This window comes from Neolewinella agarilytica, assembly GCF_900110645.1.
Taxonomy (GTDB): Bacteria; Bacteroidota; Bacteroidia; order Chitinophagales; family Saprospiraceae; genus Neolewinella; species Neolewinella agarilytica.
Window position 1 is genome coordinate 1 of record NZ_FOFB01000007.1, and the last position, 57,671, is coordinate 57,671.

Below are 57,671 nucleotides of genomic sequence, written 5' to 3' on the forward strand. Positions count from 1 at the left end.
CCACTGCTTGGTCATATTCTGTATAGTTTGGCGACTTACAAAATACGACTGACAGCCTTTATATCGAAGAAATCATAATTTTAGACACGCTCTAAATCTAAATTGGTACATACCTTTAGTTACGTCCGCTAAGACTAATGCATTACTATCAGACAACGAAATCATTTGATTTATAAATAAATCAAGAACCGGCCACGTACCTACTTTTCGACCTTTATGAAAAATAACTGGGCTCTGCCCATTAGCTGCAGCTAAATATCCTCCAGGAAGTAAGTCAATCCAATAATGAGTCCTCGTATTACCTAATTTAGAGGGCAGTACATTTTGCATTCCCTCCATCTGCCAATATTCACCTGACCCAACCATGTACTTCATTTCCATTGAATCATTACTCTTTCTATTAACATTATTCAGATACCCTCGCTTAACAGGAAAAATATCCGCACTACGATCCGGATTAATTCCATCTGAATAAATATAAAAATGGGTTGAATCTTCTCCGGAAATTTTTCGAACACCACCATTCTGACTAAATCCGAATATGCCCGTTTTTTGAAGACGTATAATTATCTCCCCTTCTTGGCTGATATCAATGAAATTTACAAATTCTCCAAACTCACGAGTTGAAGCAATTTTATCATTATGCGCAAACTCGACAAATCGCCCCCTTTCTAAATAGTATACCCTACCTGAATAGGTTCCCGCCCAAACAGTCCCAATAGTATCTAAATGCAGGTAAAAAACCACCACATCCTCCAGCCCATCATCGCTATCAAAAACCTCAAATTCATAGCCATCAAAGCGAGCCACCCCATTATCCGTCCCCACCCAGATGTATCCTTCCTGGTCTTCCAGGACGGTGTAGACTTCTGAGCTGGGCAGGCCATCGTCAGTAGTGAAATGACGAAAGTCCAATTGCACATCCTGCGCCACCAATCCACTGCACAACAGTAATTGACCCAAAAAGAAAACGGCCAATTGACAAAGAAAACGCATAAGTACTACTCAATTGGTGGAGAGGGTAAAAGTAGAGGATCACGGAAGAATGAGGAAACAGAGGGGAGCAGGTGGCTATTCGGGCGCTTAAAACGGTAATCAGCGGACGAACCGTTGCCAAAGTCTGTATAGAGCTGTAAAACAATCAGGGTGAGACGGGCAATTAAGCCTGACTCACCCCGATAAGACAGTTATCAGCCCACGGAGGAGATGATACGTTTTTCCGCCACTGAAAATAGGGTTAAAGGTCGGCGGATAGCTAATAGGAAGGTCAGGTACTTAGTTTCTGAAAGCTGTTTAAAGGGTAAATCGGTGTTACTCAAAAAGATTGTGCATCAAATATGCAGGCGTTTGTCCGAATCTGTAGCCTGTGTTTAAAATCGGCAGACAACCATTTAATATTCGGTACGCCCTCCCCCCACCCTGCTCCAAAAGGCTTCCCTGGAACCTGTACTTCGGCTTCGCTCAGCACCACGGCGAGCGCCCGGAGGCAGGTCTTCCCCGTGGTGTCAACAGCTTGGTCCTTACCCGCATTTTCTCCCTGACCAGGACAAGAAAGCAGGGCAATCCTTGATTAGACAAAATCTAAACAACTGCAAGCTCGCTTTCCACCGTCAACCTCTTCGTTTCTCTGACCTTTAACACTTAGTTTTGCCGCGTTTGCTAAAACTTATACTGTATGAATACTTGGTTCGGTCGCTTCATCACTTCCAGCATTGGCAAGAAGGTAGTGATGGCCCTCACGGGATTATTTCTGATCACTTTCCTCATTGTCCACTTGGTGGGCAACCTCCAACTGCTGAGCAGTGGTGGTGGTCAGGCATTTAATGAATATGCCTACTTTATGACGCATAATCCGCTGATTAAATTCACCAGCTATGGATTGTACGCCTTCATTCTCATCCACGCCTTTCAGGGCATTGCCCTCTGGCTCAAGAACCGTTCAGCCCGTGGCAGCCAGGGATATGCAGTGAAAGTAAATCGTACGGCAGGCGCCAGTAAAGCCTCCGTCCGGATGGGCGCACTGGGCACCATCATCCTTGTTTTCATTCTTCTACACATGTACCAGTTCTGGCTGCAGATGAAACTAGGCAACACCGCCATGATCGGCTACGACGGCGGTGAGCAGGTAAAAGATCTTTATTCTCTCGTTAAGGGTGTCTACGCGAACCCTGTCTTTGTTGTCATTTACGTAATCAGCATGATCGTGATTGGTTTCCACCTCTGGCACGGATTTGAGTCTGCCTTTCAGACCCTTGGTCTAAACCACCCGAAATGGACGCCACTCATTAAGTTCGTAGGCCGCACTTACAGTGTACTCGTCCCACTCGGTTTTGCCATCATCCCCATCTGGATGTATCTCGCACAACAGTAACCTATCACTTCCATTTAAAAGCACAATCATGGCATTACAATCCAACGTCCCACCCGGTGAACTCGGTGAAAAGTGGACCAAGTATCGCTCCTCGATGCCGCTCGTGGCGCCGAACAACAAGCGCCGCATTGAAGTGATCATCGTCGGCACCGGCCTGGCCGGTGGCGCTGCCGCAGCTACGCTGGGCGAACTCGGTTATAAGGTAAAGGTTTTCACCTTTCACGACAGCCCCCGCCGCGCGCACTCTATTGCTGCTCAGGGTGGCATTAACGCCGCTAAGAACTATCAGAACGACGGAGACTCTGTTTACCGTCTCTTTTATGACACCATTAAAGGCGGCGATTACCGTAGCCGGGAAGCCAACGTTCACCGTTTGGCTGAAGTAAGTGTCAACATCATCGACCAGGCCGTAGCCCAGGGCGTACCCTTCGCCCGGGAATACGGTGGCCTGCTGGCTAACCGCTCTTTCGGCGGTGTACAGGTAAGCCGGACGTTCTACGCCCGTGGACAAACCGGACAGCAGTTGCTGCTCGGCGCCTACCAGTCGCTCAGCCGCCAGGTAAGCCTCGGTAACGTAACCATGTATAACCGCCACGAGATGGTGGACGTGGTGAAAATCGACGGCAAAGCCAGAGGCATCATCGCCCGCAATCTCCTGACGGGAGAGCTGGAGCGTCATGGTGCTCATGCCGTCGTTCTCGGCACCGGTGGTTACGGCAACGTTTTCTACCTCTCTACCAACGCCATGAACTCCAACGTGTCAGCCGCCTGGCGCGCCGTAAAGAAGGGAGCTTATATGGCCAACCCTTGTTTCACGCAGATTCACCCGACCTGCATCCCGGTTTCGGGCGAGTATCAGTCTAAGCTTACGCTGATGTCTGAATCTCTGCGCAACGACGGCCGTGTTTGGGTACCGAAAAATCAGGAGGACGCAAAAGCCATCCGTGAGGGTCGTAAGACCGGCCTTGACATTCCGGAAGCGGATCGCGATTACTACCTGGAGCGCCGCTACCCGGCCTTCGGCAACCTGGTCCCCCGTGACGTTGCCAGCCGTGCCGCAAAAACAGCTTGTGACGAAGGTCTCGGTGTAAGCCCTACCGGTTTGGCCGTTTATCTGGACTTTGCCGACGCTATCCAACGCTATGGTAAAAGTCAGGCAACGACCCTGAATGAGACCAACGCTTCCGCAGCCCGGATTCGTGAACTGGGTACCGCAGTAGTGGCCGAGAAATACGGGAACCTCTTCGAGATGTACGAGAAGATCACCGGCGAGAACCCTTACGTGATGCCGATGAAAATTTACCCTGCGGTCCACTACACTATGGGCGGTCTTTGGGTCGATTACAATCTGCAGACAAACGTTCCTGGCCTCTTCGCTGCCGGTGAAGCCAACTTCAGCGATCACGGTGCTAACCGCCTCGGTGCTTCGGCATTGATGCAGGGGCTTGCTGATGGTTACTTTGTTCTTCCTTACACCATTGGTACTTTCCTGGCCAACGAAATTCGTACGCCGATGATCGATCCGAACGGGAAAGAATTCATGGAGGCCGAAAAGGCCGTTGCCGACCGCATCACCCGAGTGATGGGCGTACAGGGCAACCAATCAGTCGAAAGCTTCCACCGTCGCCTGGGCAAATACATGTGGGACTATTGCGGAATGGCGCGTAACGCTGATGGCCTCGCTAAGGGCCGTGAGCTGATCCGTGAATTGCGCGAAGAGTTCTACCGTGATGTGTTCGTTCCCGGAACTGCAGATGAGTACAATCCGGAACTGGAAAAAGCCCTTCGTGTGGCCGACTTCCTGGAACTCGGAGAACTTATGATGGTCGACGCGCTGGACCGCAACGAAAGCTGTGGCGGGCACTTCCGCGAGGAATACCAGACTCCTGAAGGCGAAGCGCTTCGTCGGGATGACGAATACACTTACGTTTCGGCATGGGAATGGGACGATAATCAACCGATCCTGCACAAGGAGAATCTCGAGTTCGAGAATGTAGAACTCAAGACCCGCTCCTACAAATAATTCACCGCCGGTTCTTTTCCGGCTTTCCAACCTGAGGGGTGCTTTCGGGCGCAGACGCAGGTGCAGAGAAAGGCTTGAAAAGAGCAGGGTTCAAAAACCAAGAAATTATGAGCGCTGACAACATGAAGCTCACCCTTAAAATCTGGCGGCAGAAAAATGCAAACGCCAAAGGTCATTTCGACACGCACACGCTTGACGGAGTAACCTCTCACATGTCCTTCCTCGAGATGCTCGATGTTCTCAACGAGCAGATCATTCAGGAAAAGAAGGAACCCGTTGCCTTTGAGCACGACTGTCGTGAAGGTATCTGTGGCACCTGTAGCCTGGTCATCAATGGCTACCCCCACGGCCCGCAGCAAGGTACCACAACCTGCCAGCTGCACATGCGTCATTTCAAGGATGGTGACACCATCACCATCGAGCCCTGGCGCTCGGCGGCCTTCCCGATTGTTAAAGACCTGGTCGTTAACCGGGATTCTTTTGACCGTATCATCCAGGCCGGCGGCTACATTTCCGTCAATACCGGACAGGCGCAGGATGGCAACGCCATCCCCATCGAAAAAGACGTGGCCAACGAAGCCATGGATGCTGCCACCTGCATCGGTTGCGGTGCTTGTGTAGCGGCATGTCCTAATGCTTCTGCGATGCTCTTTACTTCTGCAAAAGTGAGCCACCTGGCCCATATGCCGCAGGGTGAAGTGGAAGCCTCCCAGCGGGCTATCCGCATGGTAGAACAGCACGACGCCGAAGGATTCGGTCGTTGTTCCAACATTACTGCCTGTGAAGCAGAGTGCCCGAAGGAGATTTCCGTAGAGCACATCGCTCGCCTGAACCGGGAGTACCTCTCGGCAAGTGTCGGTTCTGACAAGTAAGAAATGCTAACCTAGCAAATTGCCGGCCGAACTTAGAACGTATCTGGGTTCGGCCGTTTTTTTTTTACAAGGCCACATTCGCCCAGAAGGAGGAAAAATTTCGTACGGATTCTACATCCGTTCGCTGCATGAGGAAAGGCATTACGTCCTTTGCTAAAAGATCAAAGTCTAAGGTATCAATCTTTTCTTGCACCATAGACCGTAAGCCTTGGGGTGAGGCGACCTGAAAACGGTTATGGAGATAGTCGTAGTCAGGCTTTATTTGCTGAAGGATAAAGTGGAGGTCGTAAAAATCTCTACCCTTAGCCCGCTTCCGGCCCATTACCGCAGCAACTTTCTGGCTGGCGAGGAGGGCTAGCGGAGTGATTAAAATATCGTGGCGGATACCAAATTTATTGAGATCGAATATCTCCGGCTTGTACTCGAAATGTTGCTTTTCGGTGTCTAGTTTGATCATAAGCTTGGCTTCCTTATGTCCACTCAATCCATAATCGAAGAGTAAGGCGGGGAAACGAATATTGCAGTGATAAGCTCCTTTATAGGCAAACTTCAATTCGACTTTATACCCCCTTAGTTCAAGGTGCCGTTTGATAGCTTTTGCGGTATCTTCAAATTCTGACTTGCCCAGTCCTACATTATCAAAATCAAGATCTTCAGAGAACCGTTCTGTACCGTATGCGATGCGTAGACAAGTTCCCCCAAGGAAAGTGTATTTATGACCTAGTTTGCTTTGAAAGATTGCTTGAAGTATCTCATACTGTAGATACTCTCGTAGAAGTTGCATTCCTTCAGCATGTAAGTTTTCGGGATACCATTTCTTAATTTGTTGTAGCTCCATCATAAGTCATGAATTTCGAGCAGTAAGGCAATTCTCTTAAACAAAGTTTCTGAGTTAATCTGATGAGCATAAAGGAACATTTGAGTCCAGTCGATATCTTCCTTTAATCCAAAATGGTCGAATCTCATTCCTTCAATCCATGCGGGATCAGAGAAATCTGATTCGAGGTAAGCCAGATCAATAAGTGCTTTTTCGGGCCGTGCGATACAGTAGCTATGTTCCCGCCAGGGGACAACTTCATATCCGAAAAACAAATCAGTCTTTACGTGTCGAAAAGAATACCGGCGATCATCAATTTCAAAGCTTTTCGTTTTCCGTGTTGAGATTGCTGTGGTCTCGTAAACATGCTCTGGTATCAACCCGTAATAGTGTAACGCAGAATGAAGAGAGACGTAAGATGGCTCGTATAGATTGTTGGATACTGTAAAACGATCTACTTCCGACCGAATGTCAAAGTCTACTGTACGATACAGACCATTTCTGATTTTGATAATTCGGCCAGCCTTTTGCCAACGTGTAATTATGTTTGGATCATAGTTTTCTCCAAACCGAAGCCGTAACAAACTTGGTGTTATGAACACCCTATCTTTAGGAAGCGAATAAATCAAATCATTTCTTTTTTTCAGTAACAGCTGAAAAAAAGAAATAGTTTCACTTTCCAAATTCTCCATCCTCCTGCGTAACTTGCGCCACTATGCAGGATTTCCTTCAGGCCATCGTTGACATTATCGCCGTTCTTTTCGGTGATACTCCGGAGCGACCCCGCACGCCAAAGCCCCTGCCGCCGGCTCTACCGCCGGCTTCTCCACCAACACCACAAGCAGACCCGGATGAGCCGCAGGACGCCAGTGAAGTAAGTAAAGGAGAAGATGCCGTAGTGATCAGTCACGAAGCGGAGCCTCCGCGGGAGGAAGATGGTGATGAATTCGACGAAAACCCGCTCCCCGCACCGGATGATCCGGTACTACCTCCCATTGATCCCGACAGCCGGCCCACCGGCCCGGTTCGCCCTGCTCCTGAATACCGCGCCCGCTACCTATGGTGTATTGACAACGGTCACGGAGCATTGACGCAGGGCAAACGAAGCCCGGTCCTCTCGGACGGTCGCCAACTCCTGGAGTATGAATTTAACCGGGATATTAGCGCCCGGATTTTTGCTCAACTCGATGACATTGGCGTTGCTTATTATAACGTCATCCCAGAAGTTCAGGTAGGGAACTTCCTCACTGAACGGGTAAACCGTGCGAACAGCGTCAGCAGTGCGCTTCCTAAATTATTCGTTAGCATTCATGGCAACGCTGGCCCGGCTGACAGCTTACAAGACTATACTGACGATCGCGTTCGCGGTATTGAGACCTGGTATTATCACGGTAGTACCCGCGGACGAAACATGGCTGCCATTTTCCAGCGTCACCTGATCGAAGAAACCGGACTGGTCAACCGACACCTGCGTTCTAAAGTAACCGGACAGTTCTTCGTCTTGCGTGCTACCCGTATGCCAGCCATACTGACCGAGAATGGCTTTTATAACAATCGCTTTGAGCTACCGCTGATGCTTACCGATGGCTTCCGGCAACAAATTGCGGATGCGCACGTGCGGGCGATTATGGAAATTGAGCGGGACGGGATTTAAGGGTAGTTCTTATTCCGTAGTTTTTAAGGGTAAGGTTGTTCCGTTTATTGAAGGTGAGCCGCAACGAATTTTTGGGGCCTTATCCGGGTTAACCGCCGCAGCTGCGAAGCAAAACCCAGACCTGTGTTACAAAGCTCTCCTAGCTGGCACGCTGAAAAGCGTTATGCCTCCAGCCTTATAATAAACGGAACACCCTGTTTTTAAGGGATACCGCCCCCTGGAGCATTAGGTAAAGGCAAAGTTCTTCGTATAGTTTTGAACCTCCGCCGCTACCCCTACATTACTACAAAACTACCGACTACATTACTACCTCCCCATGTCCAACGTCAAAATTGAACCGAGCTGGAAAGAAGCTCTTTCCGAAGAATTCACCAAGCCTTATTTCAGGATGCTGACCACTTTCCTCAAAGAGGAGAAAGCCGCCGGCAAGGCCATCTACCCGCCCGGTCCGCTCATATTCAACGCTTACAACACAACCCCCATCGACGAGGTCAAAGTCGTCATTCTGGGGCAGGACCCTTACCACAACCCCGGTCAGGCGATGGGTCTGAGCTTCAGCGTTCCGAAAGGAGTAACCATTCCTCCCAGCCTGAGAAATATCTACAAGGAGCTCAACACCAGTATTGGACTGGAGAAGCCGAACCACGGTGACCTGACTCACTGGGCCGAGCAAGGTGTATTTCTGCTTAATGCCATGCTAACGGTGGAAAAAAACGACCCCGGAAGCCATAAGCGATCCGGCTGGCAGTTTTTTACCGACGCCTCCATCAAGGCCATTAGTGACCGGCGGGAGAACGTCGTTTTTATGCTCTGGGGTGCTTTTGCCCGCAAGAAAAAAATATTGATCGACGAGTCTAAGCACCTGGTGCTGGAAAGTGCTCATCCTTCGCCCTTTAGCGCAGACCGGGGGTTTTTCGGGAATAATCATTTCGTGCTGGCTAATGAATATTTGGCGAAGCATGGCCGGGAGGAGATTGTATGGTAGCTCCGTGTATTAGACATCAGTGATGTTTCTGCCTCCACGCCGCTCTGCGCATGAACGGAGTCAGCGCGCATTCCTCGCACTGAAGACGAATGCTTTAAAGCAATTACGCGGAGCGTACTTAGCCCGTACACGCGCGAAGCGCGTGGTGACCGGCATCCCCACAACTCTCCTTACCTTCGTTCTCCCCCATAAACTGAGAGCCCATGCCAAGGTTGCTACACCTGCCATTTTACTTTGCTTTATTAACGATTCTCTGCACCTGCGGTCCCGCGCCCAAAATCAGCCCCACTACGGTGGTGGGCAATGTCCGGTACAACGCAACTAATCAACTGATGGTCGCCACGCTGAACATCAGCCCGGTAGACACTGTAGGCGTACAAGCCCCGCCTACCCTGCTCGGCTCGGCCATGCCACCGCTGGAAAGAGCCGGACCTGGCAGTTTCCGGACCCGCCGCCAATTGCATTTTCCGGGTGATCTTCAAATGACCCTGCCCTGCGGGCAAGCCTCCGAATGTGTACTCGACTATACCTTCAACCCCGTCTTTGCGGATTCGATTCCCTCCGAGATAAGCCTGGCCCGAACGGTTGCTTTTCCCGTGGCCAACGTGGGCCTGAAAGAGCAGGAGTCATTGGTTATTTTCTTTGAACCTCTTGATCGAAGCAACCCCAAACGCATTCAACTCATCGGCCCCACAGATTCGGGTATCCTTACCCTGCCCAAAAATTCGCTGGAGGATATTCCCGAGGGAGATTACCAGGTCTACCTCATCAAACAGCAGCTGTTTCAGGACAGCACAGCTTATTACAATGCGAGTGTGCAAACTGAATTCTTCAGCAAGAATGTGATGGTTAACGTACGGCAATAGCAGCCTTTGTATCTTGCCTTTCCTGCCACCAAAAAGTAACCCTTGCTTTCTTACGCCCTTCGCCGACTGCTATACCTGCCGCTGAGCCTCTTCCTGCTCAGCCTGCTCTGCTTCGGCCTCCGGGCGATCACGCCCGGTGACCCCGTTGAGAGTCAACTCCCTCCGGCAGAATCCCGAACGGCCAGCAGCAAACCCGCTGCCTACGACGCAAGCTACCGACGGGCGGCCGCTGCCCTGGGCTACGATCTGCCGACCTTTTACTTTTCGTTAAACAACGCAGCTCTGCCAGACACCCTGCACCGCATTGGCCGACCTGCGGAGCGAAGAATGCTACGAGCCCTGACGCTTTCCAGCGGCAACTGGCCCGCCGTGCAAGACTACTACCTTGCGGTTCGCCAGCTGGCCTTCGGGGAAGACACTGAAGCGGGGATCAACAGCATCCCCGTCGCCCGCCGTCTCCTCCTGCAGGATGACCCAAAAGCGGTGGCGGCGGCGGTGAACAGCCTGCCCGACGATCAACTCTCCCAGCCGGTAAAAGCTGCTTTTAGCCAGGTGATGGACGGCAGCCAGCGACACCGCCTGCTGCTGCCCGCTTTCCGTTGGCACGGTGCACAAAACCAATACCACCACTGGCTCTTACGAATATTGAGCGGAGACTTTGGCAACTCCTATCTCGACCGCAGGCCGGTAGCCAGCAAAATCGGTCAGGCCATGCGCTGGACGATTCTGCTCAACGGAATCGCCATCCTGCTCGTCTACCTCGTCTCCCTGCCGGTAGGGCTCTACGCCGCAGGCTACCGCGGAAGTCGGTTTGATCGTTACTCCACTACCCTCCTGTTCATACTCTTTGGTTTACCCAGCTTCTGGATTGCGACCCTGGTGACAAACTACTTCACCACCCCTGCCTTCGGGATGGACTTTTTCCCGAGCATGGGCTTCGGGGACATTCCCGATGGCGCCTCCTGGTGGACGGCGCTGAAGATCAGGGGGAGCCACCTCTTTCTGCCGGTGATGTGCCTGGCCTACCCCAGCTTTGCCTACGTGAGCCGGCACTTGCGTCGTTCCGCCGTGAAGGAACTGGACCAGGCATACGTCACGACCGCCAGGTTGAAGGGACTATCCAGAAGTCAGATACTCTGGAAGCATGTGCTGCGCAATGCTTCCTTCCCGATCATCACGCTGCTTGGCGGCCTCTTCCCCGCCTTGCTGGCGGGGAGTGTGCTCATTGAGCGGATTTTCAATCTACCGGGCATGGGGCAATTACTCTACACTGCTGCGGTGGGCAGAGACTGGCCCATCGTCATCACCCTCGTTTTGCTCAACGGGCTACTCACCGCTGCGGGGCTCTTGCTGGCGGACCTGGCCTATGCCTTTACTGACCCGCGTGTGCGGCTTGGCAGTGCAACCACCTTCACAAACAATGCGGCGTGAAGGAAAAAAGAAAAAGACATACCGTAGCCCGATGGTGGCTGATCGGCTTGCTGACCGTGGCGGTCTTCGCTGATTTCATTGCGAATGACCGTCCGTTGATCGCTTCAGTCAACGGGGAAACCCGCTTTCCGGTACTGCATGAATACGGAGAAACCCTTGGTCTGGCGGAACATTATTCTCCCGTCGTTCGCAGCTGGAAGCGGGTAGAAACGGACTGGGCCATCTGGCCCGTTGTCCCTTACTCCGCAGGGGGAACCGACCTCAAAAATGGCAACTATCGCTCGCCCTTCGGCGAGCAGGACACCGGCGATCGCGCGCGCCACTGGTTGGGTACCGACGAGCTGGGGCGCGACGTCGCGGCAGGCCTCATCCGGGGGACCCGGATAGCCGTTCTGGTTGGCTTTGGATCGGTGCTGATCTCTCTGTTACTCGGTATTCCGCTCGGCGGCATTGCTGGCTTTTTCGGAAACCACGGCCTTCGGGCACCGCGTTATCATTGGTGGGGCTGGGCGGTCGGCGGTACCCTGGGGGTCCTCTACGCAAGCCTTAGCCTGATCCCTTTCTACCGACTGGAAAGCACAGTAGCCATCACTGGCTTGGCCATCAGTTGTTTTGCCCTTGGCGGATGGTTATTTCGCAGTCTGTTATCCTTCATTCCAGCGCTAAAAAAGGAGACGGCTTTTCCCGCAGACACCCTCGTCCTGCAGGGAATCGAACTCTTCGTTAACATCCCGGCGCTCGTGCTGTTGATTGCGCTGATCGCCATTATCAACCAGCCGTCTATCGGTATCGTAGTCCTCATCATTGGCGTATTACGCTGGCCTTCCGTTGCGCGGTATTTGCGGGCGGAGCTGCTACGCATCCGGAGCCTTCCCTACATCGAAGCGGCCCGGGTGAACGGCATTCCGAAATGGCGGATCCTCTTCCGCCACGCGCTGCCGAACGCGCTGGGGCCACTACTGATCGTCAGTAGTTTTGCCCTGGGCGGAGCCGTTTTGCTGGAAGCCTTTCTTTCCTTTCTGGGCATTGGCATCCCGGCCGACGAGGTTACCTGGGGTAGCCTGCTGCGACAATCCCGGACGCATCCCCAGGCCTGGTGGATGGCTGTTTTCCCGGGCTTACTGCTGACAGGGACGGTGCTGGCGGCGAATCTTCTTGGGGAGGAGGGGTAGTAGGATAGTTTGATAGTATTGATAGTTTGATAGTGGGCTACCGCATTTTGGAGGTGAGGGAGGGCATCGCAAATGATTCTCGACTCTGACTCGATCTTAAATTGAGCTACCGCAGGTTGGAGGCGTGGAGAGGGCGCGGACGCAGGTGCAGGGTGAGGTTATAGGAGCGAAAAACCCTACTCCCTAAGGTCCTTCGTTAAATAAAAGACCAGGCTATGATCAATAGTGACCTGATCGCCAAAGGTTAAAGATTTTGAGTTTTGGGTGATGCCGTTGCCATCCGGGACGTAGCCACGCTTTACGTACAGAATTTGCGCCTTACCGTAATCCTTAAAGACACCAAAGCCGATACCGGCAAGGGGGGAAACAGGCTTGATTCTACGCTCGGCTTCGTCCATTAAGGCAGTGCCAATGCCTTTCCGCTGATACTTGTGCAGCACGTTGAAATCAACGACTTCCGGGATACCCTTTTCCTGAAAAGGCGGGTAATCAGGCGTCCATTTGATGGCCAGGTATCCGGCGAAATCACCGTCGACTTCCGCGATGATGGGTTCCAGTTTTTTGCTTTTCTGGAGGTCGAAATAGTGGAGGTAGAGGGAGCTGGGTTTATGGTCTCCCTGCAGCTCAAAGGCTTTGCTGATGGCCTTAGCATCTGCTTTGGACAGTGATCTGAAAAGTAGGGTATGCTTATCCACAGGCTTATTAATTTAGATACGAACGGTGGTCTGACCTTAGCTCAATGCGGCCACGTATCTGATCCGTTTACGGACAGAAAATAGGGCTAAAAGGTTACATGCAGTCAGAGGGCAATGGACATCGTCCCGAACCGTCGATTAATTAGGCCCAACGGTAGATCAGCTGAATAATCAATGAACTAAATCAGGGAGCCTGCAATTTCACCTTCAGATAAAATTCCTTATGAAACAACGTTACTATCACACCCTGCTCTTGTTGGTCTTCCTTTGCACCTGCGCCAGCGCCCAGAGCACCATCACCGGACGGGTAGTCGATGAGAAGAGCGGACAACCCATTGAATTCGCTACCGTGCTGGTTTCTGACGCAAGCACCAAAGCGGGCGTTGGCGGAACGACTACCGACCTGGCGGGCAACTTCACGCTGGAGACATCTACCGAAGCCGTTTACCTGGACATAAGTTTTATTGGTTTTACCACCCGTCGGGTGGAAGAACTGACCTTCAGCAACGGTAAGGCCGACCTTGGCCTGTTGGAGCTCTCCGCCGAGGGTCAAACCCTGGAAGAAGTAACCGTCCGGGCCGAGAAGTCACAGACGGAGTTTAAGCTCGACAAGCGGGTTTTCAACGTCGGTAAAGACCTGAGTAGTACCGGTGCCAGTGCGCTGGAAGTGCTCAATAATGTGCCTTCCGTGAACGTCAACATCGAAGGTGAAATTCAGTTGCGCGGCAGCGGTGGCGTACAGATTCTGGTCAACGGTAAGCCCTCCGTCATTGCCAGCGAGCAGGGCAATCTTTTGGGTACCATCACGGCCGACATGATCGAAAGCATCGAAGTGATCACCAACCCATCCGCGAAGTACGACGCGGAAGGCACCTCGGGCATCATTAACGTTGTACTCAAAAAAGAAGAGCGCAAAGGCCTCAACGGAGCCATCTCCATCAATGGCGGTATACCGGACAACCACAGTATTGGCCTGAGTCTGAACCGCCGCACGGAAAAGTTCAACCTCTTCAGCCAGTTCGGCATCGGCTACCGGGAACTGCCCAATGATCAGCGTGCCATTAATGAAGACCGGGTGAGCGGAACGACGGTCTCCAGCGAAGGCGAAGAGTTTCGGAATGAGCTATACTACAATGCCGTGCTAGGCACGGATTACATGATCAACGAGCGTAATGTCATTACCCTCTCGGGTAATTTCTCTTACGAGATTGAAGACCAGCCCTCCCGCAACGACTTCACCCTCACGGACGCAAGCAATGAGATTCTCTCCAGCTGGAAGCGGGAGGAGGTCACCGAGGCCACCAACCCAAAGTACCAGTTTGAGTTACAATACAAGCGTGACTTTGAAGATCATAAGGATCATGACCTGATTCTGAGTGCCATCGGCACCCTGTTTTCAAAAGATCAATCTTCAGAGTTTACCAATACTACCCTATCGGGAATTGATCAGGATGGCCGCCAGCAGACGCGTACCAACTTTGGCAACCAGGAGAATACCTTCAAGGTGGACTATACCCGGCCCGTCAACGAAAAAATGACGGTGGAAACCGGTGCTCAGTACATTACCAGTAACGTTGACAATGACTTTTCGGTGAGCGATTTTGACGGCACGGAATTCATCGTCGACCCCGACCTTACGAACATCTTCAACTGGAACCAAAAAGTACTGGCTTTCTACGGCACCGGAGCTTACCAGTTTAGTAACCTTGGCATCAAATTTGGCCTCCGGGTAGAAAACACCAACCTGACTACCCTACTGGAAACGACCAACGAAAGCAACGACCAGAATTACACAAATCTGTTTCCCAGCGCGGCTTCCTCCTACAAGATTTCCGACGCAGTCTCCGTTCAGGCCAGCTACTCCCGTCGCATCTTCCGCCCTCGCCTCTGGGATCTGAACCCTTTCTTCAACCCACGCAACAACTTCAACATCCGCGTTGGCAATCCCAATTTGCAACCGGAATTCACCGACTCCTACGAGGTAACGAGCATCTTCATCCTCGGCGAGACCTCCCTGAATTTTGGCATTTACCAACGCTACACCACGGACGTGGTGGAGCGAATCACGACCTTCCAGGACAACGTCAGTATCACCGCCCCACAAAATATTGGCACCAATCGCACGACCGGTCTGGAGCTGAATTTCAAAACCCTGCCGGCCAAATTCATGACCATTACGGGAGACGCCAACTACAGCTTTTTCTCCCGGAAAGGAGAACTGGAAGGAACCTCTTTTGACTTTTCTGCCGATCAGTACTCCGGCAAGTTGACGACCAAGTTCAACCTTCCCCTTGATTTTGACTTCGAGGTCACGGGGCAGTACCAGTCTTCTTTCCAAACGGTACAGAGTCAGGTGAGCGACCAGCTTTTTGCGGACCTTGGGCTGCGTAAAAAGCTGTTTGACGGCAAAGGAGCGGTGAGTTTTAGTGTTCGGGACGTCTTCGCTTCCCGCATTCAGGAAAGTGTCATTGATCAGGCTGAGGTATTCCAGTATAGCCGCCGGCTACGCGGACGCTTCATCACCCTTGGTTTTAGCTACGGCTTCGGTAAAGGGGAAACGATGGAGTATCTGGGCCAACGGCGCAGGGGGTAGGTTGGTCTTTGGGTTCGTTGGTCTTTTAGTTCGTTGGTCTTTTGGGGGCAAACTAACGCATACCCGTTGCCGGCCCCTCGAAAGACCATTTTATCCTGCGCTGCGAAGCAGCCTCCTCCCACTCCTTATTCAACAGACAAACGAACTTGCTAAAAACAGGACAAGCCCAAACGTTTCCGTCCGGACTTGCCCAAAAACATATAACTACTCTTTTACTGCTTTACGACCCGGCGCAGATGGCGCTCTCCTTCCGGAGTGGTCAGTGCGAGCCAGTATAGTCCGGCAGGCAGCTTTTGCAGGGAGACGCGAAACTCATTGCGGCCAGATTCACCATTAACGGCTTGCGTTGACAGACGCCGCCCGGAGGCATCCAACAGGTCCAGTTGCAGTTTCTCTCCTTCGTTTGCGGAGAAGTAAGGCAGGAAGACCTGGTCCGTTGCCGGATTAGGAAAAGCGGTACCGACTCGTGTGCCATCAGTATCCATACGCTGAAGATCAATGATTTCGGAGTGGGTGAAGCTACCGTCCTGATCAACGGTTCGGACCCGGTAATAAGCAAAGGCCAGTGCCTGCTCGTCGATGGCCTCGTATCGGATGGCTTCGTCGCTATTCCCTGCTGCTGCCAGGGTGAGAATAACTTCCCAGTTCGTACCGTCGCTACTTCTTTCCAGCTCGTGAGCGGCGGTGTTCTCCTCCCGGGCCGTTGTCCAGTTCAGGTGATTGAACTTGGGGCCCGCTTCTCCCTGAAAGCTAAGGAATTCCACGGGTAAGGCACCGGTAAAGTTAGTACCAGCTCCGCCGCCTCCGCCGGAAAAGGAAGCAACCATGAACTGAGCAGCGTGGCCGTTTCGGCTAGCTCCATCAGAGAGATTCATGTAGACGTAATCTCCCGGATCATACTCCTGATAATTGGCCGGACTTACCATATCATGGCAGGCGTTGCCGGGGGCGGTCAGGTCTTCTTCGTCGCCACCGTTGATCTTGTAGTGGGTCAGGTTTTCGTGGGTGATGCCCGTAAAACCGCTGGCCGTTTCGATGGCCGTCAGATCTTCGGTAGTGTATAGGAAGCGGACTTCGACGGGGAAGGCCGGGTCAAAGAGGGGAGCAACATCCCAGGTCCGGTTCATTACCCACCAGTCCGGCGCATTCGTGTAGGGCGCCATACATCCATTGAGGCCCAGGTTAGTTGCTCCGCTGCCCGCTACTACTGACACACCGGATAAAGGAACCTGTGCCTGGGTATCGCCTAGCTTAAGTGCCAACAGGCTGCCTACACCATCTTTGACGTAGTACAGGTGTTCACTGGCGAGCGACAGGTAGCCACGGTCCGCCACCACGGCTCCGCTGCCCGCCGGTACGGGAATCAGGATCTGATCGAAGATATCCGAAGTCTCCGGGCAGTTGATGGTCGCTTTAAAACCAGGCAAAGTAACCGACCCGTCAGAGGTGAACCGGATGGTAATACAGCCACTGACGTTAGTGGTAAAAACGGTGACGCCCTGCAAGTCGCCGGAGCCGAGGTTTCTCCCCCTTTCCCAGCTCCACAAATCAAGACCCGTGCCCGGGCAGGTAATGACTGGCGCGTTGGTGTCTTCCCCGTCATAGATCGTTATCCCGTCGAAGCCATTCTCCAGATCAAACTCATCAAAGGTGATGCTGACCCGGCGCGCACCGCCGGTCTGATCTGCCGTTTCGGGGCAGATGGTGACGGTGTAGTCCTCGTCATTTCCGTAGTTGCCATCGGGGCCGCCAGCATCATAGATCACATCACCGCAGCTGGGGCGGGTGGTGAAGGTGATGGGCCCGGCGAAAGTTTCGGGGCAAGACTGGCCGACGTAGAAGTCATAAGTGGTGTTGGAGCTCAGGCTGGTTGCTATTACCGGGATGGTGCCTTCAGAACTCCTGAAAAAGACATGATTACTACCATCGCCGAAGACCGGCACATCACCAGCGGCGACGACGATGAAATCACGTTCTACTCCCGCAATTGCATCGATGTTCAGCGAGGCTGTTGTAGCCGTAATGTCGGTAGCGGCAAGGCCGGTAGCCAGCTCAGGGCAGTCAGTGGTGACGCAAATGTCAAAGTCAATCTGGTCCGCGGGGTTGACAGGAACAACCCGGACCAGGTATTCCTGCCCGACCGTGAGCCCACTCACCGTCTGCGGGCCGGGGTTCGTCCTGAACAACTGTCCCGAACAATGCACCCGCGTCAGCGCCCCACAGCCTCCGGAAAAGACTTCAAAAGAGGAACGGGCATTCTCCGTACCATTTAGGAGTTGCACGTTGCTCAGGGTCACAAAATGTTCCGTTTCGGCGGCGGTAAAGCGGTACCAAACGGAGGCTCTGCCGTTGATGCCGTTACATCGTGGATCAGCCTCCGTGCGGGAAGCTCCGTTAGTGGTGCCAGCAACCGGGGAAGCACAGTTCACGCTTGGGTTAACGGCCAGCGTAATGGCAGCGGCGCAATCGTCATTGGTCGGCACGGTCGGCGTGGTAAAGACGCAAATGCCGAATTCAGAATCCGTTCCGGTCAGCGCGGTACCGCCAAAGGAGTATACCCGTAAAAAATAGGTAGCCCCAACGGTTGCCGAAGCGTAATTGAAGGTTTCATTAATAGAAATTCCATCCTCACAGTCCAATGAAACCAGGTTGCCACAACTACCTTCAAAGAGCTGAACGACAAAGTCCCCGCTTTCCAAATACACCGTGAAGTCGGTGCTGGTAGCTATAAATTCGTACCAGACGTCGTCGTTGGCCGTTCCGGTGCAGGCCTCCTGGGATTCCGTGGCGTGTTCCACCGTACCCATGGTCAGGTTCGTCCCACAGCTCGTAGCGCTTGACTGGGTAATGACCTCCGCGCTGGCGCATTCGTCGTTTACTGATCGGGGCGTTCCGATTTGGATACTAAACTCCGCGTCGGTGCCGATGAGCGGTGTTCCGGCGAAGCTGTATACCCGGACGTAGTAGGTTTCGCCGATGGTGGTGCCGTAGTAGTCAAATATTTCATTTGTCAAACTGGCATCGCTACAGCGCAGGCTGGTCAAGTTGCCACAGGAGCCGGAAAACAACTCCACCACTACGTCACCAGATTCCACCGACAGGGAAACGGAGCGCTCGGTGGCCACGAATTTGTACCATACGTCGTCGTTGGCGTTACCGGTGCAGCCCGGTTGGGATTGGGTAGCTCCTTCAAGCGAACCATCGACTACGTTTCCGTCTAAAAAACCGGCCGGCGCGGCTGTTTGCGGCAGCAGTACGGCGTCTGCGCACTCGTCGTTTACTACCCGGATGCTGATATTGTCTACTACGTAGGACCAATCTCCGGAACCCCACACGCCCAGAAAGCGGATTTTAAAGTCCGCTCCCAGAGGAATATCTGCCGTGGTAAAGGTGGCCGTTTGGGTCAGGCAACCATTCGTGAAGCTTACGGGAGCGGAGGCCACAAAATCCTGGGCAAAAGCGCCATTAACGAATAGCTGGGCATAAGCTCCGCCAGTACCACTGAGTTGGCTGTTGTTGTTCCAATCCGCCAGGCGCATGTCAAAGCTGACGGCAACGTTACCGGGAGTTGTCCCCCGGGGAAGATCCGGCGTATCCAGGCTGTTGATGGTAGCGCTCGAGAACTGGTTCATCCGGAAGGCATTACCGGAGCAGGCCTGGCCGGGGTCTACGTTACTGTCCGGTCCTGAGAAGTTCCAGCCAGGAGGCGGGGTTCCCAAATCGGCGGCGTCGAAGTTTTCTTGTAGTAATACTTGGGCGCTCACCGCAGGTGCAAAGCAGAGTGATAAAAGCAAAGTTAGAATAAAAGCGATGGTTGCCACTGAAGGCTGAATTGCGTTTTTCATTGGAGCATTAGTTATATGTGTTGCTCCAAAATTACCGGCAGCCCGTACCGCAGAAACGCGAATGGTCATGAGCGGGCGCTATCGTGTCATGAACGGGTTAGAAATGGTTTTGGGCGACTCTAGGATCTCGAAGCGTCGCGGAGCGGCCCCAGACCTCGAAGCGTCGCGGAGCGACCTTCGAGCGTCCGGGGGCGGGAGCAGCCCGGGGGCGGGAACAGCGCCGGGGCGGGAGCAACCCGGGGGCGGGAGTAACCCGGACGCTCGAAGGTCCTTTCAGGACGCTTCGAGGTCCTGCTAAAAGTCCTCTTCGAATTCGAAAGACATATCTAGCAGTTTCACATCAAGAAGGTCGTGTGCCGCAATAAAAGATGCCCGCCCTCCAAATTTCGCCCAGGTTTCTTGCCTGCTCAGAAAAGTCTCCCGAAATTGATTATTGAGTTCTTGTAGAGAGCTCCATGGATAGGCATAAATATCATCAGCTAATTTATGCTTGACACCATTTCGATGGAGATAGAGTACAAGTGTAGTAAAATAGGATTGGGAGGTAACCTCCTTCCGTTCAAATCCCTTTTCAAATAACCCACTTACCGTTTTGTACTTATGATTAAAGTATTTAGCATAAGCGTTTTGAATATGGCCGAAGGTTCTTCCCAAAACTAATTTGTCCTTAAGCAAAAAATGGGGTAACACCTCCTTTGGATAAGTACTGATAAGCAGATGAAAATGATTTTCCGGAAGCGCATAAGCGTATGTCTTACCAACAGGGGCCATATACTTTTCAACGTAAAAAAGAAAGCGAGCATAGTCTGCACCATCTTGAAAGATGGTGCGACAGTTAACTCCTCTATTATAAATGTGATAGTATTTACCTGGTTGAATAAGGAGTTTAGGCTGTTCTGGCATAGTGCTAATATTGGGTTAGTTCAGTAGGTAATTTTCAGCCCCATTTCTTCAATACTCAGGGACCTCGAAGCGTCGCGGAGCGACCTTCGAGCGTCCGGGGGCGGGAGCAGCGAGGGGGTAGGAGCAACCTGGGGGCAGGAGCAACCCGGGGGCAAGAAGAGCGCCGGGGCGGGAACAACCCGGAGGTAGGAATAGCGCCGGGGCGAAAGCAGCGTGGGGGCGGGAGCAGCCCGGGGGCGGAGGCGGGAGCAACCCGGACGCTCGAAGGTCCTTTCAGGACGCTTCGAGGTCCTGCCCTACCCTCCATTATTCACCTCAACCCAGTACCCGTCCGGGTCCTGAAAATAGACCTGCAGAATACCGTCTTTCCGGACGTAGTCTTTTGCGGGGGTTCCCAACCAATCCGTATAGTCGACATCGATACGCTTCAGGTGCTCAATAAAAGAGGGCACATCGGCCGTAGACAATGCAAAATGAACGGCCTTATTCGTTTTGATCTCAGCCCCCGGACGAGGGATCAGGTGAAGCTGTCTCCCTTCGTTCAGGGACAGCCACCTGGTTTTAGAGTTGGAGGCCGTGTTTTCAATTTCTTCCAGCTGGAGCACGCGTTGATAAAAATCAACGGATGCGTCAACATCTTGTACGGAGATGGCGATGTGGTTGATTAAAAATTTGGGCATGTTTCCAATTTTAAATTCTATTAAATCTGTAGGTAATTATTTTTAATTGGTTCTAATACAAAAAAAACAGGTCCGTAGCTATGGCTATGCACCTGATTTTCCTTTTAGCCAGCAAACAAAATCCCGGCGCAAAAACCTATCTCAACTTAGTTTACACTTTACTAGGTCCGGAAGCTTCGAAGTACTTGAAAATTTCCTGGCTGACCTCGAAGCGTCCGGAGGGCCCTTCGAGCGTCTGCGATTGTCGACTCACTCTTCCTCCAGCGCCGCCGCCGTCCGCCCCAGGCGGAGCTCCTCGTAGGTAAATTTTTCGTTGAAGTGCTTGTAACCATCACTTAGCAATGCCTCCGGGTCTTTGCGGAAGAAAGGTGCCATGGCATCGATTTTTTCCTGCTTGATCAGGTCGGTAACGGGCAAGTCTCCGCTCTTAACGAAGTGCGCCAGATGGGTGGTAATCGTGCCGGTGGTAAGCTGGCGGATTTTGGCGACTTCAGCAATGGACTTACCTCCCAGGTAAAGATCGAGCGTTTCCTGCTTAGTATTGGAGCGTTTGCCGGCAGCGGGCTTCTTCGGCCCTGCGATCACCTGAAACAAATCGGTTACGATCTCTTTTCCATCCAGGTAATCGTCCACCATTTCAAGGATGACTTCGCCATAAGCAGCTACCGTTTTTTGCCCTACCCCTTTAATGCGCTGAAGAGACATCTTACTGGTTGGCAGCGCCTCGGAGATACCAATCAGGACGGCGTTTGTGGCAACGATGTATGCCGGTTTTTCGATCTCCCGGGCGGTGGCGTTTCGCCAGTCGACCAGGCTCCCGAATAGTACCGGATGCGTCAGGTCTTCAATCTGTACGGTTTTGGTGGGGGCGGCTTTGGCCGCCCGTTTCGTGTACGCCGCGTCCGCATCCGCGCGGGCACGGATGAAGCGATCCGGCTCAAAGCCCTCCCGGATACTCTCAAAGACTTTGAGCTTGATGAAGGTCTGCAGCCGGAGGTCTTCCAGCCGCTCAGCAATCTGCCCGGCAACGCTCTTGTTGTCGGTCATGATGCCAAACTCTTCGAGTGTAGGGAGAAGGTTATTACCCAGATATTCCGTAAAATATTTCGCTGCGCCCGCGAGCCGCTTCGTCAGCTCGGGATGATCAGCCGGTAAAGTGGGATCTTTAGCGTAGATGCTGAGCCAGGGCAAAAATTTATGGCCCACCTCAATGGCCTTAGCTTTCACTTCCTCGTGCAGTTTATGGAACTTAGCGTGTGCATCCCCCTGAATGGCACGCTCGTGCTCAAAAAGGGATTTCTGCATTCGCTTGCCCGCCCACTCCAGCTCGGTGAAGGTGAATAGATTGTTGAGGCAGTCAAGCTGATAGGCGTGTTTGTCTGCCCGCAGATCTTCCGCCGAAGGTTGCTCTTCCTCCGCTTTGGCGGAGTAATCGCTGACCACTACATCCGTCCGGACGCTACTATCCTGAATTTTGCTGCTGAGGACAATTCCTTCAAAAGTCTTACAACGACTCAGCGCCACATACACCTGACCGTGAGCGAAGGCGGAAGCAGCATCAATAACCACCTTATCGAAGGTCAACCCCTGGCTCTTGTGAATAGTAATCGCCCAGGCCAATTTAAGCGGATGTTGGGAATAGGTCCCGATGATGTTCTCCTCCACTTCCCGGGATTTACCCATCTCAAATTTTCGGTTTTCCCAAACAACCGGGTACACAACGATGTCATCTTCTCCGGGGCAGCTTACCGTGATGGCGTCTTTTTTAATGGCCGTGATCTTCCCGATTTTACCGTTGTAATACAGGCGGTCCGGGTAACTGTCATTTTTATTGAACATCACCTGGGCACCGACCTTGAAGGTGAGGGTTTCCTCGTTGGGGTACATAGACTCGGGAAAAGTCCCCGTCGTTTCGGCGGTGAACTTGAATTCTTGTCCGGCTAGTTCCTGCAGTTTTCGTTCGTTAATACTCCGGGCGGAAGCATTGTGGGAGCTAAGGGTGATGTAGCCATCAGCCTCGTCGGGGCGGAAATCCGCCTCGTAGCGTTCGTTGAGCGTAGCGAAGACCTCGCTGTCCATCTTGTTGTTGCGCACCTTATTGAGCAAACCGATGAATTTTTCGTCCGACTGCCGATAGATGTGCTTCAGCTGTACCACGCGGGCGCGGGCTTTACGCAGAGCGATGCTGCCGAAGAAGTAGGCCGTTTTATAATGCGGGCTGAGTTCGCGCCAGTCGCTGTCTTTCACCACCGGCGGTAGCTGGTGGAGATCACCGATCATGAGCAGCTGCAGGCCGCCGAAGGGCTCATCGCGGCGGCGAACCTGCCGCAGAACAACGTCAATGCCGTCCAGCACATCCGCCCGCACCATACTGATCTCATCAATGACGAGCAGGTCCAGGCTTTTAAGCAACTCGATCTTTTTGGCGGAGAAGCGTTTCTGGCGCATTTCCCGGTCCGTTCGCTCTGGCGTCAGCACGCCGAAAGGTAGTTGAAACAGGCTGTGAATGGTCACTCCCTTAGCATTGATGGCCGCTACCCCGGTAGGAGCGACAACGGCCATCCGCTTAGGGATTTCTGCCCGGATGCGATGCAGAAAAGTAGTCTTACCCGTGCCGGCCTTCCCCGTGAGGAAGAGGTGGCGGTTCGTCTGACTGACGTAGTCGTAAGCGAGCTCGAGTTCCGGGTTGGTAGCCATATGGAGCGAAGGTAGAACTTGTGAGGGAGTTAGGGTAGCAATCATGGCCGCAAGGTGGGAACAGTATTATCCGTTAGTCGTTTTTTATACGTATAAAAACGTTTATATACGTTTATAGACGGGTATGGGTTGCGGGTTGCAAGTTGCAGGTTGCAGGTTGGGCGGATGAACGCAGATTGGGGGCGCGCAGCCGCAGGTGCAAGGTTTTGGTAAAAGAGAAAGGGTGCCCCGGACGCTCGAAGGACCTGGCCGCGGTCTGTAGGGACCTGGTAGCGTCCTGAAAGGACCTACTAGCGTCCCGGTTCTTAACCGCGAGACATCGGATGAACTTTTGCCGACTCCTTCAGGCAAAAGATACAGCCGATGACCGCTGGCTTGCCTACTTAGTATCTTCTGCCAATCGTAAATACCTCCCTCAAGAATCAAAAATCGAGAATCGAGAATCGAGAATCACCCCTCCTCCTCTTATCTTCGCCCTATGGCAAACACCACCTACGAAACCGTCATCGGGCTGGAAGCCCACGTACAGCTGGCCACCGAGAGTAAAGCTTTCTGTGCTGACCGCAACCAGTTCGGCTCGGAGCCGAACCGGAACATCAGTATGATCAGCCTGGGCTACCCAGGCACCTTACCGATGCTGAACGAACAGCAGGTTCGCTTTGCCGTCAAGCTGGGCCTGGCGCTGGGTTGTAAGATCAATAAGCGAAGCACCTTTGACCGGAAAAATTACTTCTATGCTGACTTACCTAAAGGGTATCAGATCACGCAAGACGAAAATCCAATTTGCTTAGGCGGAGGGCTACCGCTTCGCTTACCTTCCACTGCACCTGCGGCCGCGCCTGATGAAGCCTTCCGCGTGGTCCAACTTCATCACATCCACATGGAGGAAGATGCGGGAAAGAGCATCCACGCTGCCGAAGAACCCTACACAAAGGTCGATCTGAACCGCGCCGGCACCCCGCTACTGGAAATTGTCACGGAACCGGATTTACGCTCCGCAGAAGAAGTGGATGCCTTCATGAACGGCATGCGCCGGCTCGTGCGCTGGCTCGGCGTCAGTGACGGCAATATGCAGGAAGGCAGCCTGCGCTGCGACGTGAACATCAGCGTTCGCCCCGAGGGGCAAACTGAGTTTGGCACCCGCTGCGAGATCAAAAACATGAACTCCATGAAGTTCGCCCGGCAAGCCGTGAGCTACGAAGTGGAGCGACAGATCGGTCTGCTCGAAAACGGCGAGTCCGTCCGTCAGCAAACCCGACAGTTCGACCCCGCCAGCGGAACAACAGCCGCGCTGCGCGATAAAGAAGACGCCCATGACTACCGCTATTTCCCCGATCCGGATCTTCCTCCGGTAGTGCTTAGCGACGTACTCATCAATGAAATCCGTGCGGAGATCGGCGTCCTGCCATGGCAGGCTTACGGTCAGCTAATCAAGGACTTTGGTCTCGACGCGGACGACGCTCACCAACTCAGCGAAGACCGGCTCACCTACCATACCTTCCTGGCGTATGCAGAGCTATCGCCTTCCGTTACCGACCTGGCTAAACTCTGGGTCAACCGCATTGCTCCATGGCTGAACGAGGAAGGACTAAGCCCCGAGCAACTCCCCCTGACGCCCGACCAAATGGCACAACTTCAGGAGATGGTACTGGCGGGTGACGTTGCCGCCGCCGCCGCCAGTTCTAAACTACTGCCTTCCTTACTGGAAACACCGGGTGAGCCCATGCAACGCGCCGAAGACCTCGGTTTGATCCAGAACAACGATGCGGACTTCCTTTCCGGACTGGTCGACGCCGTAATCGATGAATTCCCCGACAAGGTCGCCGCCTACCAGAAAGGTAAAAAAGGCCTCATTGGCTTTTTCATGGGCGAAGTGATGAAGCGTTCGAAGGGAAGTGCCGAACCAAAGGAGACGAATAAACTGCTGCGGGAACGGTTGGGGTAGGTTGTAGTCTGGTGGGCTACCGCATTTTGGAGGCGTTATCACTTGGTGATTAAGCCATCTCCGCCAAATAGTCCCAGAGGGATGCCCACTTATACGAGGGCTAACTAAGCCGCCGCAGGAGCCCTTCGTCTGGTTCCCTCGTGCGGTAGCCTACCAGACTACCGAACTACAAGACTATTTACCGCTCTTCACCACCCGTACCCGGCCACTACGACCGTCATCCGCCACCCAACGGATCAGGTAGATACCTTGGGGTAAGCCGTCGAGAGAAACCGAAGTTTGGGTAAAGCCAAGAGTTACGGACTGCTCCTTTAGCTCCCTTCCGTTACCATCGTACACACTGATTGTAGAAGAGCTAACGGAAAGCGGTACATCGATAATAACGACGTCACTTGTTGGGTTAGGGTAAGCTTTTAAAGCCAATGCTGCTGGCAGCTCACGGCGGGGTGTACTGGAGATAATCTCTTCCATGTCGTGTCGTACGATAAAGCCCGCTCCGGCCACAAACAAATAGCTTCCGTCGGGGGTGATGGTCCCGGCCTTGGGGAGGAAGCAATTGCCTGAGGTTAATGAAGACCAGTTTCCCCCATTATCCTGGGAGCGAATAACCGTATTCGTAGCCCCGTCGGCACGAATACCGAAGATATTGTCATCTCCCTGTCGATGCTGAAAGGAGTACCCCCCAAAGTTATCGCTTGCACGCGACCAGGTTTGGCCACGATCAGTCGTCAGATAGCGGGTCGAAAAATTATGAGCAAAACCTTCTTCTTCAGACGTGAAAAATATGTCAGTAGGGGAAAAGCCAGGAAACTGTGGCCCCTGTGTCCAGCTCTGTCCGCCGTCAGTGGTGAAAGCGTACTTCCGGTTTCGATCGAGTACATAACCGTTGTTATCATCAAACCAAAATAAGGTGGTAGCAAACATATCCTGGTTATGCTGAATGGCGGTGTAGGTCTGCCCATTATCGGTAGATTCATAGGCGTAGTTTCGTCCGAAGAAGTAGATGTTTCCGTTCGGCTTATACTCCACCACATCGGGGAATTCACCCTCAGGCACCAGCCCCACAGGGAAGTAATCTGTGTAGTTCACGCCGAAGTCCGAGGTAGTCACGGTATTGTTATCAAAAAGAATGATTGGCGCCCCGTCAATGATGGCCAGATTACGGGCAACAGTACCCGTTGATTGCTTGGTCCAACTTACCCCAGCATCAGTAGTACTCAAAAGTACGTTGCCCGCAATCGCGTAACCTGTTTGAGCATCGCTGAAAGCGATTCCGATGTAGTCTCCCGAACGCTCATAATCATCAAGGCGAATGAAGTCCATGAAATTACTGGCTGAGTACAGTAATTGGTTTTGGTCTCCGGGTAGAAAAAAGGAATCTCCCGAACGATGGTATTTTCTCCCGACACTACGGACGTTCTGGATATCATACTGCCCACGGGTCCAGGTAACGCCACCGTCGTTACTCTCTGCTAAAGTGATCCCTTGGTTAGCCACCAGGCGGGTAGCCGAAAGCGGGGTAAACCACCTGAGGGAAGTCAGCTGTACTTCGGCATTAAGTTGTGTCCAGCTTACCCCTCCGTCGCTGGTTCGGTAGAATAAGTCATCCGTGCCCCAAAGCCAACCGTCGTTCTCATTTAAGAAGTTAATATGGAAAACCCGGACGGGGTGAGTGTAGCCCGTCGCCGTAAAAGAAGCGCCGCCGTCGGTCGTTTTCAGCACTTTTTCATCAGCTACGAGATACCCCGTCTGGCTGGTCGGGAAAGAGATATTACTATCCTTATTGGCCCCGAATTGCCCTTCGGTCCAATTAATACCGCCATCTGTTGACCGGTAAAAGCCTGCACTTCCTGCCTCGTGGATCACCAGGTCGTCCGTTAACCAGTGCAACTCACCGCCATCATTGTAGTTGGCGTAGGTTACTTCCGTCCACCGGTTTCTGGCCAGCCGGAACAATTGATCATCTGTAGCCAAAAGCCGGGTTCCGCAGCCGCCGGGCGGGCAGGCCAGAGAGATGATGTCGTTGTCCGTTGGGGAATCTTCCACCGTCCAGGTGGCACCGTTATCCGTTGTTTTGCGGAGTACCCCGCAAGTGCCGCCGAGGTAACCGAGGCCGGAATCGTCGATGTGAATGTCATTAATGTCGCTGATATAATCAACGGGGTAACTTCCTTCAACGTTGGTTTGAGCAAAAGATGGAACTGCCCACAACAGCAACAGCAAAGAAAAAGTAGTAGAAAGAGCGAATTTCATAAAGCAGGTTTTTTCCTAGGGACGAAGGGATAAAGGGGAATGCATAATTGGATGAGAGAAAATGATGGAAGTATCGGATGTCCGCTCAAATCAGGCGTTTTGCCTACCTTCCCTCCCATGCTTCCAACCTCTTACGAATCTTTCTGGCTGCAACACCGGCAACAGCGCATGACGGACTATGCCAATGGAACTACTGGCTGGGTAGTGGGCCTGGCACCGGAGGTAGCCGTTAAGCTGCCCGCAACGGAAGTGAGTAGGCTACTCACACAACGTTTGGGAGAAGACGCCTTCTCCGCCTGTCTGGACCCCGAAAACCGCGTCCCGTCCCCCATGGCGGGCGAGACCAACGGCAACTGGTTAAAAACCTGCCACACCGTCGGCGTCAATGTCCGCACTATTGGTAGCTTCTGGGAAGTGGTTAAATACGCTACTACCCTACCCGATCACATTCGGGGCATTCACCTGCTTCCGATCTGGGAGCCGGGCGTTGTGGGCAGCCTCTACGGCATGGCCAGCTGGCAGCTCAATCCGGAGTTTTACAGTCAGGAAGCTGCCGAGCTCTATCCGCAGTTAGCTCGCATCGAAGATCAACTCGCTGTCGTCATAAACCTGCTCCACGCTATGGGTAAGGTAGTCGGTATGGACGTCATCCCCCACACCGACCGATACAGCGAAATGGTGCTGGCCAATCCGTCTCATTTTGAGTGGATACGGCGCTGGGACTTATCCATTATCAGTCACCGGGATTATCTGCACGAGGAAGCACAGGGAGCCATCATCGAGTGGTTAAGGCAACGTGGGCCGGCCTTACCGGCTTATGCCATGGTGGGTGGGTTTTGGGAACTCAGCGAAGCGAACCGCCTGAAGCTACTCTTCGGCCATCCGGACGATTACGGCGGCCGGCAAGGACGGCGGGTCGACCTCGTCGACTGGCTTTACCACCGCGGGCTGGAGCCCGCGCCCGCTACTATGGCCCCACCCTACCGTGGCCTGGAAGTAGACCCCAACCCGGAAGCCATGACGATCGACGATGCTGGCCGGGTCTGGCGCGACTACAGAATCACCCAACCAACGGAGATGAGCCGTGCCTTCGGGCCCCTTACCCGCTACAAACTCTATGGCAGAAAGGACGACAATAAAGATTGGGCCATCGACTTTGACCGACCCCGAACCTTCGTCTGGGACTACCTGACCAAACACTACGCCGAACAACAGACCCGCTACAACTTCGACTTCATGCGTGGCGATATGAGCCACGTGCAGATGCGCCCCGACGGGGTGCCAGCCGTGGCCGATGAGTACTATGACCCGCTGCGCGCGGTAAAGCTTAAAATTGCGGAGCAGGCCCCTCATTTTGCCTACTTCGCCGAGAGTTTCCTCACCGAGCCGGACTACATGGCTTACGGCGATGAAGTAGAACACCTGGAACGCAGCGAGGCCGAGGTTACGCTTGGGAATCTGCAGTCTACCGTTCCCGACACACCAGAATTCTGGGAAATGATCAATCACTACCTCGGGGTAGCCAATCACTCCACCGTAACGCCCGCATGGACGGTCATTACCGGTGATAAGGATGACCCCCGTTTCGACCATTTCCACCACTACGGAGAGCTGTCACGGCTCTTTACCGGCCTCTTCCTGGGTAAACTACCAATGTATTACAGTCTTGGCTTCGAGCAGAGAGATCGTCACTTTGAACGTGCAGCCAACGAAGTCTATTCCAAACTCTATGTCTTTCAGGAAACACGCGGAGACAAGGCGGTTTCCGGTCCATTTCAGTGGGGGGGCAACCTCAGTCTGTTTGCCGGCTTAACGGAACTGAATCGTTTTGCGGCGGGGATTATGGCGCATTTGGGAGAGACGCAGATATTGAAGGTTGCAGAGGGCGCGGACGCAGGTGCCAAGGAAGGCCAAAGGAGCAAGGTTTTAGCTTGGCTCCGCCCTGCCTCCGATGGGGAGGGGGCTTATTTGTTCGTCGTCAGCTTTTCGCCAAAACCCGTTGAAAAATCCATCTCGTTAGCTGGCACTCCTTACCAATCGGCGGATCTGCTCTTTGCTACGGATGGCAGCGAGCAGGAATTAGTCTCTATCACTGAGAAAAACTTAGCCCTGAGAAAACTGGCGGGAGGGCGTTGTTACCTGTTGAAGTAATCCCCCCACCCACTTCCTCCGGGTATCATCAATGAGTATGACCGTGCGCGCTATGGTAATGATCATTCCCAACAGTCACGTAATCCAGTTTCAACTTATTGGAGGCATGATGAGCGGCCATGCTGTAGTGATCATACATCGTTTGTATGCCCTTATTTAATTGCAGTGCGGCGAATTTCCCATAGTCACCACCATTTCCTGTAGATGGATTATTAGGTATTCGGGTAATGGAATGGATGTGGTTCCAATCTTCCATATTGTTTTGATTAGCTCCCGTTACGTCTTCCGTATTAAATTCTACCCATAAGTATTTGTTATAAATACGGTAATAAAACTGCGACGTCAAAGTAGGCTTATCTACGTTATCAATCCAAACGAAGTAGGTCTCGTCAATATGCTCGTCAATATCGTTCCACCAGCTATCCGCAAAGTTTTGGTTCAGGTTATACACATACTCTTTCATCAGCAGCATGAGATAACTCTTCGCTTCTTCTGACATATCCGCATACTTCAGGCCTTTCTCGAAAGGAGAATAATCATACGCCCCGATGTAAGGGTCAGGGTTCCCGTTTCTTTCCGCTGGCCCAACCTGAAGTGCACGGGTAGAAGATGTAGTAACGGCAGCAGCTACTTCATCCGGGTTCAGGGAGTTGTACAAAGTGAGGGCCATGTCTCTTTCGTCCCGGAAAATGTCGAATGCCTCTCCCTTATACTCCCCTTTAGCAGGTTCTCCTCCAAGAAAAGCAGGAACAATAGAGACATTATCCCCGTCTACCAGGAAATTGACGACACAATGATGCCCATCCAGTTGAACACCCCAGGAGCCCGCTGATTCCGGCGTCCCGAACATATCAATCGAGTAAAAGTCGGTATTCCATATATCACTCTTGACGTTGTTTAACCAGCCTTCCGACAATACCGTAATATCGTTCACTTTTTTGTAGCCATCCGCGCTTAAGAACAACTGCATCAGGGACCTGAATTTCCCCAGCTGCTCAGCGTCTAAATCGCCAAAGGTTATACCATCCCGCTCTCCCCGGGCGTTCGCCGGCGTGTTGTGCCACAGATAAAGTCGCTCGCTCTCTAAGCAAGTTGTCCCTTCCGATAAAATGTCTTCGGACAAGGATGCTCTGAATTCGAGCATGCTGTTACGTAACTCCACAATTTCCGGTACCGTGGAGGGTTCTGAAAGTAAAGAGGAATCACAGCTCTGCACGTCCTCCACCTGCTTGTCCGCTCCACAGGAAGACAGAAGGGTAATGATTGATATAGTCGCGATAATGTAGTGTCCCATAGGTTCTCATATTTATGTTTATACCTAAGCAACTGGGTATAAGTTCACCTACAAGATATCCTTTTATCGCACCACTACCCTTTCAGCTTCTCCGGCAACTCCCGGAAGCCCATATTATAGAGCGTAAAGCCATACATATCCGCGGCCTGCTCGATTCGCTTGCTGACGGGCGTTCCGGCACCGTGGCCCGCATCCGTCTCGATGCGAATGATGACGGGATTATCCCCCGCCTGCTTGTCCTGTAGCTCAGCAGCAAACTTGAAGCTGTGGGCGGGCACCACGCGGTCATCGTGGTCGCCGGTAGTAACCATCGTAGCCGGATAATTCGTACCTGGCTTGACATTGTGGACGGGAGAATAGCCTTTGAGGTACTCAAACATTTCCTTGCTGTCTTCAGCCGTACCGTAGTCATAGGCCCAACCGGCGCCAGCCGTGAAGGTGTGGTAGCGAAGCATATCCAGCACGCCTACGGCGGGCAGGGCGACCTTCATCAGATCCGGGCGCTGGGTCATCGTGGCGCCTACGAGCAGGCCACCGTTGGAGCCTCCTCGTACGGCCAGGTAGTCTGATGAAGTGTAGTTCTCCGAAATCAGGTACTCCGCCGCAGCGATGAAGTCATCAAATACGTTCTGCTTCTTCAGCTGGGTGCCGGCGTCGTGCCAGGCTTTACCATACTCTCCGCCGCCACGAAGGTTTGGCACGGCATAGATACCTCCCTGTTCCATCCATACGGCGTTGGTGATGCTGAAAGAAGGCGTCAGGCTGATATTGAAGCCACCATAACCATAGAGGATAGTTGGGTTCTTACCGTTGCGCTCCATACCCTTTTTGTAGGTGATGATCATCGGCACTTTTGTACCATCTTTGGAGGTGTAGAAGACCTGCTCGCTTTCATAATTATCCGGATCGAAGTCAATCGCGGGCTCCCGGTAAAGAGAGGAAGCACCGCTCTCCGCATCATAAGAATAGATAGAACCCGGGGTCTTATAGTTCGTGAAACTGTAATAGATGGTTTCGGCATCGGCCTTGGCGCCAAAGCCCCGGATGGAGCCTACGCCGGGCAGGTCAACCTCCCGGACCAACTTACCCTCGTAGTCATACTGCTTCACTTCCGAGATAGCGTCCACCATGTAGGAAGCGAAGATGTAGCCGGAGCCCGTCCGGGGGCTCAACACGTATTCCCGCTCGGGAATGAGGTCCGTCCAGTTAGCGGGCGCAGGCTTGCTGGCATCAACGGTGACGATCTTCTGGTTCGGCGCATCAAGGTTAGTGACCAGGAAGAGTTTAGAGCCATCATTGTCCAGTACGTAGGTGTCACTGTCCGTATGGTCAAGGATGGTTTTCATCGGGCTGCCGGGCTTCGTCAGGTCCTTGATAAACAGCTTATTTCCGGAAGTTGATACGCTGGCGGAGATAAGCAGGTAATTATCGTCTTCGGTTACGGAGGCACCAACGTAACGATGCTTTTCGGCAGCGGTACCACCGAACACCAGTTCATCGGTGCTCTGGGCCGTACCCAGTTTGTGGAAATATACCTTGTGCTGGTCCGTCTTCGCGGACAACTCGCTGCCCTTCGGCTTATCGTAGCTGGAGTAGTAGAAGCCCTCGTCTCCTTTCCAGGACATGCCGCTGAACTTGATGTCCTTCAGGGTGTCCTCGGTGATTTCCATCGTTTTGGCGTCCATGATGATGATCTTGCGCCAGTCACTGCCACCTTCGGAGATGGCATAGGCAACGATATCACCACTTTTGGAGAAGCTCATGCCGCCGAGTGAAATGGTACCGTCTTCACTGAACTTATTCGGATCAAGAAAGACCTCATCCTCGCCGTCATCCATTACCCGGTAGTAAACGGACTGATTCTGCAGGCCATCATTTTTGGAGTAATAAGTGTAATCTCCCTCGGTAAAGGGTGCACTGATTTTTTCGTAGTTCCACAGTTTTTCCAGCCGCTCTTTCAGGGCGTCGCGGTAGGGAATGTCTTCGAGGTAGCCAAAAGTGACCTTGTTTTGCTGCTTGACCCATTCGCCGGTTTCTTCGCTCATATCGTCCTCGAGCCAGCGGTAGGCGTCCGTGACTTCCGTACCGAAGTAATTGGTTACGGTATCTACTTTTTTGGTTTCCGGGTAGGAAAGCGGCGCGGAGGCCGTCGGGGTGGATGGGTCTTCCTGGCAGGAGAACAGGCAGGAGAATACGAGCAGGCAAAAAAGAAACTGTTTCATTTGGGTTGGATTGGTTAGCTCCGCTAAAGCAACGGAGGGAAGGCAGACAAAAATAAGGTTTTAGAGGGAGACTGACGGGGAGGACAGACGAGCGTGTGTATACCCCAGGAACAGCACAGTGACAGGAGCTTTCCGGTGCTGACAGTTATGGCGCTGGCCGCAGATGCCATAAAATGGTAAGAGAGCAATGCGGCTGTAGCCACCATTGCTCTCTTACTCTTCACTTTGCACCTGCGGCCAGCGCCCGGTTAACCTCTGAATTTGGAAGCAGATCAGTTAGTCATCCGATCCGTCCCAGAACAAGCTGCCGCAATCTACATTGAGAACCGTAAGGATCATCTCATCCGATACGGGCATACACATGCCGGGTTGATCAGAGGTTAGCGTCAGGGTTACGCTGCCACTGGTTCTGTCAGTTGGGCCGGGGTCATAGCCAGCCACCTCCGAGAACAAAGTTGCCAGCGCGCCGAGATCGTTGAGGAACTGCCCGTCTCCGGCCGTTGTCCACATCCCTTCGGTTACTCCTCCGGTGATAAATGCCCCGGTCACGGCCAGGTCGAAAATTTTATTTCCACAGACAGAACCATCGGTTCCGGCATCGACGAAGACTTCTTCCCGAATATCGAAGGTGGTCTCTACGGTTTCACAGACACAGTTGTCTCCGATAGCGGTTACCCGTGCAGTCAGCTCCTGCCCTGCGCAGCTGGCGGGTATCATGGCAGAAATAGCGGTTGGGGTTGCTTGTGCAATGGGGCCGTCCACGATAAGCGTTCCAACGACCGTATTGGGCTCCTCCGGACAGAAAAACTCAAAAGTAACCGTCTCACCAGCGTTAATCGGCAGGGTGTCAACCGTGATCAGTCCGTCAATGCGGTATTCTCCGTTTTCCGTACAAGCCATAAATTCCGTCAGGCTCACTACCGGTTTCAGGAAACGGATAGTATCCGTTGCCTGCCCCGTAATAATGGTAAAGTTGTCACAGACACCGTCGGGGTCCGTCGCACAAAGGATACCATCATTAGAGCTGGTCGTTGTCAGGTTAACAACACCTTCGTCATTACAAATCCCCCCGGCAATAGCCATAGCGTCCAGGTCGATCATGAACGTTACTGGTGCATCAATATCAGGCGGGATACTGAAGACGAGGGTTTCAGCGCCATTTGCTGCGACGTCTACGCGGATAAATGCCGGGCAATCTGCCTGATTGGCCGCATTTGCAGCGGTACAATTATAACTTCCACTCTCATATTTGAGTCCCTGAGGCAGCGCAATCTGCAGCGAATCCCGGTCGGCTGTCTGCCCAAGGGTAATAGATGTCTGGATGGAAATCATCACATCCTCACACCCTTGAATGATGTCCGGGGTAATATCCGGAGAGAAGGCCGTTACGGAAGACGGCAGCGCGCCATTGATGTTGATTCCGTCGGAGGTGGTATTCGCTCCGTTGCCAATGGCCGGGTCACCACAGGGTCGATCAGCGAAAATTGCTGGCGTGTAGGTACTTCCTCCACGGAAATCACAGTCCGTCAGCCAGGTTAACTGTACAGAAACTTCGCGTTCTTCCTGAGAGAGAGCATCGTCCGTTCCGGGTATACCGGCCTCTCCGATTCCAGTGTGCTCGCTAAGATCAACATAAAGTGTGTCATTAGAAACGGTGATGCTCAGTGGCTCCATTACTCCCGTTAGTCTGGGGTAAACAGCCTCCACAATAGCGTCGTCTTCCGTTAGCCCTTGCGGCAAGGGTATGCACAGTAGGGGGTTATCGATGAAGGCTCTTTCTGCACTGGTTACGACTACTGTATCCCGGATTACCGTACAGAGGTTATAGGGCCCACTGGCCTGGTTTAACTGGATTTGTACGCGGGACAACAGGGGGACTACATCCAGCAGTACTTCCTCAAAATCACAGGGATAGTCCGTTGGGTCATCGGGCGGGCCATCACAGGCAAAGCCCGTTATGGTTCGCACAGCATCGGGTTCACAGCCGGTCAAAACAGCGATTACTTCATAATCTAAAGCGGACTCCTCAGGAAAGGCGGGATTAACCACTGCCCAGTCGCCATCAACATAGGGCAGAAGAGGGATGATGGTATCCGCAGCAATATCCCGTAAGCCGATAACGTCGATGTTGTCCGTGGCAACATCTTCGAAGCCGAGGAAAACAAAGCCTCCGTTGACGTTAACAACGTTTTGTATTTGAACTTCCCAACGAACGGTATCATTGCTGGCTTCAACGGTGCCGGTTCGGTTTTCGATGGTGGTGGAAGGCAGGTTATGGTCTACCCGAACGGTACCGATGTTATTGATGGGTTCGTAGCAGTCCGGATCATGAGAGTAACCGTACTGCTGCGCGTAAAAGCCCATGGAAAGTGTTCCGTCAATACTTTCGCAGCTGGGGAAGAAGTCTGCCAGAAGGCTATACCCACCCTGTGAATTAAAGCGGCCGTTCATGTCCCCAAGTGGCCAGGTGCCATCGTTTACCCAGATATAGCGCCGTTCGGCGGTGCCTTCAGCGATTCGATCCGGAGTTCCCAGGGGGAAAGAGATGTAAGTTTGGGTACCGTATCCATCAGCGGGGTTACCCTCTGCCCGTAGCTCTACGGAGCTAAAGTCCAGAACATCCCGGGAAGTGAAGGCAATCACGATGGAGTCCAGCTTCCGGTTAGGGCGAATCTCTCCGGGGTACCAGTCCTGAGACCCGGAAAAAGGGAAGGTTTTAAAACCGGAATAGAAATCACAGCCCTGGACCTGACGATTAGTGAGTCCGCCGCCGCCGCCGTTGACGCCTTCATGCAGATAGAGCTCCAGTGCATACTTATCACAGGTAACGGTATCCAGCACCATATCCGGCGGTGAGGTAGTGTCAACCAGGTTATAATGAAACAGACTCAGGCCTTCCAGCTGGGTAGGTACGTCATTATCCAGCGTACTGCTTTTTTCTATAACCACCTTCAGGTTGACGTTCATCTCATCCCCCGGACGCAGCAGGTTATCGGGCAGAGCTGCGAGACAAGCAGTCATATCAAAATCCATGATGTGCAGGTCATTGCTGGCTCCGGAATTATTAATATTTATCTCCTGAGGAGCTGGCAAAGGACATTCCGTGACGGTTCCGGTTGCAGCTTCGACAACTTCGACGGTGCCACCGGCGTAGGTGAGGGTATTCGCAGCACTTCCGGCAATAGGATCATATTCCAAATGAAAGAAAGCATTATCCCAGGTTGGCCCGGACGTACCATTGATTTGCACACCGATAGCCTGGATACAAACGGTATCACAGGGCATTGCCCGTTTGAGCTGTAAGGCCGTCAGAGTGGCGGGGTCTGCATAGTCTTCGCAGGTCAGCGGGTTTTCGAATCCCGTTGTACTACGCACAGCTAGTGTACTTTGAGTAGTCAGACCACCAACTTCGCAATCTCCACAGTGAATATTGGGGGTATAGATCGGGCAGCTGAAGACTTCGCGGGTAGCGCCACAGGGCGCTGCGGCATCACATTCGTATTCAAGAAAGAAATCAAAATCCAGGTCGCGGTCAGGGGCTGCCCGCCACACATCACAACTGAACGTAAGATTGAGGTTATAACAGAATTCCCGGGCGGAGACGAAATCGGAGGTGACAAAAACACTATCATTTCTGAACTCCACATCAGAAGTCTCCACACCGTTGATCTCCGCGAAATTAAGGGAGAACCCCGGAGGCAGGTTACCCACCAGGCTTAGTTCATTGGTTGGGCAACTAACAAAAGTGCCGCCAAATCTTTGCGCACCACAAACTTCGATTTCGATGGTCTCCAGGTCATTAATATCTGCGGGGCCAATAAGAGAGCCCACGCTATCTTCGGTAAAATCCGTGAGGCTACCATCTGCATTTTGTACAAAGCGAGCGATGTTTTCGTCACATTGATCAAGGTAATCCAGCGCGACCTTATAACTACCCGTAGACCGGTTGGCCGGGCAACTTGTTTCCGGAGTCACGGTATGGATCAGGGTGATGGTAAAAGAAGCACCCGCCGGGAGGTCATCAAACTGTCCGTCCATATCCAGATCTTCAAGCCCTCCGGCATCGGGGTCCATGCTTATGGCACTAAAGTCAACGTAAAGCCCGGCATTAGGCCCGCCGAATACAAAGGGAACGGACGTACCATCGATTTCTATGCCGGTTACCGGCATTTTGCGTGTACCCCCGGTGGTGCCGTTAACGTTCAGTCCGGAAGCGCCAAAGCCCGCCAGATAGACGAGATCAAAGGCAGCACCTGTGCCATTGTTCGTAAAGGTATGCTCAACGATTACGTCACGACAAAGGTCCGTAGGCTGAGTAACCTCCCCGCGGGTGTATCGTACCCTGGGCACCGTAAAATCGATGTTGAACTGTTGGTTAGCGAAGCTGGACTCCTGACAAACCTCTCCGGAGCAACCATATCGTACCGTATAGCCATCGCCACCTAACTCGCAGGAAGTGATGGTTACCTCCCGGGTAAAGGGCAGGTTTTCCCCTCCGTCAAAACAACCATCTCCGCCAATCAACGCCGAAGTAACCGTATAAACGCTTAAACTCCCCATAGTAGAGGTAGGCATAATCGACATTCCGCCGATTTCCACGGAATTCGTCATTACCCCGGGGGCATCCATTACGGTAAATTCAAACTCGCTTACGCAACCATTTCCACCGTTGGTAATTACTCCCGTAACCGTCTCCGTGCTGCCAACAGAGGTAGTAACCGGAGCAGAAGCCGTAACGGAAAGGTTAGCAGCCAGCACATCGTAATTGTTCGAGAGCACAGCTCCGCCAGTTCCCGGTGTGACGGTAACAGCATCCTGTTTGCCTCCACCCGGTACGGCATCACAATCAGCAATACGGGCGAGACTGATGACGATAAAATCTCCGGCGCCAAAATTTCCAAGAATTTGAAACGTAGGTTGATTTACCGTCCCGGTGTTGGGACCGATCGTAGGAGCTACGGCGAGGTTACTGTTAACAACGGTAACCGTGCCATCGATGTAGTTTACGCCAGCGGGAAAGGATAACGAAAACGAAGGATTCACACCACCTGGTGAGCCGGTGAGCCTAAATGCTGTACGAAGATCTCCATCAGTACAGGTAATGGCATCATTTGCACGTGGAACCGTGCCGGGACTCCCATTTGGATTCGTAATTACGAACTGTGCGCTGATCACTCCTGGCAGAATGATGAGGCACAATAATACAGCAATAGCTACATAGTTTTTTAAGAGAGGTCGCATACAGTATTGTTCAGAGAAAATGAAAACGAAAGCCATAGAGCCGTTTAAGACTTTAAAGCATCAAATCGAATAGGGAAAATCAAGGAATTAGGTAGCTGTAAAGGTAAGATAATTATTGTCAAGCCAGATTTCCTTCAGGTCCTAACCCTTAAGCATTTAGCTATCCATTAATTTCTTTCACCTCACTCTTGCTCTTTAACAACTTGTTGGTAATCATTTCGTTAATAGAGTACTTATCTTTACCACCATGTTTCATCGCCCCTTCATCCAAAGGCTGGCTCCTTTTTTGACGGCTTACCTCTTGCTGGTAAGCCTGGGGCTACCGTTACAGCGCGTGTATTGCGCCTGTGTGGGTGAGCAATGGTTGAGTCTGACGGCGGCAGATCATGAATGCCACCACGCTTCAGCTCAGGAGGTTAAGCACGAGCATGGCCTGATGGCCTGTTGTCATCTTCCAGAAGAAACAGAGGGTTTGCCAACGGCCGAAGACCTACATGACTGTGGAAGCTCTGAGGTACTATTAGCGCAGCTGGATGCAGACTTTCTTTTTGAGCAGGAGCATTTCGTCATTACCCCGGCTTCACTTAGCGGCTGGCCCGCTACGGCTACTTTCCTTCCCCGTCTGCCAAGATTCGTTCGGTCGGTTCCGATTCGAGGGCCAACCCCTCCTCCCCTGCTTTACGGCCGCGACCTCCTGGTAGCGCAGCAGACCTTTTTGATTTAGCGGATACGATCTCTTTTGCTCCGGCGAACAGCACCGGGGCTTAGTGTTTCGTATTACTTCAGCTAAATCAAATATTTCCATGTTTTCCAGACTTCCTCTGCACCTGCGCTCCGGCGCCCAAGTGCTTCTGTTTTTGCTATCTCCATTTTTGCTTTTTGCCCAGCAAGACCATACCGTTCACGGGACTGTTTTTGATTCTGACAATTACCCCCTGGCAGGTGCCACCGTGCAGTGGCAGTCTGGTGAAGGCACCACGGTAGAAACGGACGGATCCTTTCACCTGCCCCCGGTGGATGGTCAGGACCGCTTCACTATCTCTTACCTTGGGTTCGCCAGCCAGGAATTTTTCCTTGACACCCTTATATTGCCCTTATCCATCGTCATGGAGGAAGCTGGCAGCAACCTCGGCGAAATAGAAGTGACCGCCCGAGATGGCGGCCGCGCCGCCAGCCTGCTCAATGCCCGCAACATTGAAACGGTTTCTTCCAAAGAGCTACGGAAGGCGCCGTGCTGCAGCCTGGCAGAGAGCTTTGAAAACAGCCCGGTGGTGGACCTGACCTACGGCGATCCGCTTACCGGCCGGCGGGAGATCCAAATGCTTGGTCTGCGAGGAAATTACACCCAACTCACCCTGGAAAAACGACCAATGCTGGACGGGCTCGCCAGCCCCTTCGCCCTCGACCTCATCCCTGGGCCCTGGGTCAGCAGCATCCAGATCGGGAAGGGAAGCGGCAGCCTCGAAAGTGGTGCTGCCGGTCTGACCGGTGAGATCAACACAGAACTTGTGAAGCCTACCGATGGCCCTAAACTCTACGTCAATGCCTTTGCCGGCAGCCAGGGACGGGGAGAACTAAACGTGTTGGCCAATAAACAGATCAGCGAAACGCTCTATGCCGGAGGAGCAGTACACGCAGGCTTTACTGAAAACAGTCACGACTTTGATTTTGATCGCTTTAAGGATATGCCCGACCGCCGTACGCAGGTAGGTCTTTTCCGCCTATTCCGAAAAGGGAACGACAACTGGGAGGGCCAGTGGAATATCCTCGCCGCCCGAGACCGACGTAGCGGCGGGCAGCAGAACGTACACGATCACGGACAGCCGACGCAGGATCCTTACATCATTGAGCAGGATAACCGGCGACTGGAAGCCTGGGGTAAAACCGGCTACTTTGGCTTTAACAAGCCCCACCAATCAGTTGGACTCATTTACTCCGGCAGCTACCATAAACTCGACAACGTCTACGGCCGAAAGATTCATCAGGGCGAACAGCGTTCCGGATATCTGAATGCGCTTTACCATACCCGGATCCTTAATGACAATCACTTGATTGCCCTGGGAGCCACCGCCCGGATGGACGACTTTGAAGAAAGCCTGGAAGGCAGCGACTTCAGCCGCTCTGAGAACACCATTGGGGCTACCGGCGAATATACTTTCCGTTGGGAAGAGAGTCGCGAAGGAGCCAGCTTCCGAGCACTGACGGCCATTGTCGGGCTACGGGTAGACCGGCACAACCTGGGCGGTACACAGGTGAGCCCACGCCTGAACGTGAAGTATAACCCCAGTGACCGATCTGCCCTTCGCCTGAGTGCAGGCCGGGGTTGGCGCTCGCCGAACATTCTGGTCGACAACCTGAACTGGCTACCCAGCAGCCGTACGATTGTCCTGCCCGTAGTTGACGATGCCCCTGTTTCTGATAATCCGGGCTTCATCGGTCTGGAATCTGCCTGGAACTTTGGTATCAACTATACGCAGGATTTTCTGCTGGCCGGTCGGGAAGGACAGCTGATCTTCGATGCCTTCCGCACTAACTTTCAGAACCAGATCATCATTGACGCAGAGCAAGACCTCGGCACACTGCGCCTGTATCAACTTGACGGAGAAAGTTTCGCCAACAGCTACATGGTGAGTATGAACTACGAGTTGCTGCCACTGATTGACATCAAGCTGGCCTACAAATACAACGACGTACAACAGACCTACGCCACCAACGGCCTGCGGGAAGTTCCATTAACCCCAAAGCACCGGGCCCTGGCCACCATTGGCTATGATGGCAAACGGATCAAAGCCCACCTGAACTACCAGTGGGTGGGTGAGCAACGGCTCATTGACTTTGATGACATCCCCGAGGAAATTTTCCTTCCCCACCCACAGCGCTCCCCTTCCTTCGGAATGATGAGCGCACAGCTAACGTATGTTGCCAACGCTAAAACGGAATTCTACGTCGGCGGTGAGAACCTGACCAACGTTCGCCAGGCGAACGCCATCATCGGTGCCTGGGAGCCCTTCGACGGAGCCTACTTCGACGCCAGCCAGGTGTACCAACCCATCTTTGGCGCCCGTGCCTTTGCGGGGGTCAGGTGGACGTTGGAGTAAGTGCAGGGTGCAGGTTGCAGGTTCCAGGTTGCAGGGTGCAGGTTCCAGGTTGCAGGTTGCAGGTTGCACCCTCCCCATAACTTACAACCTGCAACTTGCAACTTGCACCCTGCAACTTGCACCCTGCACCCTGCAACTTGCGACCTGCACCCTGCCCCTTAAATAATCCTTAAGCCGGTTGACCTTACACCAAATCAGCCGTCAAACCATTATATTTACCTTCTAAATACTTACCAATTATGCGGAATTTATTTCTCCTTCTTGTTGTCTTCGCCTTCACGGCCATGGCAGCTCCCCCCAAGAAAGTAGTTATTCAGACCAATGCCGTTTGCGAAATGTGCAAGCACGCCATCGAGAAAAACCTCTACGACATCGATGGTGTCGAAAAAGCTGAACTTGACCTCGTTACGAGCAAAGTCAAAATCAAGTACGATGCCGACTTGGTAGATGTGGCAACGCTGCGTCAGGCCATTGCGAACACGGGCTACGAGGCTGATGATGTACCCGCCCGCCCCAAGGCTCAGGAAGCCCTGGCTGCCTGCTGTAAACCTAAAGCAGATGCTTGCTGTGCAGACAAAACGAAGGCTTGCAAGAAGCCGGAATAAGTCTGAAAAAGAGAGGATCTATCCTCTTACGGGAGCCGACGCTGAACCTGAGTTCAGCGTCGGCTTTTTTTGTGCCCTAAAAATAATTGATCAGCGCAATGGATTGCCATGATTTCAGAGACTTACATTGCCCGTATATCGGTGCTTCACGGTAGTAAGTATCAGATAAATCTTCATTAAAGTCGACAAAATGCACACCAAAAATTACTTGCTGTTACTGGCTATCGTTTGCCTGTATGCCTGTGGATCTCCTTCGACACCCGAGGAACAAGCCGAAACAACGCCTCCCACTATTTCTACTGCTTTTGCGGATCAATTTGTAGTTGGAGCGGCCCTGGGGGGTTCCCACATTAACGGGACGGATACACTGGGCCAGGCACTCGTTGCGCGCGAGTACAATACCATCACGCCAGAGAACATGATGAAATGGGAGGAAATTAACCCCCGACCCGGTGTCTTCAACTGGGCGGACCCTGATGCCTTCGTTGCTTTTGGCGAAGAGAATGATATGTTCATCGTTGGTCACGCTCTCGTCTGGCACAGCCAGCTGAGTGATTACGTGAAGGAAATTACCGACCCGGAGCTACTACTGGCCGAAATGAAAACCCACATCGACGCCGTTGCCGGTCGCTATAAGGGACGTATCGATGGCTGGGACGTCGTAAACGAAGCACTGAACGAAGATGGCAGCCTGCGGGAGAGCCATTTCTATAAGGTTTTGGGAGAAGACTACCTCACGGAGGCTTTCAAGATGGCGGCGGCAGCCGCCGGTCCGGAGACGAAGCTCTACTACAACGACTACAATATGTGGAACGCCGATAAACGCGAAGGTGCCATCCGGATGATTGAAAAGATTCGGGCGAACGGCGGCCGGGTAGACGGCATTGGGATGCAGGCTCACTACAGCGTCGCCGGGCCAAGTATCGATACCATTGAGCAATCCATCGTCGCCTACGAAAAGGCCGGCCTGCCGATAATGATGACGGAACTGGACGTAACGGTGCTACCGAACCCCTGGGACCTGGTCGGCGCAGAAGTCAGTCAGAACTTCGAGAACAGCCCTTACATGAATCCTTTCCCTGACGCTCTGCCAGATTCCATGCAGACTGTTTTAGCAGATCGCTACGAAGACCTCTTCCGACTCTACCTCAAGCACGCTGACAACATCGAGCGGATTACTTTCTGGGGCGTCAATGACGGCCACTCCTGGCTGAACGGCTGGCCCATTAGCGGGCGGACGAATTACCCGCTGCTATTTGATCGGTCTTACCAGAAAAAGCCGGTGTACGATCGCGTCCTCAGCCTGAATCCGGACGGCAAAAAAAGCGGCAACTATAATTATCAGAAGCAGGCGAACGAGGTAAATTAATACGCTGCACAAGCCCCTTTTCCTAACATCATCTGCCTTCCAAAACATGGTAGCCTACCAGACTACCACACCACAAGACTACCTTATGTCTATCATCAATCACAAACTCTCCGTCACCGAAAAAATAGGCTATGCCCTCGGAGACCTTGCCGCCAACCTGGTGTTCCAAACTCTGGTGACTTTTATCGCCTTCTTTTACACCGACGTCTATGGTATTGAAGCCGGCTGGGCGTCCCTGATCATTTTCTGGGCGGGCATTATCGGTGGTGCGGTGTTTACGCCCATCATGGGTGCCATTGCCGACCGGACCCGTACGCGCTGGGGCAAGTTTCGCCCGTGGATACTATGGACTGCGGTCCCCTTCGGCGCCATCGTCATGGCAACCTTCGCTACACCAGACTTCTCCTCCTCGGGAAAGCTCTGGTACGCCGGCGTTACCTACCTCTTACTGGTGATGATCTATTCGGCCAACAACCTCCCCTACTCTGCTTTGAGTGGCGTCCTGACCGGCAGCATGTCGGAAAGAAACAGTCTCTCCAGCTATCGATTCGTGGCCGTTATGGTGGCACAATTCATCATTCAGGTGCTCGTCTACCCTATTGTAATCTGGGCGGGAGACGGCGACAAGGCCGTCGGATTTGAGAAAGTGATGATGGTCCTGGCCGTAGTGGGCGTGGTCTGCTTACTCATCACTTTTCTTACAACAAAGGAACGTGTCATCCCAAAACCGGAACAGGAGTCTTCCGTAATCAATGACCTCAAAGATCTCTTCGGTAACCGCCCCTGGGTGGTGATGCTGATCCTGACGACACTCATCTTCGTTACCCTCGCGCTAAAGGGTGGATCTTACATTTACTATTTTGAACAATACCTGGACGAAGAAGCCATGCGGGCTTTCCTCGATTCCGTCGGGGCCAGCAGCTTATTTGCCAGTGATTCATCGGCGGGCTCAGCTACCTTCAGCCTTTATAATGCGGTGAGTATCATTTGTCAGATCATCGGAATATTCTTCTCGAAGCGGCTGGCTGACAAGTACGGCAAGCGGAACATCTTCGGAGGTTTCCTCTTCCTTTCAACACTGTTTCTCCTGGCTTACATCGTCGTTCCGGCGGACGCTATCCGGACGGTATTCATTCTCCAGATCGGGCATGGGCTTGCCTACGGCGTCACCATCCCGATCCTGTGGGCAATGATTGCTGACGTAGCCGACTACTCCGAGTGGAAGAACAACCGCCGGGCAACGGCTATCATCTTCTCCGCCATGATCTTTGGCCTCAAGGTGGGCCTCAGCATCGGTGGTTCGCTGGTGGCGGGGCTGCTGGCTTACTACGGGTACGCCAAAGATCTGGCGACCCAGGCTCCGGAAACACTCAACGGTATCCGGCTGATGATTTCGGTATTCGCCTCCCTGCCCTTCCTGATTGGGGTCGCTTCGTTATTCTTCTACGAAATTGACAAAAAGATGGAAGATCAAATCGAATCCGACCTGCTTTCCCGCCGTGGAGAAGCTGTTAGCTAAACAAGTACATCAGGGCGCGGACGCAGGTGCAGGGAAGGTTGAAAAGCAAAGCTCTCTCCGCCCAGTACTCCCCTCCCGATCCCGTAGGACCGCGTAGCAGCCCCGAAGGGAATCAAACATCCTTAACCCCGGATGAAGTCGACGACGAAGTCGCGGCGCAATCCGGGGGCTTAGCCCCACCACACCCTGCTTTCCTAACTCCCCCCTGAACCTGCGCTCCGGCGCCCCAAACCTTAACTCATGTCCAACGAACCCAACTACCAGGAACTCGCCCAAAAGGCCATTTCCCAACCTCTGGTCACGCACATTTACACCGCGGATCCTTCTGCCCATGTCTTCGACGGGAAGCTCTATATCTACCCCAGTCATGACATCGACGCAGGGATACCCTTCAACGACAACGGCGATCATTTCGGCATGGAGGATTACCACGTGCTGAGCGTCAACGATCAGCTCGAAGCCACCGACCACGGGGTTGCCCTGCACGTCAAAGATGTACCCTGGGCCAGCCGGCAGATGTGGGCCCCGGACGCCGCCGAAAAAAGCGGCAAATATTACTTCTACTTCCCCGCCCGCGACCACGAGCAGATGTTCCGCATCGGCGTTGCCGTCGGGGATAGCCCCGTCGGCCCCTTCATCGCCCAACCCGACTACATAAAAGGCAGCTACAGCATCGACCCCGCCGTTTTCAAGGACGAGGACGGCAGCTACTACATGTACGTGGGCGGCATTTGGGGCGGACAGCTCCAACAGTACCGTGACCATGAGTGGAACGCCAAACACGAACTGCCCGCTAAAGAGGAGCCTGCCCTGCGCCCTTACGTCGCCAAACTAAGCGACGACATGCTGGAATTCGCCGAGCCGCCGCGCTACGTAGACATCCTGGACGAAAACGGAGACTTGTTGCTGGAAGGCGATAACGACCGGCGCTTCTTCGAAGCCAGCTGGGTCCACAAATACAATGACAAGTACTATTTCAGTTATTCCACCGGAGACACCCACTACATCTGCTATGCCATCGGAGACTCCCCCTACGGCCCCTTTACCTATGCAGGCCGCATCCTGGAGCCCGTTATTGGCTGGACGAGCCACCACTCCATTGCCGAATGGAAGGGAAAATGGTGGTTATTCTACCATGACTCCGTCCTCTCCGAAGGCGTAACGCACCTGCGGAGCGTGAAGATGGCCGAAATCCGGTACGATGCAGCGGGGCGGATTGAGACGCTTAAGCCGTATTCTTAGTTTACCAGACTAAAGATCCTTTCTGCTTCCACCCACTTCACTCCGTCTTCGGCGAAGGGGAGCCGCTGCTGGAAAGTATCCATCAGGGTTTCCCACTCCTGCACTTTAGGGTTGCTGCCGTCCGCCGCCGCTTTCGCGGCGGGGTCGAAGTCGTCTGTTGTCGTCATGATCATCACCAGCCGGTTACCGGCGAGGAATATCTCCATGCCGGTGATTCCCGAAGAGACGATGCTCTCCGTTATTTCCGGCCAGGCATTGCCGGGAGCGTGGTACTCTTTATACTTTTCGATCAGCGCGGGATCGTTCTTCAGGTCGCAGATAAGGATATGGCGTTGGCTCATGATGATCTTTGTGTAAGTTATTTAAAGCGTCTCATCGGCAGATTCGACCTTATACCCGCTCACCGTGAGACCATAAATCCCTACAACAAGAAAGCAGAACAGCGGTAGTACAAAAGAGAAATTCACCTCCGGTACGCCCATGATCAGCGTATCCGTGTAGCCGCCTCCGCCTATGTCAAGGATCTTGCCCTGAAAGACAGGCATCAGTGCACCACCAACGATGGCCATCACCAGGAAGGCAGCACCGAACTTGGCGTCTTCGCCCTGTCCTTCCAATGCGATACCGTAGATGGTTGGGAACATAATCGACATGAAGAGAGATACCCCCACCAGACAATACAGCCCGGTAATACCCTGAATAAAGATCGTACAGAGCGTCAGGATTCCGGCGCTGAGTGCGAAAAGGAAAAGCAGTCGCCCTCCCGTAAAGTAACTCAGCAGGAAGGTTCCCACCCAACGGCCCGCAAGGAATATCACCAGGGCTGCAACGGCGTAGTAGACCGCATCGGCGTTTGCGATGCCGATGGACTCGGCGTACTGGTAAACGTAAGTCCAGCACATGATTTGCGCACCCACATAGAAAGCCTGTGCAATGACCCCTCCCACGAAACGAGGTTGTGACCAGAGGCGGCCAAGCGCCGCCCAGATACCTAAGCCATCGTCCTTTTCCTCCTTCTCCGGCATTTTGGTTACTAAAAAGAGGATCAGCATGCCGATAACAGCGATACCCAAAACGACGTAAGGATTGCGAATGGTGGCGAGATCGTCCGTCCGTATTCCAGCCTTCTCCGTAGCGTCCAGCGCGGCGTAAGCCTTCGCACCAAGGTCAGAAGCACTGTTCCCCAGGCGTTCTGCTTCCGGCAGGGCATCGTAAGCGGAGCGGCCCAGCTCCTCCACCCGGAGCTTCGCCAGGATGAACTGCTGCGCCACCAGCAAGCCCCCCAGGGCACCAATCGGGTTAAAGGCCTGAGCGAGGTTCAATCGTCGGGTAGCCGTTTCCTCGGAACCCAGGGTCATAACGTAGGGGCTGGCGGTAGTTTCCAAAAAGGCCAGTCCGCAGGTAATGATGAAGTACGACAACAAGAAGAAGGTAAAACTCTCTGCGCTAGCCGCCGGAAAGAACAATAAGGCACCTACCGCATACAGGGCCAGACCGATGATGATGGCCTTTTTATAAGAGTACTTCTTGGCAAATATGGCTGCGGGCAGAGCCATACAGAAATACCCGATATAGAAGGCAAATTGAACGTAAGAAGCGCTCGTATTGTCCAGCTCCAAGACCTTCTTGAAGGCAGAGACCATCGGATTGGTGATATCATTGGCGAAACCCCACAACGCAAACAGCGAGGTTACGATGATGAAGGGGAGCAGATATTGCTTGGGGACTAAGGCTTGTGATTCTTTGGACATGATCGAGGTTTTATAGTCTTGTAGTGTGGTAGTCTTGTGGTCTGGAAGGCTACCGCATTTGGGAGGAGGGGGAGGTAGTTCGGTGGTCTGGTAGGCTGCCGCAGGTTAGAGGCATTGGAGGCGGGGAGACTAGACATTGCAAAAAGCTTTTCCAACGCCTATTCTGTGCGGTAGCCCACCAGACTACCAGACCACAAGGCTACTTCTCTTGCGTCAGTAAGGACCGATCCAAGTGTACATAGCCTCCGTCACAGAAAACATGCTGCCCGGTAGTGTGCGTCGCCAGATCGGAGATGAGGAATAAAGCCTGATTAGCAATTTCCTGCGGCGTGGTCATTCGGTTTTCCAGGGGGATTTTCTCAACAATGGATTTGAGTTTTTCTTCGCCATTGGGCAGCGACTTAATCCAGGTCTCGTAGGCGGGGGTGTAACTTTCGGCAATAATGATGCAGTTGGAACGGCCACCCCACTTCACGAAGTCGACGGCCCACTCGCGGGTGAGGGCCATTACGCCGCCCTTAGCGGCGGCGTAGCCGGAGGTATTCCCCTGGCCGGTGTAGCCCACTTTGGAGCCGATATTAAGCACATTGCCTTTGGCGGCCTTGAGCATCGGCAGACATTCCTTGACGAGGCACCAGTAACTCACCACGTTTAGTTTGAGGCTGTTCATGAAGTCGTCATAGCTGGCTTCAAGGCCGGCACCGTCATTTACCCCAACGTTATTAATGACCGCGTCTATACGGCCATACTTAGCTTTGATACGGTCTGCGGCGGAGGCAATTTGCTCCGGGTCCGTTACGTCGGTTTGAAAAAATTCAGCATCAATGCCTTCAGCCTGTAGCTCTTTGACGTATTCAAAACCGCGAGCGTTTCGGTCGACGATAGCCGGGATGGCTCCTTCTGCCGCAATGGCGCGCATCATCACTTCACCAATACTTCCGCGGTGCCCGGCGGCTCCGGAGATGACGACAACTTTATCTTTTAACTGGAGGTCCATAGTATTTGGTTTTAGTTGAGGTAATTTTTCAGCTCAATGGTTAGTGCCTGCCCTAAGCCCGGTACGCCATTAAGGTCGCGGCCCCACCAACCCACGCGCGCCAGTACCTGCCGGACAAGGTCGCTGAGCCCCTGCTTGTCGGATTCATAGAGGGCCCATTGTTCGCGGAAGAAGTCGATTCGATCTGCTTCGTCCCGCAGGGGAATTGTGCTTCCGTCGCGATCCCCCCGGTAAAAGCGCATCAGTGCCGCAAAGGCCCGGACGATGCCCCGTGGCAAGGCCCCCTTCTTTTGCTGATAACTGAGTAAGGAAGGAAGCAGGCGTGCCCGGAACTTCGAGGTGGAATTCAGGGAAATATCCAGCAGCTTGTGGTGTAAAAAGGGATTGCGGAAGCGGTCCAGCACATCGGCCGCAAAAGCTTCCAGCTGTTCTTTGGGGTAATCCAGCGAAGGGATTATCTCATCGTTCAGGACGCTCGCGAGAAAATCGCTCATGGCAGCATCGTTCATGACGTCACCAACTGTTTCCAATCCGGCGAGGTAGCCAGTGGGGACGATGCTCGTGTGGGCGCCGTTGAGGATGCGGACTTTGATCTCCCGGTAGGCGTCGAGGTCCTGGGTAAAGACCACGTTTAGGTCTGTTTGCCCAAAGGGAAGTTCTTCAGCTACCAACTCCGGCCCGGCAATTACCCAGCTGTGGTAATACTCTCCGGCCACCAGCAGCGGGTCTTCCTTGCCGATTTCGGCGAAGATTTTCGCCGCGCGGTCTTCGGGGTAGCCGGAGACGATGCGGTCTACCAGCGTAGAGCAATAGTGATTAGCCGTAGCATTCCATTCCCGAAAGCCGGGAGGGAGATTCCAGTGCGCAGCGTATTGTTCCACCGCCCGGTTGAGGGCGGTTCCGTTGTCCGCACTCAGTTCCATTGGCAAAACAATGCACCCGCGCTCCGGCGCCCCCGAAAAATGCCGGTACCGGTGATATAACCATAGCGTGAGCTTGGCCGGGAACTCCTTTGGCATTCCCTCCTCCGGCATCGGTTCCTCCGAAAAACGGATGCCCGCTTCGGTGGTATTGGAGATGATGAACCGCATACTTTCCAGCTCCGCCGTAGCGAGGAAAGCTTCCCGCTCCCGGTAAGGCTGAATGATCCGTTGCACGCAGCTAATCTCCCGTCGTTCCTGAATGAGTTCGCCGCGGCGCACCCCGTCGAGAGCTACCGTAAAGCGGCCATTGCTGGCCCGAAGGTCATCGTAATCTCCACGCTCGGTAGGTTTTACGACCACAACTCCGGCCTGAAATTCTGTCTTTTCATTCAGCACGTCGATCATCCAGTCAGCAAAGGCGCGCAAAAAATTGCCGCCCCCAAACTGGAGAACACGCAGGGGAAGATCGGATGAAGCAGTTGAGTTGATAGCTAATTCTTTTAAGATGGTTATAGAGATACGCCCCTCTTCCAAGGGATAAAGTCATCTTGCCCAAGGCGTTGAGCAGCAGTAGTTTGACGACCACTGGCAACATCAACAAGGAACTCAAGAAGCTGAGCTGCGCGTTCTTCGATGCTGCTTGCTCCGGTGATGACCGGCCCAGCGTCAAAATCGATGATATCCGACATCCGGTTCGCCAGGCTTGTATTGCTCGACATTTTGATGACGGGCACAATTGGATTTCCCGTCGGGGTGCCCAGGCCCGTGGTAAAGACGATCAGGTTACAGCCTGAGCCCGCCAGCCCGGTGGTACTTTCCACGTCGTTTCCGGGCGTACACAGCAGGTTGAGACCGGGCTGCGTAACGGGCTCAGCGTAGTCCAGCACATCCGCCACGGGGCCGGTTCCTCCCTTACGGGCCGCGCCGGCAGATTTCATAGCGTCGGTAATCAACCCGTCCCGGATATTACCGGGAGAAGGATTATTCTTAAAGCCCGACCCTACGGCCTCGGCAGCGTCTGAGTAGGCGCGCATTAAACCGGCAAACTTTTCGGCCAGTTCCGGTGTCCGGCAGCGGTTGATGAGCGACTGCTCTACCCCATTGAGTTCGGGAAACTCAGCAAGTACCGGCTTGCCATTCAGGGCAGCGAGCCAATCGGACACCTGCCCGAGCACGGGGTTAGCCGAAAGGCCGGAGAAGCCATCGGAGCCACCGCATTCCAGCCCCAGGGTAAGTGCAGAAAGGGGCGCCGGAGCGCGGGTGCAATGATTGGCTTTAGTAAGCGCAAGGAAGGTCTTCTTTACCGCCTCTGCGATGAAATCCCGCTCGCTCCTGCTTTGCTGTTGCTCCAGGTAAATGACGGGTTTTTCTCCCGCCGCCCCTCTTTTGCTGAGTGCAGCCTGCAGCAGCGGAATTTGCGCATTCTGGCACCCCAGACTCAGGACCGTTGCCCCGGCTACGTTCGGATTGGTGATGTAGCCGGCGAGTAACTCACAGAGCACCTGTGCATCCTGCCGGGTGCCGCCGCAGCCGCCATCATGGGTCAGAAACTTGATGCCATCCACATTTGGGAAAACCCGCTGATCTTTCTCGTTTTCTTGTTTGCCGGCCAGCGGGTCGATGCCGCGGAGTGTTGCCTCGTCAGCGCCGGCCTGATAGGCTTTGATCAATGAACTGATGTCTACCGTCCGTACTTCTTTGCGGCCATAACCCAGCTGATCCACCATCGCTTCGCGGATGGTTTCTACGTTTCTGTTTTCACAGAAAACCAGCGGAATAATGAGCCAGTAGTTAGCGGTGCCGACACTGCCGTCTTTCCGGTGATAGCCCATGAAGTGGCGGTCTTGCCAACGGCTTACGTCGGGTGCTTCCCAGTGGGTCTCTCCCTGTTTTGCCTGATAAGTTTCAGCGGCATGGACAACGTTTCCGGTATGGATCAACCCTCCGGAGGGGATTGCCTCCAGCGCTTTACCCACTAACACTCCATAGAGGTACAGTTTATCTCCTTCGGCAAAGTCACGCTCGGCCAGCTTGTGCTTAGCCTTGATCTCTTTGGACAGCGTCACCGTCCGCTCTCCGGAGGTAATGACCTCTCCGGCGGGCAGGTCGCGCAGGGCAACCAGCAGATTGTCCTCAGGGTGAAGTTTTAACCAACTTTGATTCACCATTCCACGATTGCTTTAATTACGCCGGTCTCAGGCTTGAGCCAACTGTCGAAGCTGGCAATCATTTCGGTGAAGGGAACCCGGTGTGTGATGAAGGCCTCGGTGGGAAACTTCCCACCTTCCAGGGTGTCTTTCACCCACTGAAAATCGTCGAAAGTAGCGTTGCGGCTACACATCAGGGTGGTTTCTTTAGCGTGGATCTTCGGGTGCGCAAAGGTTAAATCCCCTTTACTGAGACCTACCAGTACATAGCGGCCACCGTGGCTCATGTAGTCCGTACCACTCTCCAGCGCCCGCTTGTTCCCGGTAGCGTCGAACACAGCAGTGGCCAGGTCACCATCCGTTATTTTCGCTACGGCTTCAACGGGCTCGTCGAGTACATTAATCGCGTGGTCAACACCAATTTTCTCCTTGACGAAAGCCAGACGGTCCGGATTCGTATCCATGGCGATAACCGTACACCCCACAATCTTCGCCAGAGCCATCAGACCAATACCGATGGGGCCACAACCGACGACGACGATGGTCTCTCCGCTTTTCAGATCCGCCCGGCGAATAGCATGTGCGCCGATGGCGAGCGGTTCAACGATGGCGATCTCGTCATGCGAGAGCTTCCCGGCCGGAATCAGGATAGCGTTGGGAACACTGATGACCTCCTGCATGCCACCATCGGTATGCACACCGAGTACGCGGATATTGGAACAACAGTTCGTCTTCCCGTGCCGGCAAGCGACACAGGAGCCGCAGCTCAGGTAGGGCATAATGATAACACGATCTCCGGCGGAGATGCCCTGGGGGTTGTCTCCGATTTCCATTACTTCAGCGGAGAGCTCATGCCCCAGGATTCTGGGGTAGCTGAAAAAGGCCTGATTACCGGCGTAGGCATGCAGGTCTGTTCCACAAATGCCAACACGGGTGATTCGCAGGAGCGCTTCTCCCTCAGTCGCTTTGGGTGATGGTTTTTCCAGGAGCTCAAATTGCTCCGGTTGTTCGCAAACAATGTACTTCATAAATAAAGAGTGTGGGCTCAATGTAAGCCTAGCCCGCCAATGCCATTGACGGGCCGGACGGCGATTAACATCTGTAATATGATTTTACCGGAAAGTGTCCTTCTGAGCTACGCTAAGCCGTAAAATGACCAGCAATTACCGCCCAGTACGGCCTGTTGTTCTGGCTGGCTAAAACCGGAGAGGTAGTCATTCACCAGCCCCAGAACCCTGTCATAAGGCGCCGCCACCCGGCAGACGGGCCAGTCGCTGCCGAACATAACTCGTTCCGTTCCCCAGGCATCGAATACGACGTCGAGGTAGGGTTTCATCTGGTCTTCCGTCCAGTTTTGGTAGTCGGCTTCGGTGACCATGCCGGAGACCTTACACCATACATTGGGAAAAGCAGCCAATGCTTGCATTCCGATCTCCCAGCCTGCCAGATACCCCGCCTTGATGTAGGGTTTGGCCAGGTGATCCACCACAAAGCGCTGTTCGGGAAACTGCCGAACGAGCTCCACCGCCGCCAGCAGTTGATGCGGCAGGATGAGCAGGTCGTAGGTGTAGCCCCGCTCGCCTATGGTACGGATTCCCCTTACGAACTCCGGCCTAAGCATAAACTGCGGATCGGCTTCACCCTGCACCACGTGCCGAAAGCCTTTTAGGGCTGTGCTTCCGGCGTAGACATCAAGTTGTACGTTTAAATTTTCGGCCCGCAGGTCAATCCAGCCCACTACGCCTTTGATGAAGGGATTCTCCCTGGCTAATGCCAGCAGAAAATCTGTCTCGTCCCGGGTCTGATCAGCCTGAACGGCGACACAGCCATTCACGCCGTTAGCGGCTAAAATGGGCTGCAGGTCTTCGGGCATAAAGTCCCGCCGAATCACGGCCATTTCATCGTCAATCCAATCGTGTTTTTTTGCCTCGTAGCGCCAGAAGTGCTGGTGGCTGTCAATGATCATCCGGAAAGTTATTTTGAGCGTTCGCTGGTGAAGTTATCTTCTCCTGCCCAAAATTTCGATCCCTGAATAAAAAGAAGGCCCGAAATAACCATTCGTTTCAGGCTTCGATACCTGCAGCGGTTACTTTGAAGCGATACCCTACCCCATGCACCGTAATAATCTCGGCCCCCTCTGCTCCTGCCAGCTTTTTTCGTAGCCGGGAAATGAACACATCCAGGCTGCGACCAACGATGATGCCTTCTTCGCCCCAAACAGCTTCGTGAATGTCTTCCCGACGCAGAACCTCGTTGCTGTTTTCAACCAGATAGTTGAGCAGTTTGCTTTCCCGATAGGTAAGTTCATGTCCGGCACCCGCAACGGAAAGTAACTGTGCGTTGGCATCGAAAGTAACATTCGGACTCAGGGAAGGAGGTCGTTTATCCACAAGGCTTACCGCGGAAGAAGCCGCAGGCGCCAGAGGTTGTTTCACCCGGGTCCGCCATCCGCCAATGAGTAACAAGAGGATGCCAGGCAGAAGCAAAAACAGCGGATTGCCCGTTGCACCTACGGCATTGGAAGCATGGAAGGTCAGTGTGATGTTCGCACAGCGTTCTTCCTGATCTCTTCCGCCACAGGCTATCCCCGTCTGTCCCGTAGGGTCGGTAACCGGATCTACCCACAGGTTGCCCAGAAATATTTCACCGCTTTCACAGTCCTCCAATGAAAGACTGTAACTGTTTCTGATGCCATACCGGTTGATGGCTTTACTGGCTACCTCCGCCAGACTTGTATAGTCGATATTCCTTTCTAACTGCAGAAAAAGTCCGCCATCCGCCTGAGTTCTGACGGCAGGTATGCGGCTCGTTTCGTCTCCTTCACAGATGAGGTAGTCATGTGCGATTTGCCGGAGGGCCAATGCGTACCGTTCGTCCTCTTGTTCCGCATCCGGCAGCAGCGCACTACTCAGCCCCAGCAACAGCAAGAGCCCGCCAAGCAGGAACAATCCACCTTGTGTCCACTTTTTCATTATGGCGAAGATAATGGCTGGAAGACGTTAATTTCTTGGTTTTACTCGCTGTTTACATCCTTTTACAATTGTTTTAATGGTCAACTACTGGCTCCCCTTACCTTGGCAGTATCAATTATTTATGGAATGCTGACAGCCCTTCTTTTTTCTCTTCTTCACCTGGCCTTAAGTCCGGTGGATTCTGCAAACCTACCCCCTCAATTGTACCTTAGTAAAGATCAGGGAGGTAGTTGGCAGCCCTTTAACCAAGGGTTACCAGAGCAAGCTACTCCAGCCAACGTTCTGAACCACCCCGACGGCATTTACCTGACAACTGATGCGCACGGACTTTACTTTCTCCCGAAAGGATCTACCGTCTGGGAGCCCAGGAACAATCGTCTCCCCCAACGGATTGACATTAACGCCATCGCCGCTGATGGCGACAAGCTGGCCATTGGTACTTTCCGGCAGGGAGTTTACCTGTCTTTCAACGGAGGGAAAAGCTGGACGCCCTCGATTTTCAACCTTCGCGCAGGGTCCGTCCGGGCACTCCTTTATCACGAAGGGCTGCTCATCGCCGGTACTGACGGCGGCATCTACCGTTCCCACGATGGCGGTATGAGCTGGAGGCACTGCTCAGACCTTCAACAAACCAATGATCTGATCGCCCATGGCGGCCGGCTATACGCCGCCAGACTAAAGGGCATCTTTGTCAGCGAAGACAATGGAGCCAGCTGGCAACCGTGCTTCGCTGGCAACACAGCTCAACGCTTTTTGGCGGACGGACAATCGCTTTACGCTCAACTCATCGGTCAATCAATGATCCGGACAACAGACGGGGGCGCGAATTGGGAAATACCCATTGGCATGCTTAGCAGCAAAAACGCAAAAACATTACCACAAAAGCTGTGGTCAGGCTATCGGGCAGAACTACCTAACGACAGTTCAGGGCTCCGCTTTATCTCCAGTTCGCCACGTGGGTGGCTGGCCGGAAGAACCATGGACGGCTGCTAGCCTTTACTGCCGATTTCCGTCGGCAGATAATTTAATTCCGCCGACTGAAGTCAGCGGTACAAACACCAAATTATGTTTAGAATAATCTCCCTTCTTTTTTGTGCACTCTTCATCAGTACAAGCAGCCTGCAGGCACAGTTCTTTCTCCCCCCGCTGAGCCCTAAAGCCAGCTTAACCCAGATGGTCGGTAATACGATCATCAAAGTGGAGTACTCCCGGGCTATCGCCCGGGGCCGGACCATCTTCGGTGGCCTGATTCCTTACGATAAGCCCTGGCAAACCAGTGCCTCAGAAGTTATTATTAGTTTTGATGAGCCGGTTATCATCGACAAGCAAAGATTGCCTGCTGGCAAGTATGCCCTGATTACGATCCCCGGAGAGAAGGAATGGACCATCATTATCCACGACGCTAACCATGGCATCCTGGAGTACGGAAAGTCTGAAATCCGCATACAGACCTGCGTACCCGTAACAAAAGCAGGACGGCATTATGAGGCACTAAGCTTCGACTTTGACATCAGTGACAACAACGCCCGACTCTATATTTCGTGGACGGACGTGCAGGTTAGCTTCCCCATAAGCACCGGTATTAATGAGCAAATCACGACTTACATTGACAGCATAATTTCAGCGCCACTGATGGGCGATGGCCACGAATACTTCAAGCCCATAAACTATCTGCTCTTTAATCAGCAACAACCCGATAAAGCCCTGGCGCTTATCGCTCGCTTTCAGGAAGTCGACAAGGGGGAATATCCTTACCGAATGCTCATGAGAGCCTACACGCAATTGGGGCAAAAAGACAAAGCACTGAAGGCTGCCGATAAGGGTATTGAGGCCGTCAAACGGGAATATGCTCACCAGCCGGAAAGAATAAGTTCATTGCTGAAATCTTATGAAGAGCAACGAGCGATGATTACCGCGGGGACTACGAATGGGCAGAAGTCCTGGTAATTAGAAGCAGAGCAAATTTGGATACTATCCGTCTGGTTAAGCAACAAGAGAATTTAGGTACTTCCATCATACATTTCCTTGTTTAAACGTTTAGTGTAAAAGTTTCACTTCAGCAATCGCCAGTCAATGCCTAACATTCTTGATCCTTTTCCCATTGAGCTACAACCTCGGATGCAAGCGCTTTCTGACAACCTTGATATTAGGATCCCCGCTAAGAAAATCGGCCGAAACCTGCTCATTGCCACCTGGAACATCCGCGCATTTGGAAATCTTTCCCGGGTTTGGACCTCCAGCCAAACGGACTCTCCCCGTCGGGACCTCTCTTCGGTCCATTACATTGCGGAGATCGTCTCTCGGTTCGATGTCGTCGCCGTGCAGGAAGTTAAAGCCA

At 53.1% G+C, this 57,671-nt stretch carries 40 protein-coding genes (1 of these 40 running past the window's edge); 20 read left to right on the forward strand and 20 right to left on the reverse strand.

Features of this window, described 5'->3' with window-relative positions:
• Positions 1-72 precede the first annotated feature (72 nt).
• Positions 73-996, reverse strand: coding sequence for a ligand-binding sensor domain-containing protein (locus BM123_RS07805; protein ID WP_090167016.1), 924 nt, complete (start codon positions 994-996; stop codon positions 73-75).
• 679 nt (positions 997-1,675) lie between these two features.
• Here BM123_RS07805 and BM123_RS07810 point away from each other — a divergent pair.
• The 3 genes from BM123_RS07810 (at position 1,676) to BM123_RS07820 (ending at position 5,266) form a co-directional block, all read left to right on the forward strand.
• Entirely contained in the window at positions 1,676-2,371 is a 696-nt protein-coding gene (locus BM123_RS07810) for a succinate dehydrogenase cytochrome b subunit (protein WP_090167017.1), read from the forward strand.
• Between the two features lie 28 nt (positions 2,372-2,399).
• The gene (locus tag BM123_RS07815; protein WP_175489291.1) at positions 2,400-4,394 is read left to right on the forward strand and encodes a fumarate reductase/succinate dehydrogenase flavoprotein subunit; all 1,995 of its coding nucleotides are present in this window, start codon (positions 2,400-2,402) and stop codon (positions 4,392-4,394) included.
• A 107-nt stretch (positions 4,395-4,501) separates the two neighbouring features.
• Positions 4,502-5,266 (forward strand): succinate dehydrogenase/fumarate reductase iron-sulfur subunit, encoded by a 765-nt coding sequence (locus BM123_RS07820; RefSeq protein WP_090167019.1) that lies wholly within the window; start codon positions 4,502-4,504, stop codon positions 5,264-5,266.
• Between the two features lie 64 nt (positions 5,267-5,330).
• Here the strand turns inward: BM123_RS07820 and BM123_RS07825 are convergent, their stop codons facing one another.
• Positions 5,331-6,107 carry a nucleotidyl transferase AbiEii/AbiGii toxin family protein gene (locus BM123_RS07825; RefSeq protein WP_090167021.1) on the reverse strand — a complete coding sequence of 259 codons (777 nt, stop codon included), beginning with the start codon at positions 6,105-6,107 and terminating at the stop codon, positions 5,331-5,333.
• Positions 6,104-6,775 carry a type IV toxin-antitoxin system AbiEi family antitoxin domain-containing protein gene (locus BM123_RS07830; RefSeq protein ID WP_090167023.1) on the reverse strand — a complete coding sequence of 224 codons (672 nt, stop codon included), beginning with the start codon at positions 6,773-6,775 and terminating at the stop codon, positions 6,104-6,106. Before BM123_RS07830 ends, BM123_RS07825 begins: the two co-directional genes overlap by 4 nt.
• A gap of 23 nt (positions 6,776-6,798) precedes the next feature.
• Between BM123_RS07830 and BM123_RS07835 the strand changes: the two genes are divergently transcribed.
• From BM123_RS07835 to BM123_RS07855, 5 genes are all read left to right on the forward strand, one after another.
• Positions 6,799-7,737, forward strand: coding sequence for an N-acetylmuramoyl-L-alanine amidase (locus BM123_RS07835; protein WP_090167025.1), 939 nt, complete (start codon positions 6,799-6,801; stop codon positions 7,735-7,737).
• 316 nt (positions 7,738-8,053) lie between these two features.
• Positions 8,054-8,722, forward strand: a complete 669-nt coding sequence (gene ung, locus BM123_RS07840; RefSeq protein ID WP_090167027.1) for a uracil-DNA glycosylase — start codon at positions 8,054-8,056, stop codon at positions 8,720-8,722.
• 203 nt (positions 8,723-8,925) lie between these two features.
• Positions 8,926-9,588, forward strand: a complete 663-nt coding sequence (locus tag BM123_RS07845; protein WP_139211807.1) for a hypothetical protein — start codon at positions 8,926-8,928, stop codon at positions 9,586-9,588.
• Positions 9,589-9,630: 42 nt separating this feature from the next.
• A complete protein-coding gene (locus BM123_RS07850) occupies positions 9,631-11,019 on the forward strand; it encodes an ABC transporter permease (protein ID WP_090167031.1) in 1,389 nt (462 codons plus the stop codon).
• Positions 11,016-12,191 carry an ABC transporter permease gene (locus tag BM123_RS07855; RefSeq protein ID WP_090167033.1) on the forward strand — a complete coding sequence of 392 codons (1,176 nt, stop codon included), beginning with the start codon at positions 11,016-11,018 and terminating at the stop codon, positions 12,189-12,191. Before BM123_RS07850 ends, BM123_RS07855 begins: the two co-directional genes overlap by 4 nt.
• 176 nt (positions 12,192-12,367) lie before the next feature.
• Here the strand turns inward: BM123_RS07855 and BM123_RS07860 are convergent, their stop codons facing one another.
• Positions 12,368-12,886, reverse strand: coding sequence for a GNAT family N-acetyltransferase (locus tag BM123_RS07860; RefSeq protein ID WP_090167035.1), 519 nt, complete (start codon positions 12,884-12,886; stop codon positions 12,368-12,370).
• A 223-nt stretch (positions 12,887-13,109) separates the two neighbouring features.
• Here BM123_RS07860 and BM123_RS07865 point away from each other — a divergent pair, with 223 nt between their 5' ends.
• On the forward strand, positions 13,110-15,479 hold the full coding sequence (locus BM123_RS07865; RefSeq protein ID WP_090167038.1) for an outer membrane beta-barrel family protein: 2,370 nt from the start codon (positions 13,110-13,112) through the stop codon (positions 15,477-15,479).
• Positions 15,480-15,691: 212 nt separating this feature from the next.
• Here the strand turns inward: BM123_RS07865 and BM123_RS07870 are convergent, their stop codons facing one another.
• The 4 genes from BM123_RS07870 to BM123_RS07890 all read right to left on the reverse strand — a co-directional run bounded on the left by BM123_RS07870 (position 15,692) and on the right by BM123_RS07890 (position 23,604).
• Positions 15,692-19,324, reverse strand: coding sequence for a T9SS type A sorting domain-containing protein (locus tag BM123_RS07870; RefSeq protein WP_090167039.1), 3,633 nt, complete (start codon positions 19,322-19,324; stop codon positions 15,692-15,694).
• Between the two features lie 294 nt (positions 19,325-19,618).
• Positions 19,619-20,227, reverse strand: a complete 609-nt coding sequence (locus BM123_RS07880; protein WP_090167043.1) for a hypothetical protein — start codon at positions 20,225-20,227, stop codon at positions 19,619-19,621.
• Between the two features lie 296 nt (positions 20,228-20,523).
• Positions 20,524-20,907 carry a VOC family protein gene (locus BM123_RS07885; RefSeq protein ID WP_090167045.1) on the reverse strand — a complete coding sequence of 128 codons (384 nt, stop codon included), beginning with the start codon at positions 20,905-20,907 and terminating at the stop codon, positions 20,524-20,526.
• A 249-nt stretch (positions 20,908-21,156) separates the two neighbouring features.
• A complete protein-coding gene (locus tag BM123_RS07890) occupies positions 21,157-23,604 on the reverse strand; it encodes a helix-turn-helix domain-containing protein (protein WP_090167047.1) in 2,448 nt (815 codons plus the stop codon).
• A gap of 478 nt (positions 23,605-24,082) precedes the next feature.
• On the opposite strand from BM123_RS07890, the gene gatB reads away from it, so the two are divergent.
• Positions 24,083-25,549 carry an Asp-tRNA(Asn)/Glu-tRNA(Gln) amidotransferase subunit GatB gene (gene gatB, locus BM123_RS07895; protein ID WP_090167049.1) on the forward strand — a complete coding sequence of 489 codons (1,467 nt, stop codon included), beginning with the start codon at positions 24,083-24,085 and terminating at the stop codon, positions 25,547-25,549.
• A 174-nt stretch (positions 25,550-25,723) separates the two neighbouring features.
• Here the strand turns inward: gatB and BM123_RS07900 are convergent, their stop codons facing one another.
• Positions 25,724-27,802: a T9SS type A sorting domain-containing protein gene (locus BM123_RS07900; RefSeq protein ID WP_090167051.1), complete on the reverse strand. Its 2,079-nt coding sequence runs from the start codon at positions 27,800-27,802 to the stop codon at positions 25,724-25,726.
• 117 nt (positions 27,803-27,919) lie between these two features.
• Between BM123_RS07900 and BM123_RS07905 the strand changes: the two genes are divergently transcribed.
• The gene (locus BM123_RS07905; protein ID WP_090167053.1) at positions 27,920-29,953 is read left to right on the forward strand and encodes a hypothetical protein; all 2,034 of its coding nucleotides are present in this window, start codon (positions 27,920-27,922) and stop codon (positions 29,951-29,953) included.
• Positions 29,954-29,981: 28 nt separating this feature from the next.
• Here BM123_RS07905 and BM123_RS07910 read toward each other — a convergent pair whose 3' ends face one another.
• The 3 genes from BM123_RS07910 to BM123_RS07920 all read right to left on the reverse strand — a co-directional run bounded on the left by BM123_RS07910 (position 29,982) and on the right by BM123_RS07920 (position 38,710).
• Positions 29,982-31,247 (reverse strand): DUF3500 domain-containing protein, encoded by a 1,266-nt coding sequence (locus BM123_RS07910; RefSeq protein WP_090167055.1) that lies wholly within the window; start codon positions 31,245-31,247, stop codon positions 29,982-29,984.
• A 74-nt stretch (positions 31,248-31,321) separates the two neighbouring features.
• The gene (locus BM123_RS07915) at positions 31,322-33,469 is read right to left on the reverse strand and encodes a prolyl oligopeptidase family serine peptidase (RefSeq protein ID WP_090167057.1); all 2,148 of its coding nucleotides are present in this window, start codon (positions 33,467-33,469) and stop codon (positions 31,322-31,324) included.
• A 276-nt stretch (positions 33,470-33,745) separates the two neighbouring features.
• Complete coding sequence (locus BM123_RS07920) at positions 33,746-38,710, reverse strand: hypothetical protein (protein WP_139211808.1); 4,965 nt, start codon at positions 38,708-38,710, stop codon at positions 33,746-33,748.
• A gap of 247 nt (positions 38,711-38,957) precedes the next feature.
• On the opposite strand from BM123_RS07920, the gene BM123_RS07925 reads away from it, so the two are divergent.
• From BM123_RS07925 to BM123_RS07950, 6 genes are all read left to right on the forward strand, one after another.
• On the forward strand, positions 38,958-39,434 hold the full coding sequence (locus tag BM123_RS07925; RefSeq protein ID WP_090167060.1) for a hypothetical protein: 477 nt from the start codon (positions 38,958-38,960) through the stop codon (positions 39,432-39,434).
• Positions 39,435-39,513: 79 nt separating this feature from the next.
• Complete coding sequence (locus BM123_RS07930) at positions 39,514-41,808, forward strand: TonB-dependent receptor (RefSeq protein WP_090167062.1); 2,295 nt, start codon at positions 39,514-39,516, stop codon at positions 41,806-41,808.
• Positions 41,809-42,047: 239 nt separating this feature from the next.
• Complete coding sequence (locus BM123_RS07935; protein ID WP_090167063.1) at positions 42,048-42,413, forward strand: heavy-metal-associated domain-containing protein; 366 nt, start codon at positions 42,048-42,050, stop codon at positions 42,411-42,413.
• A gap of 190 nt (positions 42,414-42,603) precedes the next feature.
• Positions 42,604-43,782, forward strand: coding sequence for an endo-1,4-beta-xylanase (locus BM123_RS07940; protein ID WP_090167065.1), 1,179 nt, complete (start codon positions 42,604-42,606; stop codon positions 43,780-43,782).
• Positions 43,783-43,867: 85 nt separating this feature from the next.
• Positions 43,868-45,301 carry an MFS transporter gene (locus BM123_RS07945; protein WP_090167325.1) on the forward strand — a complete coding sequence of 478 codons (1,434 nt, stop codon included), beginning with the start codon at positions 43,868-43,870 and terminating at the stop codon, positions 45,299-45,301.
• A gap of 240 nt (positions 45,302-45,541) precedes the next feature.
• Entirely contained in the window at positions 45,542-46,543 is a 1,002-nt protein-coding gene (locus BM123_RS07950) for a glycoside hydrolase family 43 protein (protein WP_090167066.1), read from the forward strand.
• Here BM123_RS07950 and BM123_RS07955 read toward each other — a convergent pair.
• The 8 genes from BM123_RS07955 to BM123_RS07990 form a co-directional block, all read right to left on the reverse strand.
• Positions 46,540-46,884, reverse strand: a complete 345-nt coding sequence (locus BM123_RS07955; protein ID WP_175489292.1) for an L-rhamnose mutarotase — start codon at positions 46,882-46,884, stop codon at positions 46,540-46,542. The two genes, BM123_RS07950 and BM123_RS07955, sit on opposite strands and share 4 nt — an antisense overlap.
• 21 nt (positions 46,885-46,905) lie before the next feature.
• On the reverse strand, positions 46,906-48,294 hold the full coding sequence (gene fucP / locus BM123_RS07960) for an L-fucose:H+ symporter permease (protein WP_090167070.1): 1,389 nt from the start codon (positions 48,292-48,294) through the stop codon (positions 46,906-46,908).
• Between the two features lie 199 nt (positions 48,295-48,493).
• Positions 48,494-49,291 carry an SDR family oxidoreductase gene (locus BM123_RS07965; protein WP_090167072.1) on the reverse strand — a complete coding sequence of 266 codons (798 nt, stop codon included), beginning with the start codon at positions 49,289-49,291 and terminating at the stop codon, positions 48,494-48,496.
• Between the two features lie 11 nt (positions 49,292-49,302).
• On the reverse strand, positions 49,303-50,748 hold the full coding sequence (locus tag BM123_RS07970) for a tagaturonate reductase (protein WP_262490450.1): 1,446 nt from the start codon (positions 50,746-50,748) through the stop codon (positions 49,303-49,305).
• A complete protein-coding gene (locus tag BM123_RS07975; protein WP_245748468.1) occupies positions 50,724-52,382 on the reverse strand; it encodes a UxaA family hydrolase in 1,659 nt (552 codons plus the stop codon). The genes BM123_RS07970 and BM123_RS07975 overlap by 25 nt, the downstream gene beginning before the upstream one ends.
• Complete coding sequence (locus BM123_RS07980; RefSeq protein WP_090167074.1) at positions 52,376-53,389, reverse strand: zinc-binding alcohol dehydrogenase family protein; 1,014 nt, start codon at positions 53,387-53,389, stop codon at positions 52,376-52,378. Before BM123_RS07980 ends, BM123_RS07975 begins: the two co-directional genes overlap by 7 nt.
• Before the next feature lie 107 nt (positions 53,390-53,496).
• A complete protein-coding gene (locus BM123_RS07985; RefSeq protein WP_090167076.1) occupies positions 53,497-54,327 on the reverse strand; it encodes an amidohydrolase family protein in 831 nt (276 codons plus the stop codon).
• 97 nt (positions 54,328-54,424) lie between these two features.
• The gene (locus tag BM123_RS07990) at positions 54,425-55,333 is read right to left on the reverse strand and encodes a winged helix-turn-helix domain-containing protein (protein ID WP_090167078.1); all 909 of its coding nucleotides are present in this window, start codon (positions 55,331-55,333) and stop codon (positions 54,425-54,427) included.
• A 201-nt stretch (positions 55,334-55,534) separates the two neighbouring features.
• Between BM123_RS07990 and BM123_RS07995 the strand changes: the two genes are divergently transcribed.
• The 3 genes from BM123_RS07995 to BM123_RS08005 form a co-directional block, all read left to right on the forward strand.
• Positions 55,535-56,326, forward strand: a complete 792-nt coding sequence (locus BM123_RS07995) for a sialidase family protein (protein WP_090167080.1) — start codon at positions 55,535-55,537, stop codon at positions 56,324-56,326.
• A gap of 72 nt (positions 56,327-56,398) precedes the next feature.
• Positions 56,399-57,280, forward strand: a complete 882-nt coding sequence (locus tag BM123_RS08000; protein ID WP_090167082.1) for a DUF2911 domain-containing protein — start codon at positions 56,399-56,401, stop codon at positions 57,278-57,280.
• A gap of 126 nt (positions 57,281-57,406) precedes the next feature.
• Positions 57,407-57,671 carry the beginning of an endonuclease/exonuclease/phosphatase family protein gene (locus tag BM123_RS08005; RefSeq protein WP_090167084.1) on the forward strand. The gene runs 701 nt beyond the window's last position, so 265 of the gene's 966 nt are visible here — the first part of the coding sequence; it begins with the start codon at positions 57,407-57,409; the stop codon falls past the right edge of the window.

What these genes read in the sequence shown, in the direction of transcription:
- BM123_RS07810 (WP_090167017.1), top strand. Translation starts at nt 1,676, where the DNA reads ATGAATACTTGGTTCGGTCGCTTCATCACTTCCAGCATTGGCAAGAAG.
- BM123_RS07930 (WP_090167062.1), top strand. Translation starts at nt 39,514, where the DNA reads ATGTTTTCCAGACTTCCTCTGCACCTGCGCTCCGGCGCCCAAGTGCTT.
- BM123_RS07925 (WP_090167060.1), top strand. Translation starts at nt 38,958, where the DNA reads ATGTTTCATCGCCCCTTCATCCAAAGGCTGGCTCCTTTTTTGACGGCT.
- BM123_RS08000 (WP_090167082.1), top strand. Translation starts at nt 56,399, where the DNA reads ATGTTTAGAATAATCTCCCTTCTTTTTTGTGCACTCTTCATCAGTACA.
- BM123_RS07835 (WP_090167025.1), top strand. Translation starts at nt 6,799, where the DNA reads ATGCAGGATTTCCTTCAGGCCATCGTTGACATTATCGCCGTTCTTTTC.
- BM123_RS07865 (WP_090167038.1), top strand. Translation starts at nt 13,110, where the DNA reads ATGAAACAACGTTACTATCACACCCTGCTCTTGTTGGTCTTCCTTTGC.
- BM123_RS07905 (WP_090167053.1), top strand. Translation starts at nt 27,920, where the DNA reads ATGCTTCCAACCTCTTACGAATCTTTCTGGCTGCAACACCGGCAACAG.
- BM123_RS07900 (WP_090167051.1), bottom strand. Translation starts at nt 27,802, where the DNA reads ATGAAATTCGCTCTTTCTACTACTTTTTCTTTGCTGTTGCTGTTGTGG.
- BM123_RS07870 (WP_090167039.1), bottom strand. Translation starts at nt 19,324, where the DNA reads ATGAAAAACGCAATTCAGCCTTCAGTGGCAACCATCGCTTTTATTCTA.
- fucP (WP_090167070.1), bottom strand. Translation starts at nt 48,294, where the DNA reads ATGTCCAAAGAATCACAAGCCTTAGTCCCCAAGCAATATCTGCTCCCC.
- BM123_RS07805 (WP_090167016.1), bottom strand. Translation starts at nt 996, where the DNA reads ATGCGTTTTCTTTGTCAATTGGCCGTTTTCTTTTTGGGTCAATTACTG.
- BM123_RS07830 (WP_090167023.1), bottom strand. Translation starts at nt 6,775, where the DNA reads ATGGAGAATTTGGAAAGTGAAACTATTTCTTTTTTTCAGCTGTTACTG.
- BM123_RS07815 (WP_175489291.1), top strand. Translation starts at nt 2,400, where the DNA reads ATGGCATTACAATCCAACGTCCCACCCGGTGAACTCGGTGAAAAGTGG.
- BM123_RS07990 (WP_090167078.1), bottom strand. Translation starts at nt 55,333, where the DNA reads ATGAAAAAGTGGACACAAGGTGGATTGTTCCTGCTTGGCGGGCTCTTG.
- BM123_RS07935 (WP_090167063.1), top strand. Translation starts at nt 42,048, where the DNA reads ATGCGGAATTTATTTCTCCTTCTTGTTGTCTTCGCCTTCACGGCCATG.
- BM123_RS07950 (WP_090167066.1), top strand. Translation starts at nt 45,542, where the DNA reads ATGTCCAACGAACCCAACTACCAGGAACTCGCCCAAAAGGCCATTTCC.
- BM123_RS07820 (WP_090167019.1), top strand. Translation starts at nt 4,502, where the DNA reads ATGAGCGCTGACAACATGAAGCTCACCCTTAAAATCTGGCGGCAGAAA.
- BM123_RS07880 (WP_090167043.1), bottom strand. Translation starts at nt 20,227, where the DNA reads ATGCCAGAACAGCCTAAACTCCTTATTCAACCAGGTAAATACTATCAC.
- BM123_RS07965 (WP_090167072.1), bottom strand. Translation starts at nt 49,291, where the DNA reads ATGGACCTCCAGTTAAAAGATAAAGTTGTCGTCATCTCCGGAGCCGCC.
- gatB (WP_090167049.1), top strand. Translation starts at nt 24,083, where the DNA reads ATGGCAAACACCACCTACGAAACCGTCATCGGGCTGGAAGCCCACGTA.
- BM123_RS07940 (WP_090167065.1), top strand. Translation starts at nt 42,604, where the DNA reads ATGCACACCAAAAATTACTTGCTGTTACTGGCTATCGTTTGCCTGTAT.
- BM123_RS07920 (WP_139211808.1), bottom strand. Translation starts at nt 38,710, where the DNA reads ATGCGACCTCTCTTAAAAAACTATGTAGCTATTGCTGTATTATTGTGC.
- BM123_RS07975 (WP_245748468.1), bottom strand. Translation starts at nt 52,382, where the DNA reads ATGGTGAATCAAAGTTGGTTAAAACTTCACCCTGAGGACAATCTGCTG.
- BM123_RS07885 (WP_090167045.1), bottom strand. Translation starts at nt 20,907, where the DNA reads ATGCCCAAATTTTTAATCAACCACATCGCCATCTCCGTACAAGATGTT.
- BM123_RS07910 (WP_090167055.1), bottom strand. Translation starts at nt 31,247, where the DNA reads ATGGGACACTACATTATCGCGACTATATCAATCATTACCCTTCTGTCT.
- BM123_RS07985 (WP_090167076.1), bottom strand. Translation starts at nt 54,327, where the DNA reads ATGATCATTGACAGCCACCAGCACTTCTGGCGCTACGAGGCAAAAAAA.
- BM123_RS07890 (WP_090167047.1), bottom strand. Translation starts at nt 23,604, where the DNA reads ATGGCTACCAACCCGGAACTCGAGCTCGCTTACGACTACGTCAGTCAG.
- BM123_RS07955 (WP_175489292.1), bottom strand. Translation starts at nt 46,884, where the DNA reads ATGAGCCAACGCCATATCCTTATCTGCGACCTGAAGAACGATCCCGCG.
- BM123_RS07845 (WP_139211807.1), top strand. Translation starts at nt 8,926, where the DNA reads ATGCCAAGGTTGCTACACCTGCCATTTTACTTTGCTTTATTAACGATT.
- ung (WP_090167027.1), top strand. Translation starts at nt 8,054, where the DNA reads ATGTCCAACGTCAAAATTGAACCGAGCTGGAAAGAAGCTCTTTCCGAA.
- BM123_RS07825 (WP_090167021.1), bottom strand. Translation starts at nt 6,107, where the DNA reads ATGATGGAGCTACAACAAATTAAGAAATGGTATCCCGAAAACTTACAT.
- BM123_RS07980 (WP_090167074.1), bottom strand. Translation starts at nt 53,389, where the DNA reads ATGAAGTACATTGTTTGCGAACAACCGGAGCAATTTGAGCTCCTGGAA.
- BM123_RS07945 (WP_090167325.1), top strand. Translation starts at nt 43,868, where the DNA reads ATGTCTATCATCAATCACAAACTCTCCGTCACCGAAAAAATAGGCTAT.
- BM123_RS07915 (WP_090167057.1), bottom strand. Translation starts at nt 33,469, where the DNA reads ATGAAACAGTTTCTTTTTTGCCTGCTCGTATTCTCCTGCCTGTTCTCC.